Origin of the sequence: Rhizobium sp. BK529 (assembly GCF_014194105.1) — a bacterium.
Lineage (GTDB): Bacteria > Pseudomonadota > Alphaproteobacteria > Rhizobiales > Rhizobiaceae > Rhizobium.
Map to the genome: position 1 here is coordinate 397,558 of NZ_JACIAU010000003.1, position 56,484 is coordinate 454,041.

Annotated in this window: 54 protein-coding genes (2 of these 54 cut by a window edge); 22 read left to right on the forward strand and 32 right to left on the reverse strand. The window is 59.1% G+C overall.

Translation table 11 applies throughout. The features are described 5' to 3' along the window. The 5 genes in view from FHX08_RS21855 to FHX08_RS21875 are tightly spaced (at most 40 nt apart) and all read right to left on the reverse strand, a layout consistent with a single transcriptional unit that may run on beyond the window. Positions 1-509, reverse strand: the 5' portion of a protein-coding gene (locus FHX08_RS21855; RefSeq protein WP_132656672.1) for a carbohydrate ABC transporter permease. 334 nt of this gene lie to the left of the window's left edge; only the first 509 of its 843 coding nucleotides appear in the window; it begins with the start codon at positions 507-509; the stop codon falls past the left edge of the window. After that, positions 499-1,431: a carbohydrate ABC transporter permease gene (locus tag FHX08_RS21860; protein ID WP_132656673.1), complete on the reverse strand. Its 933-nt coding sequence runs from the start codon at positions 1,429-1,431 to the stop codon at positions 499-501. The genes FHX08_RS21855 and FHX08_RS21860 overlap by 11 nt, the downstream gene beginning before the upstream one ends. Before the next feature lie 11 nt (positions 1,432-1,442). Further along, positions 1,443-2,714 carry an ABC transporter substrate-binding protein gene (locus tag FHX08_RS21865; protein WP_132656674.1) on the reverse strand — a complete coding sequence of 424 codons (1,272 nt, stop codon included), beginning with the start codon at positions 2,712-2,714 and terminating at the stop codon, positions 1,443-1,445. Between the two features lie 40 nt (positions 2,715-2,754). Beyond that, positions 2,755-4,356 carry an FAD-dependent oxidoreductase gene (locus tag FHX08_RS21870; protein ID WP_132656848.1) on the reverse strand — a complete coding sequence of 534 codons (1,602 nt, stop codon included), beginning with the start codon at positions 4,354-4,356 and terminating at the stop codon, positions 2,755-2,757. A 28-nt stretch (positions 4,357-4,384) separates the two neighbouring features. Continuing rightward, positions 4,385-5,416: a LacI family DNA-binding transcriptional regulator gene (locus FHX08_RS21875; protein ID WP_132656675.1), complete on the reverse strand. Its 1,032-nt coding sequence runs from the start codon at positions 5,414-5,416 to the stop codon at positions 4,385-4,387. Between the two features lie 329 nt (positions 5,417-5,745). On the opposite strand from FHX08_RS21875, the gene FHX08_RS21880 reads away from it, so the two are divergent. Next, complete coding sequence (locus FHX08_RS21880) at positions 5,746-6,039, forward strand: hypothetical protein (RefSeq protein WP_132656676.1); 294 nt, start codon at positions 5,746-5,748, stop codon at positions 6,037-6,039. Between the two features lie 171 nt (positions 6,040-6,210). On the opposite strand, the gene FHX08_RS21885 is transcribed toward FHX08_RS21880, so the two are convergent. The 6 genes from FHX08_RS21885 to FHX08_RS21910 all read right to left on the reverse strand — a co-directional run bounded on the left by FHX08_RS21885 (position 6,211) and on the right by FHX08_RS21910 (position 12,682). After that, positions 6,211-6,957, reverse strand: coding sequence for a ribonuclease activity regulator RraA (locus FHX08_RS21885; RefSeq protein WP_132656677.1), 747 nt, complete (start codon positions 6,955-6,957; stop codon positions 6,211-6,213). Between the two features lie 21 nt (positions 6,958-6,978). Next, positions 6,979-8,142, reverse strand: coding sequence for a mandelate racemase/muconate lactonizing enzyme family protein (locus tag FHX08_RS21890; protein ID WP_132656678.1), 1,164 nt, complete (start codon positions 8,140-8,142; stop codon positions 6,979-6,981). Between the two features lie 33 nt (positions 8,143-8,175). Next, positions 8,176-9,273, reverse strand: a complete 1,098-nt coding sequence (locus tag FHX08_RS21895; RefSeq protein ID WP_132656679.1) for an ABC transporter ATP-binding protein — start codon at positions 9,271-9,273, stop codon at positions 8,176-8,178. Positions 9,274-9,283: 10 nt separating this feature from the next. Further along, on the reverse strand, positions 9,284-10,174 hold the full coding sequence (locus FHX08_RS21900) for a carbohydrate ABC transporter permease (protein ID WP_132656680.1): 891 nt from the start codon (positions 10,172-10,174) through the stop codon (positions 9,284-9,286). Further along, positions 10,171-11,130 carry a carbohydrate ABC transporter permease gene (locus FHX08_RS21905; RefSeq protein ID WP_132656681.1) on the reverse strand — a complete coding sequence of 320 codons (960 nt, stop codon included), beginning with the start codon at positions 11,128-11,130 and terminating at the stop codon, positions 10,171-10,173. The genes FHX08_RS21900 and FHX08_RS21905 overlap by 4 nt, the downstream gene beginning before the upstream one ends. Before the next feature lie 73 nt (positions 11,131-11,203). Beyond that, positions 11,204-12,682: a sugar ABC transporter substrate-binding protein gene (locus FHX08_RS21910; protein ID WP_132656682.1), complete on the reverse strand. Its 1,479-nt coding sequence runs from the start codon at positions 12,680-12,682 to the stop codon at positions 11,204-11,206. A 209-nt stretch (positions 12,683-12,891) separates the two neighbouring features. Between FHX08_RS21910 and FHX08_RS21915 the strand changes: the two genes are divergently transcribed. From FHX08_RS21915 to FHX08_RS21930, 4 genes are all read left to right on the forward strand, one after another. After that, entirely contained in the window at positions 12,892-13,602 is a 711-nt protein-coding gene (locus FHX08_RS21915) for a GntR family transcriptional regulator (RefSeq protein WP_132656683.1), read from the forward strand. A 50-nt stretch (positions 13,603-13,652) separates the two neighbouring features. Then, positions 13,653-14,819, forward strand: coding sequence for a mandelate racemase/muconate lactonizing enzyme family protein (locus tag FHX08_RS21920; RefSeq protein WP_132656684.1), 1,167 nt, complete (start codon positions 13,653-13,655; stop codon positions 14,817-14,819). 65 nt (positions 14,820-14,884) lie between these two features. Continuing rightward, positions 14,885-16,246, forward strand: coding sequence for a mandelate racemase/muconate lactonizing enzyme family protein (locus tag FHX08_RS21925; protein ID WP_132656685.1), 1,362 nt, complete (start codon positions 14,885-14,887; stop codon positions 16,244-16,246). An 18-nt stretch (positions 16,247-16,264) separates the two neighbouring features. Continuing rightward, positions 16,265-17,464 carry a mandelate racemase/muconate lactonizing enzyme family protein gene (locus tag FHX08_RS21930; protein WP_132656686.1) on the forward strand — a complete coding sequence of 400 codons (1,200 nt, stop codon included), beginning with the start codon at positions 16,265-16,267 and terminating at the stop codon, positions 17,462-17,464. A 149-nt stretch (positions 17,465-17,613) separates the two neighbouring features. Here the strand turns inward: FHX08_RS21930 and FHX08_RS21935 are convergent, their stop codons facing one another. Genes FHX08_RS21935 through FHX08_RS21970 form a run of 8 tightly spaced genes read right to left on the reverse strand, consistent with a single transcriptional unit; the run spans position 17,614 to position 25,709 of the window. Beyond that, complete coding sequence (locus FHX08_RS21935; RefSeq protein WP_132656849.1) at positions 17,614-18,549, reverse strand: dihydrodipicolinate synthase family protein; 936 nt, start codon at positions 18,547-18,549, stop codon at positions 17,614-17,616. Positions 18,550-18,574: 25 nt separating this feature from the next. After that, entirely contained in the window at positions 18,575-19,528 is a 954-nt protein-coding gene (locus FHX08_RS21940; RefSeq protein ID WP_132656687.1) for an ABC transporter ATP-binding protein, read from the reverse strand. Next, the gene (locus tag FHX08_RS21945) at positions 19,529-20,545 is read right to left on the reverse strand and encodes an ABC transporter ATP-binding protein (RefSeq protein WP_132656688.1); all 1,017 of its coding nucleotides are present in this window, start codon (positions 20,543-20,545) and stop codon (positions 19,529-19,531) included. An 8-nt stretch (positions 20,546-20,553) separates the two neighbouring features. After that, positions 20,554-21,471, reverse strand: a complete 918-nt coding sequence (locus tag FHX08_RS21950) for a dihydrodipicolinate synthase family protein (RefSeq protein WP_132656689.1) — start codon at positions 21,469-21,471, stop codon at positions 20,554-20,556. A 19-nt stretch (positions 21,472-21,490) separates the two neighbouring features. Further along, complete coding sequence (locus FHX08_RS21955) at positions 21,491-22,369, reverse strand: ABC transporter permease (RefSeq protein WP_132656690.1); 879 nt, start codon at positions 22,367-22,369, stop codon at positions 21,491-21,493. Between the two features lies 1 nt (position 22,370). Next, complete coding sequence (locus tag FHX08_RS21960) at positions 22,371-23,330, reverse strand: ABC transporter permease (protein WP_132656691.1); 960 nt, start codon at positions 23,328-23,330, stop codon at positions 22,371-22,373. Positions 23,331-23,383: 53 nt separating this feature from the next. Further along, the gene (locus FHX08_RS21965; protein WP_132656692.1) at positions 23,384-24,982 is read right to left on the reverse strand and encodes an ABC transporter substrate-binding protein; all 1,599 of its coding nucleotides are present in this window, start codon (positions 24,980-24,982) and stop codon (positions 23,384-23,386) included. After that, entirely contained in the window at positions 24,966-25,709 is a 744-nt protein-coding gene (locus FHX08_RS21970; RefSeq protein WP_132656693.1) for a FadR/GntR family transcriptional regulator, read from the reverse strand. The genes FHX08_RS21965 and FHX08_RS21970 overlap by 17 nt, the downstream gene beginning before the upstream one ends. A gap of 188 nt (positions 25,710-25,897) precedes the next feature. Here FHX08_RS21970 and FHX08_RS21975 point away from each other — a divergent pair, with 188 nt between their 5' ends. The 8 genes from FHX08_RS21975 to pcaF all read left to right on the forward strand — a co-directional run bounded on the left by FHX08_RS21975 (position 25,898) and on the right by pcaF (position 34,122). Beyond that, positions 25,898-26,647 (forward strand): GntR family transcriptional regulator, encoded by a 750-nt coding sequence (locus tag FHX08_RS21975; RefSeq protein WP_132656694.1) that lies wholly within the window; start codon positions 25,898-25,900, stop codon positions 26,645-26,647. 69 nt (positions 26,648-26,716) lie between these two features. Further along, positions 26,717-28,234 carry a putative N-acetylmannosamine-6-phosphate 2-epimerase gene (locus FHX08_RS21980; RefSeq protein WP_132656850.1) on the forward strand — a complete coding sequence of 506 codons (1,518 nt, stop codon included), beginning with the start codon at positions 26,717-26,719 and terminating at the stop codon, positions 28,232-28,234. Positions 28,235-28,284: 50 nt separating this feature from the next. Further along, positions 28,285-29,616, forward strand: coding sequence for an ABC transporter substrate-binding protein (locus FHX08_RS21985; RefSeq protein ID WP_132656695.1), 1,332 nt, complete (start codon positions 28,285-28,287; stop codon positions 29,614-29,616). 55 nt (positions 29,617-29,671) lie between these two features. Then, positions 29,672-30,544 carry a carbohydrate ABC transporter permease gene (locus FHX08_RS21990; protein ID WP_132656696.1) on the forward strand — a complete coding sequence of 291 codons (873 nt, stop codon included), beginning with the start codon at positions 29,672-29,674 and terminating at the stop codon, positions 30,542-30,544. Further along, positions 30,541-31,362, forward strand: a complete 822-nt coding sequence (locus FHX08_RS21995) for a carbohydrate ABC transporter permease (protein ID WP_132656697.1) — start codon at positions 30,541-30,543, stop codon at positions 31,360-31,362. The genes FHX08_RS21990 and FHX08_RS21995 overlap by 4 nt, the downstream gene beginning before the upstream one ends. Before the next feature lie 153 nt (positions 31,363-31,515). Further along, the gene (locus tag FHX08_RS22000; RefSeq protein WP_132656698.1) at positions 31,516-32,223 is read left to right on the forward strand and encodes a 3-oxoacid CoA-transferase subunit A; all 708 of its coding nucleotides are present in this window, start codon (positions 31,516-31,518) and stop codon (positions 32,221-32,223) included. Next, positions 32,220-32,909, forward strand: a complete 690-nt coding sequence (locus FHX08_RS22005; protein WP_132656699.1) for a CoA transferase subunit B — start codon at positions 32,220-32,222, stop codon at positions 32,907-32,909. The genes FHX08_RS22000 and FHX08_RS22005 overlap by 4 nt, the downstream gene beginning before the upstream one ends. 10 nt (positions 32,910-32,919) lie before the next feature. Then, positions 32,920-34,122: a 3-oxoadipyl-CoA thiolase gene (gene pcaF, locus FHX08_RS22010; protein ID WP_132656700.1), complete on the forward strand. Its 1,203-nt coding sequence runs from the start codon at positions 32,920-32,922 to the stop codon at positions 34,120-34,122. A gap of 6 nt (positions 34,123-34,128) precedes the next feature. On the opposite strand, the gene FHX08_RS22015 is transcribed toward pcaF, so the two are convergent. Further along, on the reverse strand, positions 34,129-35,016 hold the full coding sequence (locus FHX08_RS22015) for an amino acid ABC transporter substrate-binding protein (protein WP_132656701.1): 888 nt from the start codon (positions 35,014-35,016) through the stop codon (positions 34,129-34,131). A 205-nt stretch (positions 35,017-35,221) separates the two neighbouring features. Between FHX08_RS22015 and FHX08_RS22020 the strand changes: the two genes are divergently transcribed. The 3 genes from FHX08_RS22020 to FHX08_RS22030 all read left to right on the forward strand — a co-directional run bounded on the left by FHX08_RS22020 (position 35,222) and on the right by FHX08_RS22030 (position 39,279). Beyond that, the gene (locus tag FHX08_RS22020; protein ID WP_132656702.1) at positions 35,222-36,016 is read left to right on the forward strand and encodes an SDR family NAD(P)-dependent oxidoreductase; all 795 of its coding nucleotides are present in this window, start codon (positions 35,222-35,224) and stop codon (positions 36,014-36,016) included. An 81-nt stretch (positions 36,017-36,097) separates the two neighbouring features. Beyond that, on the forward strand, positions 36,098-38,254 hold the full coding sequence (gene glgX / locus FHX08_RS22025) for a glycogen debranching protein GlgX (RefSeq protein ID WP_132656851.1): 2,157 nt from the start codon (positions 36,098-36,100) through the stop codon (positions 38,252-38,254). A gap of 17 nt (positions 38,255-38,271) precedes the next feature. After that, the gene (locus FHX08_RS22030; RefSeq protein WP_132656703.1) at positions 38,272-39,279 is read left to right on the forward strand and encodes a DNA topoisomerase IB; all 1,008 of its coding nucleotides are present in this window, start codon (positions 38,272-38,274) and stop codon (positions 39,277-39,279) included. 141 nt (positions 39,280-39,420) lie between these two features. On the opposite strand, the gene FHX08_RS22035 is transcribed toward FHX08_RS22030, so the two are convergent. The 7 genes from FHX08_RS22035 to FHX08_RS22065 form a co-directional block, all read right to left on the reverse strand. Beyond that, a complete protein-coding gene (locus tag FHX08_RS22035; RefSeq protein WP_132656704.1) occupies positions 39,421-40,155 on the reverse strand; it encodes a glutathione S-transferase family protein in 735 nt (244 codons plus the stop codon). Positions 40,156-40,171: 16 nt separating this feature from the next. After that, complete coding sequence (locus tag FHX08_RS22040) at positions 40,172-40,462, reverse strand: DUF3175 domain-containing protein (RefSeq protein ID WP_132656705.1); 291 nt, start codon at positions 40,460-40,462, stop codon at positions 40,172-40,174. Between the two features lie 65 nt (positions 40,463-40,527). After that, complete coding sequence (locus FHX08_RS22045; protein WP_132656706.1) at positions 40,528-40,842, reverse strand: plasmid stabilization protein; 315 nt, start codon at positions 40,840-40,842, stop codon at positions 40,528-40,530. Between the two features lie 173 nt (positions 40,843-41,015). Continuing rightward, complete coding sequence (locus FHX08_RS22050) at positions 41,016-43,733, reverse strand: response regulator (protein ID WP_184327641.1); 2,718 nt, start codon at positions 43,731-43,733, stop codon at positions 41,016-41,018. 155 nt (positions 43,734-43,888) lie between these two features. Then, positions 43,889-44,062, reverse strand: coding sequence for a hypothetical protein (locus FHX08_RS22055; protein WP_165911946.1), 174 nt, complete (start codon positions 44,060-44,062; stop codon positions 43,889-43,891). A 313-nt stretch (positions 44,063-44,375) separates the two neighbouring features. After that, positions 44,376-44,693: a DUF2934 domain-containing protein gene (locus tag FHX08_RS22060; RefSeq protein ID WP_132656707.1), complete on the reverse strand. Its 318-nt coding sequence runs from the start codon at positions 44,691-44,693 to the stop codon at positions 44,376-44,378. A 142-nt stretch (positions 44,694-44,835) separates the two neighbouring features. Next, positions 44,836-45,477 carry a UdgX family uracil-DNA binding protein gene (locus FHX08_RS22065; protein ID WP_132656708.1) on the reverse strand — a complete coding sequence of 214 codons (642 nt, stop codon included), beginning with the start codon at positions 45,475-45,477 and terminating at the stop codon, positions 44,836-44,838. A gap of 118 nt (positions 45,478-45,595) precedes the next feature. On the opposite strand from FHX08_RS22065, the gene treZ reads away from it, so the two are divergent. Further along, positions 45,596-47,422 carry a malto-oligosyltrehalose trehalohydrolase gene (gene treZ, locus FHX08_RS22070; RefSeq protein ID WP_132656709.1) on the forward strand — a complete coding sequence of 609 codons (1,827 nt, stop codon included), beginning with the start codon at positions 45,596-45,598 and terminating at the stop codon, positions 47,420-47,422. 48 nt (positions 47,423-47,470) lie between these two features. Here the strand turns inward: treZ and FHX08_RS22075 are convergent, their stop codons facing one another. Then, positions 47,471-48,289: a DUF1206 domain-containing protein gene (locus FHX08_RS22075; protein WP_132656710.1), complete on the reverse strand. Its 819-nt coding sequence runs from the start codon at positions 48,287-48,289 to the stop codon at positions 47,471-47,473. A gap of 320 nt (positions 48,290-48,609) precedes the next feature. Here FHX08_RS22075 and FHX08_RS22080 point away from each other — a divergent pair, with 320 nt between their 5' ends. From FHX08_RS22080 to FHX08_RS22090, 3 genes are all read left to right on the forward strand, one after another. Beyond that, on the forward strand, positions 48,610-48,849 hold the full coding sequence (locus FHX08_RS22080) for a hypothetical protein (RefSeq protein WP_210288353.1): 240 nt from the start codon (positions 48,610-48,612) through the stop codon (positions 48,847-48,849). A 177-nt stretch (positions 48,850-49,026) separates the two neighbouring features. Beyond that, the gene (locus tag FHX08_RS22085) at positions 49,027-50,490 is read left to right on the forward strand and encodes a phospholipase D-like domain-containing protein (protein ID WP_132656712.1); all 1,464 of its coding nucleotides are present in this window, start codon (positions 49,027-49,029) and stop codon (positions 50,488-50,490) included. A gap of 94 nt (positions 50,491-50,584) precedes the next feature. Continuing rightward, entirely contained in the window at positions 50,585-51,427 is an 843-nt protein-coding gene (locus FHX08_RS22090; RefSeq protein ID WP_132656713.1) for an endonuclease/exonuclease/phosphatase family protein, read from the forward strand. Here FHX08_RS22090 and tehA read toward each other — a convergent pair. Both tehA and FHX08_RS22100 read right to left on the reverse strand, forming a co-directional pair. After that, positions 51,424-52,377, reverse strand: a complete 954-nt coding sequence (gene tehA, locus FHX08_RS22095; RefSeq protein ID WP_132656714.1) for a dicarboxylate transporter/tellurite-resistance protein TehA — start codon at positions 52,375-52,377, stop codon at positions 51,424-51,426. The two genes, FHX08_RS22090 and tehA, sit on opposite strands and share 4 nt — an antisense overlap. A gap of 60 nt (positions 52,378-52,437) precedes the next feature. After that, complete coding sequence (locus tag FHX08_RS22100) at positions 52,438-52,776, reverse strand: carboxymuconolactone decarboxylase family protein (protein WP_132656715.1); 339 nt, start codon at positions 52,774-52,776, stop codon at positions 52,438-52,440. Positions 52,777-52,896: 120 nt separating this feature from the next. Here FHX08_RS22100 and FHX08_RS22105 point away from each other — a divergent pair, with 120 nt between their 5' ends. Beyond that, a complete protein-coding gene (locus FHX08_RS22105) occupies positions 52,897-53,829 on the forward strand; it encodes an AraC family transcriptional regulator (protein ID WP_132656716.1) in 933 nt (310 codons plus the stop codon). Between the two features lie 18 nt (positions 53,830-53,847). On the opposite strand, the gene FHX08_RS22110 is transcribed toward FHX08_RS22105, so the two are convergent. Beyond that, complete coding sequence (locus FHX08_RS22110) at positions 53,848-54,753, reverse strand: LysR family transcriptional regulator (RefSeq protein WP_184327642.1); 906 nt, start codon at positions 54,751-54,753, stop codon at positions 53,848-53,850. A 110-nt stretch (positions 54,754-54,863) separates the two neighbouring features. On the opposite strand from FHX08_RS22110, the gene FHX08_RS22115 reads away from it, so the two are divergent. Then, complete coding sequence (locus FHX08_RS22115; RefSeq protein WP_132656718.1) at positions 54,864-55,694, forward strand: SDR family oxidoreductase; 831 nt, start codon at positions 54,864-54,866, stop codon at positions 55,692-55,694. A gap of 6 nt (positions 55,695-55,700) precedes the next feature. Here FHX08_RS22115 and FHX08_RS22120 read toward each other — a convergent pair whose 3' ends face one another. Further along, positions 55,701-56,484: the 3' portion of an aldo/keto reductase gene (locus FHX08_RS22120; RefSeq protein WP_132656719.1), read on the reverse strand. It continues 206 nt past the right edge of the window; the window shows 784 of its 990 coding nt (coding positions 207-990); its start codon lies beyond the right edge, outside the window; the stop codon is at positions 55,701-55,703.

The following is a 56,484-nucleotide window of genomic DNA, read 5'->3' on the forward strand; positions in this document are numbered from 1 at the left end:
TCGGCCGGCAGCGTGACGAAAAACTGCCGCATGACGAATGTGGCAAAGACGCTCGGCGCACCAAAGATCGGCACCAGGATCAGTGGCCAATGCGTGTTGACCATGCCGGCCTTCAGGAACATCTGGAAGAGCGGCACGATCGTCACTTCCGAAGGGATCAATAGCCCGAGCAGCACGATCATGAAGATCGTGTTGGCGAAGGGAAACTTGATACGAGCAAACGCGTAGCCGGCCATCGATGAGACGATCATCGTGCCGATCGTTACGATGGCGGCGATATAGGCAGAATTCCAGTATTGCGTCACGAACGGCTGCAGCTCAAAGACCTTGCTATAGGTCGTCCAGTCATAGCTCTGCGGCACGATCTGCGGCGGGAAGGCGAAAATATCGCTGATCGGCTTCACGGAGGAGGTGACCATCCACCAGGTCGGGAAGACGAAGGGGATGAGCAGCACGCACATCAGCCCGTAAAGAAAAACCTTCATGCGCGGAGAGATCTCAGCTTTCATAAAATACGATCCTCTTGCGCAATTGCCACTGGGCGAAGGTCAGTAGCGCGACGATCAGGAAGAGCAGGATCGACAATGTCGAACCGTAGCCGAAGAAATGGAACTGGAAGGCCTGCTGGTAGAGATAGTAGACGAGCACCGTCGTCGAGAGGCCTGGCCCGCCCTGCGTCAACACTGCGATCTGCGCGAAGACCTGCAGCGATCCGACGATGGTGATGATCGACGTCAGGAGGATGGTCGGGCTGATCAGCGGCAGGGTGATGCGGCGGAACTGTTTGAAGCGCGGAGCACCATCGATGCGGGCCGCCTCGTAGAGTTCGTTCGGTACGCCCTGGAGGGCCGCGAGAAACAGGATCATGTTGAGGCCGACATTCTTGAACACCTGGACGATGATGACCGAGATCATCGCTGTGGTTTCACTGCGCAGCCAGTTCGGTCCCTCGACCCCGAAAAGCTGTAGCATGCCGTTGATGCCGCCATTCTTCTGTAACAGGAATCCCCAGACGATCGTCCAGGCCACAAGCGACACGACCACCGGCGAGAAGAACAGCGTCCGGAAGATGGTAATGCCTGCAAGCTTCTGGTTCAACAGGACCGCGAGCAACAAGGCTAGCGACAGGTTGAGTACCACGAGCCCGGCGGAGAAGATCGCGGTCGAGCCCAGCACCTGCACCAGGTTCGGGTCCTCGATGAGCATCTGGTAGTTCTGCGCGCCCGTATAGGTGAACGTATTGGCGAGCACGTTCCACTCGTGCAGCGAATACCAAAAGACGAGACCGAGCGGGACCAGCACGAAGATGATTATGCCGATCAGCTGCGGAGCGATGAACAGGAAGCCGGCAAGGCTGTCGCGCCGCGCAACCGTCCAGAACGGCGACGAGGACCGGCCCTCCGGTGTTGCGTTGTCTTGTGCGACAGCCATCCTTTGTCTCCTCAGCGCTTGAGCAGCGGGCCGATCTGACCGCAGACCGTCTTGAGCGTGCCGGCAACATCGGCATCCGGGCGCCAGACGGCGTCAAGGCCGGAGCGTACGGTCTGCTGGATCTGGGCAAAGCCTGTATGGCCAGGGATCACCTTGCCGGTCGCAATGCCGGCAATGACGACCTTATCGATCTGCTCCTGGCTGAGCAGCGGATTGGTCTTCTTCAGCACTTCCGCGTTGAGCAGCGATTTGCGGGCAGAGGGGAAGAACTGGCTGAGCTTGGCCGAGTTTTCCGGGTTTGTCATATAGGCGACGAATTCCGCGGCTGTCTTGGCGTTCTTCCCCGATTGCATGACGCCGATACCGGCCTGGCCGATCAGCGCATAATCGCCAGCAGGTCCCTTGGGCAGCGGCACCAGATCCCAGGAGAAGGGCTTCTCCTTCGGCAGGAGCGATGCGCGGCTGATCTGGGTGATGGTCATGGCAGCATTGCCGGCGAAGAAATCGACATTTTCGCCAGGGCCGGGCATCGCCTTCTTGTCGAAGATCGCGTCATGGATGAAGTTGACCGCATCGACCATCGGCTTTTCGGTCATCGTGCAGGTCTTACCGTCGGCGCTCCAGGGTGCAGCACCAAAGCCGTTCCAGATCGATGCGAGGTTCTGCCACATCTGATAGTTGAAGTCGCGGACGATCAGGCCGCCCTTGCCAGTCTTGCCGACGGCGGAAGCTGTTGCAATCGCGTTGTCCCAGGTCCATTCGCCGGTAGCGATCATTTCGGCGGGCGTCTTGGCGCCAGCTGCCTTGATCACGTCATTGTTGACGAAAACGCCGAAGGGCGAGGTGGAGAAGGGGTAGGCATAGAGCGTGCCGTCCTTCTGCCAGCGCTCGGTCGCCGTCGTGCTCACTTCGTCGAGATTGTAACCCGGTGCTGCCTTAAGCGTGTCGGTGAGCGGATAGAGCGCGCCGGAATTGACGAAGTCATAGGCGGCCGTTTCGAAGATCCAGGCCATGTCAGGCGCATTGCCGCCGGCGATCTGGGTGGTGAGCGCCGTCGTATAGGTGTCGAACGGCAGCGACTCGAAGGTCACGGTGACGTTCGGATGATCTTTCTTGAAGTTGGCCGCGATCTCGTTGAAAAGCTTCAGATGCGGTTCTGCTGCGCTCCAGATGGTCATGCGCAGGTTGACGGCGTCTTCAGCACTGACGATACCGCTCCAGGCGAGCGGCACCGTCAGTGCAAGTGCCGCCATTGCCGATTTCAGTCTTCTGTTCCTGTTCATTCCCGTTCCTCCTCCAAAGTTTGGTTATGCTGATGACGCCTCAGTAGGCGGAGATGACCGGCCAGCGGATCTCGATGCCTTCCCGGACGAGTTCCTTCTGAAAATCGTGGAGATGCGCGTTGTTTTCCTGGACCTGATGAGGCTTGAGCCCCTTGTCGAGGCAGTGGGCGGCCAGCATGCCGGCCGCTTCGCCGATGTTCCATTCGACCGGGTGCAGGCGGTAGCAGCCATTGGTGATGTGGGTGGTGCCGATATTCTTGCCGGCCGCAATCAGGTTCGTCATGCGCTGCGGCAGCAGGGCGCCAAGCGGGATCTCGAAGGGGCAGGATGGCACATCGATATAGTTGTCGCCGCCAGTCGAGGGGTGCAGGTCGATGCGGTACATGCCGATGCCGATGCTGTCGCGATAGCTGACCGCGCCCTTGTCGCCGCGCACCGCATAGGAGAGATCCTGTTCGGTGATACGGGTGACCGGCTTGATGCGGCGGCTTTCACGGATATAGGGCGCCATGGCGAGGCCGTGCTCTGTGCCGGTGATATCGCCGCGAAGCCGCAAGCCCTTGTAACCCTGCCCACCATCGATGCGTGGCGCTTCGGTCTGCAGCCAATAGAAGACGGAATAGGAAAGATCGGCCGCCGATTTCAGATGCCGCGCCTTGTCTTCCTCGGACACGTCGATGATGGTTCCGTCCATGTAATCGATCATCGGCCAGTTCACGAAGCAGATGTCGGACTGGTAGAAGCCAGGCTGAAAATTGCCCCGCGCCGCGATGCGGCGGAAGAGCCAGAGATTTTCATCACCGCCGCCCTTGCGTTGGTCGGCATCGACAAGCAGCGGGTTGTCATCGACATTAGGCGTGAAGCTGCGCGTGGTGAATTCCAGCGTGCGAGGGTGCGGCGCAGTGAAACCGAGCAGCGGACCACCCCAGAAATGTGGCTGATACTTGCGCCAGTAGTCATAATTGTCAGGCTTGTCGATCGTCTGGTCGCCGTCAACGCAATCGACGGCAAAGCAGACCGAGACCGCCTGGACATTGTCCGGCTGGGCTTCGGAAGGGGCGCTCGGTTCGCCGGTGTCGGACTGCGCCTCGAAGCCTTTGACATAGTCGGTGCCGGTCATCGGCAGCAGGTCGCCGAGTTCGGTGGCGTCAAGAATGTAGGAGGCCGAAATGACGATCTCGCGGTCGCTATCGCGATGACGCACAGTGATGGAGCGCACGCTGTCACCTTCGACGTCTGCCGAGACTGGACGGTAGGGCTGCAGCACCATTAGTCTGCCGGCGCCGCGATAGGGCATCAGCATCGCCTCCATCACCGCCAAGGTGACGCGCGGCTCGGCGCAGATGCGGCTCACCCAGCCGCCGCCAGGATTGAGATCGCTCCAGGCGCGGGCGCCCTCAGTCAGCGGATAATTGTCGCGATAATATTGCCGCACGCCATTGCGCAGGCGGCGATAGGAGCGCGTGATACCGAATTGCTCGACCCAGGTATGCTCGTCAGAAGGCACGGCCTGGCTCGTCGATTGACCGCCGATCCAGTCGAATTCCTCGGTCATGATGACGCTCTTGCCGGCTCTGCAGGCGCCGAGCGCAGCCGCAACGCCGCCGAGGCCGCCGCCCACCACCAGAATATCTGCACGCATCTCTTTTGCTGCCATGTCTGTCACGTTTTCAGGTCCGTTTCTTTGCTGGTCCGAGGGTTTGGCCCTCGACGGGTTCGCAGGTCAGAAGAATTTGTTCGACGGGCGCGGCACCCTCGATGCGGCGCACCAGCATCGCGGTCGCTTGCCGCCCCATTTCCTCACGCGGAATGTTGAACGAGGTGAACTGCACGTGGCTGCGCTCTGCCCGGACATGGCTGCCGAGCACCACGGCCGAGAAATCGCCAGGAATGGACAGGCCGCGTTCGCGTGCGGCCGCCTCGACACGCACCGCATCGGCCAATTCGACGAAGAACACTGCCGTCGCGCTGCTTGCGACAATCGCATCGAGTGTCTCGACGGCGCTCCGGCCGACCTCGTCCACGTGCAAAACCAGTTCCACTCTTCCCGTTATCGCGTGCGAAAAACCGCGCCAGCGATCGACGATGGACTCGGCTGATCCGCTTGGACCGATGAAGGCAAGCCGCTCATGTCCGAGTGCGAACGCCTTTTCGACCAAGGTCCGCGTGGCGCTAGCGTAATCGCCGCCGACGTAAGGAACAGGCCCGCCAGCGTCCTCACGTCGGCCGATCGCCACGAATGGGTAATCGCCCGTTACAAGCCGCTTGAGTTCGGCCCGATCGAATTCACGACCGAGGACGAGGCAGCCATCGGCGATGCGCAGCCGGTTGCCGTCGGCAAAGATCTTGCGCTCACGGCCGACACCGGCGCCGGTCAGGAGGAGCAGGTCGTAATTCTGCACTTGTGCCTCTTCCTCGATACCAAGCAGGAAAGGCGCAAAGAAGTCCGCCTGCTCGCTCGGAAAGGCCGGCTCGTAGGTGAAAACACCGAGAATGCGATTGAGACCCTTGGCCATCCGACGAGCGATTGGATCGGCGACATATCCCGTCTTGCGAATGACCTCCTGGACGCGCTCGCGCGTCTCCTCGGGAATGCGCGCCAAGGCCGTCGGTGCACCGTTTAGCACAAGCGAAACTGTTGCCTGGCTGACGCCGGCTAGTTTCGCAATATCATGCTGCGTCAAGCGCTTAGTGCCTGCCACGGATACTTCCCCCATCTTCCTTTGATTGCTAATGCGTATTAGCAGCTAATGCGTATAAACAGTATCTACGGTGTGACTGTCAAGGGCGAAATGTGAGACGATTGATGACGTCACCAGAACGTCTGAAAGCACAGAGGATTTCGCATCTGACCTCGCATTCCAGTGTTGGAGGCATCGCCGCTTGCCGATGGCAAGCGCGTCGTGGCCGTATCTGACAACTCACAGTCGGCGCCCGCAGGGCCTACCAAGATGACCAGCGCATCTGAAGGACGAATGACAGCTTACGCCTGCACTTGAAGCCGAGCTGCAAACACTCGTAGAAGAGGCGGATGTCCTATTTCAAGATCACGCCGCACCCAGTACTCGTAGAAGCTGAAGATGCCGAAACCGCTGCATTGAAAGCTCGTCAGCTTATCCTTCACGCTCGAGTCCATAGATACGAGGTCGTTGGACCGGATGGCGCAGCGATCTGGGTGGAGCTTTCGGCGGAAGGTGTTGATGTTGCGTCGCTGAGTGATCGAGCTGCCGATTTGCTGTCTTTGCCCAAGGAGACGGTCCTCGAAGAACCGCAAGTCGTCGTCAAGCGGAGCCTGTTTCGGCGCCTTTTTAATCGGTTCTCTTAAAAATTCCTGGTTTTCGGTCGCGACATCCGTCGACTCCTGGGCAAGATAGCCAACTCTGGATATTCCAACCTGCAAGGCGCGGTATCCTTACGAACGCGGCGGCGGTCATGCCTCGGAACCCCCATGAACGCCGGCCATATCCGGAAAATTCACCCGCCTTGGGCGATCTGGCTAAGTTGTTCCCAAGCGGTTTGCTTTACGCCACTCTTCGTATTCTCCACGGGCATCGTTATGCAGCGGATAGTAGCGCTGCAACGATCCACCCTCCATAAGCTTCGCTCGCGAGAACTCCTCCCACTCGTGATGCTTTTGCGATTCCTCGATTACCTTCGAGGCCATTGCGACTGGAACGACGACCACCCCATCATCGTCGGCGACGATAATGTCTCCAGGGATCACGGTGACACCGCCGCAGGCAATGGGGACGTTGACGGCGTTGGGATAGATGCCGGTCTGCACATGATAGTTGGGCGTCCAGCCGCGCAGCCACAGAGGGAGATCCAGCTTCTCGACATTGGGCCGATCGCGCATGCACCCATCGATCACGATGCCTGCGCCGCCTCTGCCCTTGAAATAGGTCGACATCATATCGCCGAAGACGCCCGAGCTCATGTCGCCGCGCGCGTCGACAACGACAACGTCGCCCTCCTGCGCGTGATAAAGCACATGGCGATGCAACTGCGTCTCCGGATTGGCATATTCCCCCTCGGTGAAGAGGTCCGGTCGCTGCGGCATGAATTGTAGTGTCAGGGCCGGCCCGACGATCGACTTTCCACGATTCTGCGGCACGGGACCGACCATGTGCGGATTGCGGAAGCCCATGTGGCCAAGCGTGCCGGAGACCGTCGCGGCGCCGATTTCCTTCAAAGCGTCGATCAGTTCTTTGGGCGGTCGTGTAATGTCGGGCGTATGCGTCATTTTAGGCTCCGGTGGATGTAACTACCAGTTTGTGACAGAACCGTCGCGGCGTTTCAGGTGAGGCGCTTCCCAGAAACGAAAGCTCTCCGCCTTGACCGCCTCTTCGTTGACCTCGACGCCAAGCCCCGGCAGGTCACTGACCGGATAGTCGGGACCGTCGAGGCGTGGCTGCACGGGGAAGAAGTCGGAATTATCGAAGCCGAGCTTTGCTTCGGGCGCCCTGGTCTCGAGCCAGGCGAAATTCGCTACCGCGGCGGCGAAATGGATTGTCGCGGCCGTGCAGACCGGGCCGAGGGGATTGTGCGGCATCAGGTCCACATAGTGCGCCTCGCTCCAGCCAGCGACTTTCATCGCTTCGGTGAGCCCGCCAACATTGCAAATATCGAGCCGGTTGAATTGATGGATGCCACGCTCGATGTAGGGCAGAAATTGCCACTTGCTGGCAAATTCCTCGCCGATGGCGAACGGGATGTCGGTCATCGTGCGCAGGGATTCGTAGGCCTGGGGCGTCTCGTCTCGTATCGGCTCCTCGAGGAAATCAAGCACGCCACGGCTGAGTTTGTTACAGAAACTCGCCGCCTCTGCCACCGACAGGCGATGATGATAGTCGATGCCGAGAACGACGTCGTCGCCCAGCGCCTCCCGCGCCTTGTTCAGCATGGTTGCGGTCGCGCCGATCGACTCTCGCGGCTCAAACACGTCCTTGCTGTTCTGACCGATAGGGAAGAAGCGGATCGCCTGCCATCCTTGTGCGCGCAGTTCGCGAGCTCGTTCGATGGCGACATCGCCCTCGGCCTCGTCACCCGTCGAGGCGAAGGTGGGAATGCGGTCGCGCTGCTTGCCGCCCAACAGGTCGTAGGCCGGCACTCCTAGCGCCTTGCCCTTGATGTCGTGAAGGGCAATGTCGATGGCGGAAATCGCCGCCTGCAGAACACGCCCGCCTTCGAAATATTGGCTGCGATAAATCTCTTGCCAGATCCGGCCAATCTGCATCGGGTCACGGCCGATGAGAAACTCGCGATAGTGCTCGATCGCGCCGGCCACGGCCTTCTCGCGGCCGCTCAAGCCGCTCTCGCCCCAGCCGAAAATGCCGCTGTCTGTCTCCACCTTGACCAGCATCTGGTTGCGCGTCCCCACCCATACTGGATAGGGCTTGATCGCGGTGATCTTAAGCTTCGACGTCATCCACGCCCTCGTTTTGCACGCATCCGCTGGATCTCAGCTGGCCTTGAGGGCCATTTCAGTTTCGCCGTCGAACAGATGCATCCGCTCCTGATCGAATTCGAGCCAAATCTGTTCGTCCGGCGCGACGGCAATGGTCGGCGGCACGCTGACATTGACGATGGCGCCGGATAGGAACGCCTGTACGAAGGTGACGTCTCCGGTCGGCTCCACCGTATAGGCCTTGGCTGGAACGCTTCCAGGCACCGCGCTCTTGTGCAGCTTGATCGTCGAGTGACGCGCGCCGAGCACGACTTTCCTGGTTGTTGCCCTCGCGACCTTCCGAGCGTTGTGTGGCGAGAGCTCGAGGCGCCAGCCCTCTGCGCTGGTCAGCACATTGCTGCCGTCTGCCGTTGATGCCTCCAGCGGAACAAGGCTCATCGCCGGGCTGCCGACGAAGCTGGCGACGAACATATTCACGGGGTGGGCAAAGACCTGCGCCGGTGAATCGTATTGCTGCAGGTAGCCGCCATTCATCACCGCCATCCTGTCGGCCATGGTTACGGCTTCGAGCTGGTCGTGCGTCACGTAGATGATCGTTGCCTTGAGGTCCTGGTGGAAACGCTTGATCTCCGACCGCATCTGCACGCGCAGCTTTGCGTCGAGGTTGGAGAGCGGTTCATCCATCAGGAAGACTGCAGGATCGCGAACGAGGGCACGGCCGAGAGCCACGCGCTGCTGTTGACCGCCCGAAAGTTCGCGTGGCTTGCGCTCGAGCAGCTGCGTCATGTCGAGCACGCGCGCTGCTTCCTTGACCTTCTTGTCGATCTCGTCCCTAGGCAGTTTGCGCATCTGCAGCGGGAACGCCAGATTTTTGTAGACCGATTTCTGCGGATAGAGCGCATAGTTCTGGAACACCATTGCGATGTCCCGGTCCTTGGGGTCGAGATCGTTGACCACCCGGTCTCCGATGACGATGTCGCCAGATGTGGTGGGGATGAGCCCCGCCACAAGATTGAGTGTGGTTGTCTTGCCGCAGCCTGAAGGGCCGACGAGCGCTACAAATTCGCCGTCGTTGACCGTCAGCGAAACGTCGTTGACAGCTTTGAAGCTGCCATAGGTCTTGACCAGATTTTTGAGGACCACGTGGGCCACGGCAACTCCCCTAGTGCTTGACTGCGCCTTCCGTAAGCGCCCGTACGAAGTATCGTTGCAGGACGAGGAACAGGACCACGACGGGCACGCTCATCATGAAGCTGGCCGCCATCAGACCCGGAAAGTCCGTTGTATTTTCCGAGAAGAAGCGCTGGATGCCGACCGGCAATGTCAATTGCTCGTTCTTGGAGAGGAAGGTGTAGGCGTAGATATATTCGTTCCATGCGCCGATGAAGGAATAGATCGCCGTGGCGATGATACCTGGCGCCGAGAGCGGCATCACGATCAGGACGAAGGCCTGGAACCGCGTCGCCCCGTCGATGCGCGCCGCCTGCTCGAGTTGCACCGGAATGTTGTCGTAGAAACCCTTGAGGAGCCAGATTGCCAGCGGCAGGCCGAATGTAAGGTAGGTGAGGATGAGCGACCCATGCGTGTTCACCAGCCCGATCGCGCGCATCAGGATGAAGAGCGGCACGAGAAAGATCACTGCCGGGAACATGTTCCGAAGCAAGACCGCGAAGAACAGAAAGTTCCGGCCCGGAAAGGTGAAGCGGGAAAACGCGTAGGCCGCAGGAACTGCCACGATCACCGAAAGGATGGTCGTGGCTGTGGAGACGAAAAGGCTATTCCAGAAGAAGCGCAGGAAGTCCTGGCCGACACTGTTTTGCGGATCGAGCAGCTTCTGGTAGCTGGCGAGCGTGGGTTGGTCCGGCCACAATTGCGGCGGGAATTGCATGGCCGCAAAGCCGGACTTGATCGAGGTGCTCAGCATCCAGACCATCGGTAACGCGGTGTAAAGCAGCATGAACACAAGGAAGATGCGTCCGCCCCACCGCCATCCATCGATGCGTATGCGGCGAGGCGCCTGGTCACGATCGGCAGTCCCGGCAATCGTGCTCATTCGCTCCCCTCCTTCTGCTCGTTGCCGGTCAGGGCACGGACGTAGAAGTAGCCGAGCGACATCAGGATCAGGAACAAGAGCACCGAATAGGCGGCTGCCACCCCCCAGCGCTGGCGGCCGAAGGCGAGTTCATAGATGTGGGTGATCCAGATATGCGACGCGTTCGACGGTCCGCCGCCGGTCATGATCCAGGGGATGATGAAAGAATTGAAGTTGGCCACTGCCAAGAGAAGGATCGTCACCGTCGAGACGTTTCTCAGGTGCGGAAAGGTAACGTGCCAGAACCGCTGCCATGCATTGGCTCCGTCGACTTTGGCGGCGCGCAGCAACTGGTCGGGAACCGTTTGCAGGCCAGCCATCATCATGATCATGGCAAACGGAAACTCTCGCCAGATATTGACGACGATCAGCGAGGGCAGCACCGTGCTGACACTGTCGATGAAATTCGGCGGCCGGTCGGCCCATCCGAGGCCGACCAACACCGCGCCAATGATCCCGAAGTCCGAATGGTAGATCCACTTCCAGATATAGGAAGCGGCGACTGCGCTAATGACCCAGGGAATGATCAGGACGGCGCGCAGGATGCCACGGCCGAGAAAGTCGCGATGGAGCGCCAGAGCGCTGGCAAACCCGAGGACAAATGAGATGAACGTGGATCCCAGTGTCCAGATAAGAGTGTTCGAGGTGACCGTCCAGAACACCGGACTTGTGAGGATGGCGACGTAATTGTCGAAGCCGACGAAAATCTTGTCCCGGAGCTGCAGGCCAGGTGGTGTATTAAAGAAAGATAGCTCGATCGTGTAGTAGATAGGGTAGGCAATGACGATGAGCATCACGGCGATCGCAGGAAGCACGTACGCGTAGTCAGCGCGATGCTCCCAAATCTTTCGTAGCGTGCCGAACCCATCGGGTTGCAGTCTTCGGCGAGCCTCGGCCTTCCCAGTCAAGATCGTCACTGTACCCTGCCCTTGTTCTTCGGAAGAAACCGGCTGCTATCGAGGCGCAGCCGGTCAGATCGTCAGGCCTGGACTAGAGTCCGCCGTCCATCAGGCTTTTTACCTTCTTGGCTGCGTCGTCCGCGGCTTGGTCGACGGTCATGGCTCCTGTCAGAGCATTCTGCAGCATGTCCGGGATGATGATGTTCATGATCTCGGGGGACTGTGGCAGCGCCGGGAACGGGATGCCGTATGGCAGCATCGACGTAGTGACATCAAGGAACTTGATACTATCAAGCCGTTCTTTCATCCATTTGGTCTTGAAGCCGTTAAGGTTTCCCGGGTTCGAGCCGGCATAGGCCATCTTCAGCGACCATTCGGGGCTCGTCCACATGCAGACCATAGCCTTTGCAGCCGGCTCGTCTACCTTGCCGCCCTCGACATATTCGGGCTTCAGGATGTGAATGTTGGAGCCGCCAAACACGACGGCACGCTTTCCGTCGGGGCCGGTCGGAATGAGGCCATAGCGCATGTTGTCGATGACGGTCTGTGCTTTCACCTTGTCTGTATCCGTCGCCTTCTTCTGCAGGTCGAGCATGACGTTGTAGTCGGACGGATGCGAGATCATCATGCCGAGCTGGCCGGCGAGGAAGAGGGGCTGGTTGTCGGCCTGCTGGTTGGTGAGCGCCGAAACCGGAACCGACTTGTCGCGAACATACATATCGTAGGAGGCTTGTAATGCCGCCTTGCTCTGCGGACTATTGAGCTCGACTTCCTGATAGGTCGGGTTGGCAGCGGCTTCATCGAAGACGCCGCCGCCATAGGCCCACAGCTGCGGCATGAAGCGGTACGGCGTATTGCCGGCATTCTTGCGAGCCACGAGGCCGTAACCGGCAATGCCGAGCTTGTCGTGGATCTGCTTGGAATATTTGACGACGTCGTCCCATGTTGCCGGAGCCTTGTCCGGATCGAGGCCTGCGCGCTTGAAGATGTCAGCGTTCCAGATGAAGGCCATCGTCTCATTGTTGGTGGGGATGCCGTAGGTCACCCCCTTCCAGGTTACAGCCTTCATTGCGCCAGGCCAGAAATCCTCGGTCGAATACCCTACATCCTCGGGTTTGAGTGGCTGCAGATAGCCCTTTGAGGCGAATTCGGTGCCGCCCAGGATCTGCAGGCGGACCGCCATGGGCGCAGCATTGCCAAGAAGGGCGGTCCGGAACTTGTCCAGCAGGTCGTTATAGGTGAGGGCCTGTTCCTCAAGCTGGATGTTTGGATAGGTTTTGCGGAAGGTCGCGAAGAAGTCCTTGTAATACTGGCGCAGGAGGTCGGGATCGCCCTCGAACACACCCTGATACCAGAATGTCAGTCGCCCCTTGTAGTCGAGCGGCGTGACTTTGGCGCAATCGGCCGCCGTGTCAAAATCCTGCGTGCCGGCAATTGAGCGCACATATTGCGGCGACCATTTGCTCAGGTCGAGCGACGCTCCCAGCGCCGATGCGGACATCAACGATACCATCAAAGCGGTGGATACAGTCCCACGCAATACGGCATTGCCGAGTGAAATCCTCGTCATAGGTAACCTCCCAGGTTTTCTCCCATGCCGCTCTGCGTCAGAGCGAGCGGTCTTTGCTCCCCGGTCGCGGGATTTCCCCTCTAATGTATCCCTTCGACCTTATCATACGTTTCCAGATCACAGATTGCCTGTCAATAAAAGAAATCGTACATTGTTTACGCCAGCCTTGCATGATATCCGAGCAATGTGTGTATTGATTGGGGACAATCTTGGCCGAGACAGATGATTTTAGAGCGCAGCCACCCGACGGGATCGATGCTATCGGGGCCTCCAGCGAGGGCGCCTCGGTTTATCAATTGATCAGGGAGGACATCATCGAAGGGCGGCTCGCTGCCAACGAACGGCTCATTATCACCGATCTCGCCCGGCGCCACGGCACCTCCACCAACCCTGTGCGCGAGGCTCTGCAGCTGCTGCGCGGGGAGGGCTTTGTCACCTTCGTTCCCAACCGCGGAGCGCGCGTCCGGCCCATAGATCAGGATTTTGTCCGCGACATTTACGAGATAGGCGTCTTGATCGAGCCGGCACTGACGCGATGGTTCGTCAATATGGCCACCGCCGAGGACATTGCTGAACTCGAACGCATCCAAGACTTGATTGAAGAGAACGACTTCGCCGATACGATCAGGCACAGCGAGCTGGATACGGCCTTCCACACCGTCATGTATCAGAAGCACTACAACCGCCACGCCGCCGAGCTTTGGTGGAAGCATCGCGAAGTACTTCGAGCCGTGAGCCGACGTTTCAACTTCACCCTCGCCCGGCGTGCTGCGATCCTTAGCGAACATCGCGAGCTCATCGCACATGTAAAGGCGGGAAATGCGCACGAGGCTGGCGAACTCATTGCACGCCATGTCGAGGGCTCAGGCAGGCACATCCTCGAACACATGCGTGCGCGTAATGCCGCTCGGGCAGGATAGATTGCACCTCGAATATCGTTATCCCGACCACTTCAGATAGGACAGTTGAGATGAAAATCACCAGCGTTCGGCCGTGGCTCATCAAATCCGATGCTTCTTATTGGGGAGAGTTTCTGTTCGTCGAAGTGACGACCGACGAGGGGGTGAGCGGCTGGGGAGAAATCACTACCACGACAAGGCTTGCCAATCGCGCCCTTTGCACGATCCTACGGCAAATCGGTGCCGCTGTGACAGGCGAGGACCCGGGGCGTATCGAATATCTGTGGCACAAAATATTCCGCAGCTTCACCTACATGGGCAGTCGCGGCGCCGCAGTCGAATGCGTAAGCGCCATTGACATAGCCCTCTGGGACATCCGCGGCAAAGTCCTGGGTAAGCCGATTTATGAGCTGTTGGGCGGACCGGTACGCGATGAAATCGCGCTCTACACCCATCCCAATCAGCGCAAGTTTACCAGCAAAGAGGCTGTGGTCCGTGAAATCAGAGACATCGTCGAGTCCGGCCACACTGCGCTCAAGTTCGATCCCTTCCCCCAGCAGGGCCGCACCGCCGATGGACTGCCTCGCGAACAGCGGGACGGCTATCTCGATGGCACTATGACCCGTAAGGATGAGCGTGAAGCCGCCGAACTCACGGCTCTGATCCGCGAAACGGCAGGCCCGGATGTCGATATCCTCATCGATGCTCATGGCCGGTTCGATGTTCCCACCGCCATTCGCCTTTGTCGCAGCCTCGAGGAAGCCGGTCAGATCGACTGGTTCGAGGAGCCGTGTCCACCGGAAAGCCTCAACGCTCTCAAACAGGTCCGTGAGAAGGTCAGCGCCGCCATCTCGTGGGGCGAGCGCGGCCACACGAAGTGGGATTTCGTGCCGGTGCTCGAAAACAAGCTCGCCGACTACATCATGCCTGATGTCACCTGGACCGGCGGCATTACCGAACTCAAGAAGATTTCTGCCCTCTGCGAAGCCTATTACATCCCGGTCTCGCCGCATGACGCCGCAGGGCCGATCAACGTGGTTGCGGGAGCACAGGTCATGATGACCGTTCCGAATTTCTACAAACTCGAAACGTCGGAGTGGAATTTGGGCAAATACGATCACCTGATCGACAGACCGCTCGATATATCGAACGGCAGCCTCAAGCTTACGTCCAAGCCTGGCCTCGGCGTTGAAATGAACCGCGACTACCTTCAAAACCACGAGATAGAACTCGACTAGCCAACAACGCTCCATGCCGCCCGAGCGTGCGCGGCGACGAGCACCCACCAGAACAAGGACAAGCCATGCCAGAGGCATATGGAGCCGACGAGGCGCTCAATCGGGTGAACACGCATTCCAAGCCGTCCGATCTTCGCATTACCGACATGCGGGTAGCCGAGATTGTCGGCGCGCCGTTCACCTCCGTCCTGCTCAAGATTTACACGAACCAGGGCATCGTCGGGCTTGGCGAGGTGCGCGACGGTGCCAGCGCCACTTACGCGCTGATGCTGAAGAGCCGCTTGCTTGGCGAAAACCCGTGCGACATCGACCGCCTGTTTCGCCGGATCAAGCAGTTCGGCGGCCACGGCCGGCAAGGCGGCGGCGTTTCGGCAGTTGAAATCGCGTTGTGGGATCTTGCCGGCAAGGCCTATGGCGTGCCCATCTACCAGATGCTCGGCGGCCGGTTTCGGGAGAAAGTGCGCGTCTATTGCGATACCGATGCCACCGTGCCGAGTGGTACCGAGACCGGTAAGCGCCTTAAGCAGCGCATGGAGCTCGGCTTCACTTTCCTCAAGATGGATCTGGGGCTGATGCAGATCGCGGATGTGCCCGGTGCGGTCGTGTTTCCTGCCGGCTCACTGGAAGGATACCGCGACAGTCCCCGTCGCGGGCCCCTCAAAACCAATGAAGAGCGGCGTCTCCGCAACGCTGCCTACGATCTGCACAACATCCCGCACCCGTTTACCGGCCTGCACTTTTCCGACAAGGGCCTCGACCTGCTCGAGCAATATATCGCCGAGGTTCGAGAGGTCATCGGCATGGATGTGCCGCTCGCGATAGACCATATCGGTCATATATCGATGCAGAATGGCATTCGCCTCGCCAGGCGAATCGAAAAATACGTGCCAGCCTGGCTCGAGGATGTGATCCCATGGCAGTATACCGAGCAATACCGGCAACTGCAGGACGCCACCACCGTGCCGATCTGCACTGGCGAGGATATATACCTCAAGGAGGGCTTCGAGCCGCTGCTCAAGAGCGGCGGCGTCTCCGTCATCCATCCTGACCTGCTCACCAGCGGTGGCATCCTGGAGACCAAGAAGATCGGCGACATGGCGCAGGACCATGGTGTCGCCATGGCGATTCACATGGCAGAAAGTCCAATCGCCGCCATGGCCGCCGCACATGTCGCGACCGCGACCGAGAATTTCATGGCGCTCGAATACCACTCGGCGGATGTTGACTGGTGGGACGATATCGTCACCGGCCTTCCGAAGCCGCTGGTGAAGGACGGCTTCATCACCGTTCCGGACAAGCCGGGCCTGGGAATTGACGATGTCGTTGACGAGGTGATCTCGCAGCATTTGCAACCGGGTGTCACCGGCATTTGGCGGCCTACGGATCATTGGGACGACGAGTATTCCTGGGATCGCACCTGGAGCTGAAGCAAAAAAGGAACGAAGATGAAGATCACTGATCTGCGCTGTGCCGTTATCGGCAGACACCCGATCGTCCGCATCGTCACGGACGAGGGCCTCTATGGCTTGGGCGAAGTCGAATTCACCAAGTCCTACCTCAAGCCCTTCGTGCTGCATTTCCGCGAGGCGCTGCTCGGCGAGGACCCGACCGACGTCGAGAGAGTCATGCTGAAGATCCGCCAACGCGGCTCTTTCAAGCCGTATGGAGCGGCGGTGAGCGCCATCGAGCATGCGCTGTGGGATATTGCCGGCAAGGCCGCGGGCGTGCCTGTCTATAAGCTGCTCGGCGGCAAGGTGCGGGACAAGGTGCGCGTCTACAACGGCTCGATCCGCCAGAAACGTACGGGCGACCGGCCGGAGGATTACGCCGCTGACGTCAAATGGATGATGGAGCAGCCGCAGAACTTCTTCATGGTCAAGCAAGGAATCTCGTTCCACTCCAACATGAAGGACACTATCGAAGGCTTCCATTACGGCGTGACGCAGAAGAAGGCCGGCTATCACGGCGCCATGGATCAGGGCATGATCAGCGAGCGCGGTTTCAATCACATGCTCGATTGTGTGATCGCGATGAAGGAGGTCCTGGGCGACAAAGTCAGCCTGGCGCTCGACTGCGGCCCGGGCTGGATGCTGCCCGATGCGATCAAGTTCGCTCGCGCGGTCGAGAAGTACAATTTGATGTGGCTCGAGGATATGCTGACTGGCGACTACGTGCCGTGGGTCAATCCGCAGGCCTATCGGGAACTGACAACCTCCACCTCGACGCCGATCCACACTGGTGAGCAGATCTATCTGCGGCACAATTTCAAGGAACTGATCGAGACGCAGGCGGTACGCGTCATCGGTCCCGATCCAGCCGATATTGGCGGGATTGCCGAGCTCAAATGGGTCGCCGAGCACGCCTATATGCACTCAATCCTGATGGCGCCGCATGGCACCGCTAACGGTTTGCTGGGCCTCGGCGCACTGATCAATGTCTGCGCCACATTGCCGGCAAATTACGTCGCGTTCGAATATCCCAGCGCCTCTGACCCCTGGTGGGAGGATCTGGTCATCGGCTTGCCGCGGCAGATCGTGAAAGACAGCATGGTGGATCTATTGGAAGCGCCTGGGCTGGGCCTCGATATCGACGCTGAAGGAGCCAGGAAATATCTTAGCGAAGAGGATGCGGACTTTTTCGACTGAAGCTTTCTCCACCTGCCGTGTCTATCTTGTCGAGCGCCGGGTATTAGGGCTTGTCGAAACGGTTAGCGCCGGGACTGGCAAGTGGCGCGACGTATGCTCGTTCATGGCTCGCCCAGTCCGGACGACCTCCAACACTCCTCAAATTGTGCTCAGTGAAATAAATCGGGAAGCTCAGACATTGCGAGGCTTCGCAACCTCACGGCTTCCGAAGCATCGATCGATCGGTAAGGGAACCGCAGACGAGTCCCTACCGGTCCCCAATTGCCGATTGCGCTCAGCAATTTGTCGAGCGCAGCGTTCGAAAAACCCATGTTTTGGCGGAAGGGGACAATATGATTGTCCATGAATGCGCAGATCCGGCGCTCGAGATCGAGTGCGGCATCGAGATTACTCCGCATCGATGCCGTCCACTTTTGCGCGCCGCGGGGGCTAAGGCACGCTACATTGGAAAATGAGCCTGCCGCCACACTCTCTTTCATGCCGGTTGCGAGATGATGGCCGGGAACGAAAAGAGACCTGCCTGAAAGATAACGACGAGCCTCTGTATACCAGGAGCTGTCGCCGTCGGCGAGCTTGATGCCGATTACACCAGGCACCGACGCGCAGACCGCGCCCAGCTCTTTGGGCGTCAGAACGCGTTTTGCATGCGGCGGATTGTAAAGAATGAGCGGGATGCCGTCGGCCGTTTCCGCAGCACGATTCAGGAAATCGATCGCTTCGGCATCGGTTAGCGGCCACCAATCGGGCAATATCACCTGAATGGCTGCGGGATCGAATGCGCTGGCTCGGCGGACTCGGTTGAGCATGATCAGCGGGTCCGGCTGGCAGGCGCCAATCACAAACGGCATCGAGGATGCGCTGCAGCGCTCGGCCAGCAACGTTTGTATCCTGTCGAACTCCTCCTCGGTCTGATTGTGGAATTCACCGGCGGTCCCGTTCGAATAAATGCCATCGACTTTGGCGTCGATAAGGATGTCGATTTCCTCGCCGAGCTTGCCGAATTCGATGCTATCGTCGGCCGCAATCGGCAGCAGCAGGCTCGCCCAGTTGCCGCCGATGAGTGGATGCCGCTTCGTCGGGTTCATCTGTCTTTTTCCATGAGGTTTCAGTTTAATCGAGATCGTCGCGGATACAGGCCTTGAACCGGCCGGGCGCGACCTCCCGCAATTGAGGAACCGCACCAGCGCAGGCATCGAGCGCACTCGGACAGCGTGTGCGAAAGACACAGCCGCTGGGTGGATTGGCTGGACTCGGAATATCGCCTTTCAGGATCTGCCGGTCGCGCCGGGCATCCGGATCGGGTGACGGAATGGCGGAGAGCAGGGCGCGCGTATAGGGATGCTGCGGCCTCGCATAAAGGTCTGCGCTCGGTGCGATCTCCATGATGCGGCCGAGATAGAGCACGATGACCCGGTCGCAGATATATTCGACGACGGCGAGGTCATGCGAGATAAACAGCATGGTAAGGCCGAGCCGTTGCTGCAATTCGCGCAAAAGGTTGATTACCTGCGCCTGGATCGAAACGTCGAGGGCGGAAACGGGCTCATCGGCGACGATGAATTCGGGCGAGAGGGTCAGGGCGCGGGCGATACCAATGCGCTGGCGCTGTCCGCCCGAAAATTCATGGGCGTAGCGATTGATCGCATCGGCTGGCAACTCGACCTGGGTCAGGGCGGCTTGGGCTCGTTCAAGCCTGTCGCGTGCCGATCCGATCCCCTGAATCTTCAAACCCTCCGTGAGGATTTCGCCGATCGTCATACGCGGTGACAGGCTCGCGAAGGGATCTTGAAAAATATACTGCATGCGCGGCCGTTGCCGCCTGAGCGCCGAGGCGGAAAGGGCGGTCAGTTCCCTCCCGTCGAAGCGGACGCTGCCCGATGAAGGTTCGACCAGCCGAAGGACGGTGCGTCCGATCGTGGTCTTTCCGCTACCGGATTCGCCGACAAGCCCGACGACTTCACCCTTGCCGATATCGAAGGAGATGCCTTGCAGGATATTCAGCCGCGCACCGCGGGCCGTATAGTGTTTCGAAAGGTCGCGGACGGAGAGCAGCGGTTCGCTCATCTAGATCTCCTGCCATCTGATGCAGCGGCTGCGATGCTGCGAATTGATCTCTTCAAGCGCGGGAACGGCGGCGCGACAGGCATCGATCGCAAATTTGCAGCGCGGGGAAAAAGCACAGCCGCTTGGCATATTCATCAGGCTCGGAACCATGCCGGGAATGGCCGCGAGCTTTTCTCCTGCCTGTTTCATCCGTGACGCGTCTCCAAGGCGCGGCATGGAAGCGAGCAGGCCCATCGTATAAGGATGCTTCGGATTGCGAAAAACCTCGCCGACCGGTCCTTCTTCGACGATCCTTCCCGCATACATGACCGCGACGCGATGGGCGATTTCGGCAACCACGCCGAGATTGTGGGTGACGAAGAGCATAGCCATGCCGCGCTCGCGCTGCAGCTTGAGAAGCAGATCGAGGATCTGCGCCTGGATCGTTACGTCGAGCGCCGTCGTTGGCTCGTCGGCAATCAACAGCGCGGGATCGCAGGCCAGCGCCATGGCGATCGTCGCGCGTTGTCGCATGCCGCCAGAGAGCTCGTGCGGATATTGACCGGCGCGGCGTCTGGCGTCCGGTATGCCGACGCTTTCAAGCAGCGTGACGGCGGCATCCATTGCGGCCTTGCGATTGGCACCGCGGTGAATGCGGATCGGTTCGGCAATCTGGTCGCCGATCGTGAAAACGGGATTGAGGCTCGACATCGGCTCCTGGAATACCATGCCGATATCGTCGCCCCTGATCCTGCGCATGCTCTCCTCGTCAAGGGAAACAAGATCCTGGACCGTGCCGGACCGCGTCGTCAGACGGATGCTGCCGGCGGCGATTACACCGATATTGTGGCTCAGCAATCGCATAACCGACAGGCTCGTAACCGATTTTCCGGAGCCGGATTCGCCGACGAGCGCAAGCGTCTCGCCGGCGGCGACCGTCAGGTCGATATCGTTGACCGCCGTGATCTCGCTGCCGCGGACGCGGAAGACCGTTCGCAGTCCCTTGATGTCGAGTACGGGTTCGGCGGTCTGTTCCATCAGCCCTCTCAGTTCAGCAGGCCGGTTGCGCGCAGGATCTCGTCGATCCGTGCGGTTTCGGCATCGTTCAGAGCGGCGCGTGGTCGCGGCATGAGGGCAGAATCGATGATGCCAAGGCTGCGCATGGCCGCTTTGAACGCGCCAATACCGGATGCGCCACCACTCACACGGCCCTGCGCGACCCAAACGATTTCGAAGAGGCGGCAAAGCCGTTCCTGCTCTTTCTTCGCAGCGGCCCAGTCACCACGCTGGGCGGCATCCCAAAGGCGGACATATCCGTGCGGATCGACGTTGGCGATACCGGGCACCACGCCATGCGCACCCATCAGAAGGGCATTATCGACGACGATCTCGGAACCGGTCATCAAGAAGACGTCCTTGTGTTCGGCAAGGTCGAGGAGTGCGTAGCGGAAGTTGCCGTCATCACCGCTGGAATCCTTGAGGCCGATGATTGTGCCTTCCTTGGCGAGCGTGACCACTGTCTGCCGCTGTAGCTTGACGTGCACGCAGACGGGAATGTCGTAGGCGACCAGGGGAACATCCACGGCGTCGCGAATATAGCGGAAATGATCGAGGATCTCGGACTGGCTGGTTACCGTATAGAAGGGTGCGGTGACGACCACCGCATCGGCACCGGCGGCCTTTGCAACCTTCGAATGGGCGATGACACGATCTGTGGTCGGATCGATGACGCCGACGATCAACGGCACGCGCCCGTTCACCACCTTGGCGGAATGCTCGATGATTTCCCGCCGCGTCTTTTCGTCATGGAAGATGACTTCGCTTGTCGAACCCAGCACGAAAACGCCATGGCAGCCGGCATCGATCAGGTGTTCCAGCACCCGTGTATAAGAGGGATAGTCGACGGTGAGATCCGGATTGAGTGGCGTGACGACGGGGGGAACAACACCCTTGAATTTGGTCATTTTCTCTTTCTTTCGATTATCAGTTCAGTTCGGCACGGGGGTCGAAGGCATCTCGGAGGCCATCGCCAATGAAGTTGATTGCGAGTACGGCAAGGATCAGCGCAGCGCCGGGGAAGAGCCATTGCCACGGATATTGCTCGAGCACCGCCGTCGAGCGGGCTGCATTCAGCATGTTGCCCCAGCTTGCCGCCGGCGGTGCAATGCCGAGACCGAGGAAGGACAGGCCCGCTTCGAGCAGAATGGCATTGGCGATCTGCAGCGTGGCATAGACGACGAGGATATCGATGGAGTTCGGCAGGCCATGGCGGAAGAGCAGATGGCCGATGCCGGCGCCCATGCCGCGTGCGGCCATGACGAAATCGCGCTCGCGCAATTCCAGCAGTCGGGAGCGGACCATGCGTGCGAGCAGCGGCCACGAGAGCAGCGAGATGACCAGCACTGTCGGCCAGATGCCGGTCCCTGCAATCGAAGCAAGCACAAGCAGAAAGATGACGGGCGGCAGGGTCATGACCAGATCGACGAAGCGCATGGAAGCCGCATCGGCCCAGCGTCCTGCCAGCGCGGAGATAGCCCCGAAGAGAAAGCCGATCACAGCAGAGAGTGCTGTTGATGCAACGGCAACCAGCAGTGAAATCCGGCCGCCTTCCAGCACCCGCGCAAACACATCACGGCCGACACCGTCGGTTCCAAACCAGTGCGTCACCGTCGGGCCGCTGTTCATCGCCAGAAGATCGATGTCGTTCGGCTGGAAAGTCCACCACAGCGGATAGGAGAGGATCAGCAGCAGCAAGGGGACAGCGATGCAGACGCCGGCGACGGCGGCGTGATTGTGCAGAAAGCGTTCGAAGGCGCGGGCCAGTGGCCCCGGGCTGCGATGTTGAGGAGAGCGTGCCAACATGTCAGCCCACCTTGATGCGCGGATCGACGACCGCATAAGTGATGTCGGTCAGTAGATTGACGACGATGACGCAAGCGCCGATGACGAGCGTTGCCCCCATGATGACCGGGTAGTCGCGGGTCTGCACGGCATCGACCAATAGAAGGCCCATTCCCGGCCAGTTGAAGACGCTTTCGATGAAGATGGCGCCGCCGATCGCAAGGCCGATGGTCGAGCCGACCAGCGTCACGATCGGGAGGAGCGCATTGCGCAATGCATGTTTGGTGATCACCCAGAACCTGGGGACACCCTTGGCACGAGCCGTGCGAACGTAATCCTGGTTCAGGACTTCGAGCAGCGAAGCGCGCATATAACGCATGATCAACGCGCCTTGCGCAACGGACAGAAGTGCGGCGGGCAGGATCAGGTGGTGAAGGAGATCGCCCACTGAAAATTCCTCGCCCGGAGTCAGCATGCCTCCCGAAGGCATCCAGTGCAGGCGAACCGAGAAAACATAGAGGCCGATCAGAGCGCTAAGAAATGCCGGGCTCGAAATGCCGGCAAGCGCGACGACCGACAGGGACAGATCGGCGATAGAATTACGGCGGACCGCGCTGATCACTCCAAAGGCGATGCCGGCAACGATAGCGAAGGCCAATGACGTGCCCATCAATAGCACAGTGGGACCAATGCGCGACAGAACCAGACCCAGAACAGGCTGGTCGACACGTTTGATCGAATAACCGAGGTTGCCCATCAACGCCTGCTGCAGCCAGCCAAGATACTGGATGGGCAGTGGCTGATCGAGGCCGAGGCGTCTGCGCAGATCGGCGAGGTCGGCCGGCGACATTGGTATGTTCGGATCGATATAGGCATCGATCGGATCGCCTGGCGCCAGGCGCAGCATCAGGAAGATCAGCATGCTCAACGCAACGAGCATACCTATTCCTATCATCAGACGTCTGAGACTGTATCGGAGCATAGTAAATCCGTCTGTCGGGGTGGCCGAAGCCACCCCTTAGCTTCGCGGAATGCCTATTCGGCGATCGACCATTTCTGCGGGTCGGCCTGGTAGGGGCCGCCGCCCGGCGCCGGCGTCCAGACGAAATCCTTCACCTTGGTGGAGACGACGCCATAGCGATTTGCGACCCAGAGCGTGGCCCAGGGGAGGTTGCTGTTCATCACCTTGCAGACGTCCTGATAGGCGGCATTCCGCTTGGCGCTGTCCGGCTCTGCAATCGCAGTATCGAGCGCTTTGGTGAGTTCAGGCATGCGAACTCTCGCCACGTTCGGTCCAGCCGGCGGAATTTGCTTCTCATTAAGACCGACATTGATGCTTCCAGCATCCGGCCCGTTCTGCAGCCCGGCATAGACCATCTGGAACTGGGCGATATCCGGCTTGGGGTTCAGCACGATGCTGTTATAGGTCGGGGTATCGACAGCCCGAGGGACAATATTGATGCCGACCTGGGCAAGCATGGCCTGGACTGCGGCAAGCACATTGGTCGCCAGCGGCGTGGTGTAATAGGTCAGAAGCGTGATCGGTTTGGCGCCGTTGATCTGATCCCAGCCCGCTTCGGTCAGCAATTGCTTGGCCTTCTCAGGATCGTAAGCATAGGTGTCGATACCCTGCGGTATCAGCTGTTCGGCAACGTAAGCGCAGTTGGCCGGCTTGGCTGCGCCGCCGTAGAGGCTCTTGATGATGGCATCGCGATTGATTGCGTACATCACCGCTTTGCGGACGCGCACATCCTTCCAGATCGGAGAATCGTGATTAAAGCCAAGATAGTTGACTACAAAGGAGTCACCTTCGATGACCCTGAAGTCCTTGTTGTCCTTGAAGGTCGGCACGTCGTTGGAATCGACATATGTAAACTGAATCTCGCCGGACCTCAGCGCTGCAATCGCGGCAGCAGGATTGGCGAAATAGCGATTGATGACGCGTTCCAGTGCGGGCTTGCCTCCGCGGTAGTCGGTATTGGCGGCAAGTTCGACATACTGATCCGAGACATATTTGGTGAACTTGAACGGACCGGTACCGATCGGAGTGGTGGACCACCACGTGCTCTTCGCCAGTTGGTCGGCAGGTATCGAGGAGAGCGCATGCTCCGGCAGCATCATCACTTTCGTCATCGCATCGAGCAGACTGCCGCTCGGTTCGCTGAGCTTGATGACGAGAGTGCGGTCATCAGGCGCTTCGACAGACGATATGGCTTTCAGGCGTGCGGCGAGCACCGAGCCGGTTTTGGCATCCATCGCGAGGCCCATAGTGAACTTTGCGTCCTTGGCGGTGAACGGCTTGCCGTCGTGCCATTTGGCGTCCGCAAGCTTGAACGTGTAGGTCTTCTGGTCCGGGCTGACCTCATAGGAGCTTGCCAGTGCGCCAACGACGTTCTGCAGCTTCTCGTCATAGGTAATCAGCGGTTCGTAATAAATGCTGAGCCAGGTGAAGCCGGAGGTCGCGGCAAGCGGATTGAAATTGCCCTGGAAACCACCGGGACCGACGTCGAAACCGCCGGATAGGGTGGCGGCTTGCGCCTGGGTTGCGATACCGGATGCCACGACTGCCGGAACGGCAACGGTCGAGAGCATGACGCCGAGCGCGGCTACGGATAATCTAGACAGTCTTTTCATGTGTTCCTCCCACGTTTGAACTTGTCTTGTTATTGGCGATGACTCGGGCAATGCCCTCATAGTGACGATCCATGCGCCTGCGCGCTTCCTCCAGATCCTTCGCCTCGATTGCATCGACAATCGCCGCGTGATCCCGCCAAGTCGCCATTGGATCGACGTTTTCGAGGTTCACGAAATCCGACGCCTTGTAGAAAGCGAGCCAGAAGACATCGATCAGTCGGACAAGCGTTTCATTATGCTGGCAGCGAAACAACAGCCGATGAAACAGCTGATCGTCTTCGGCGAAAGTTTCACCGCGCTCCGCATGGGCGCGCATACGATTGACGGTCGCGCGCAGCTCGGCGATGTCTTCCTCGCCGATCATCTCGATCGTCTTGCCGATCAATCCCACTTCAAGCGTGCGGCGGATTTCGATCACTTCTTCGATCTGCCGCAACGCCCCGCCAAGTCCGTAGGCCAGATTGTCGAGGAGTGGCTCGAAGGAGAAAGCCTTCACGAAAATGCCGACACCGCGCCGTGTCTCCAGTACACCGAGGGATTCCAGCGCCTTGATGCCTTCGCGCAGCGAATTGCGGCTGACGCCGAGCTGCGTGGCAAGCTCTCCTTCGGCCGGCAGCAGCGTCCCCGGCGCCAGACCGTTATCATGGATGTAAGCGCGCAGACTTTCTTGCACGGATACATGCAGCAGCGGTGCGCGTGTCAGCGGCTTCATCGATTTCAAAACCATGTCCGATCTTCTCTTCGCCTCGCCGATAAGATGAAGAGCTACATATCCACTTGTAGGATATCTGTCAAATGGGCAGGTTTCGGCTCTTGTTGATAAGCGCTCGCCGGTCAGGCGATTGCCCTATCACTTTAATACCAGTATAGATCCAGATGGATTTCACAGAAAAAATTTAAAGGCATTGGAAACCCATGGCTACGGACGAACTGATCGAGGTGATCAGAAAGGAATTGGAGGCACCGGTATCCCAGCTGCCGCTCTACAAGCGCCTGAAGTCGGCGATTGAAACTGCGATCCGCTCAAACACCCTCAAGGCAGGTGCCGTATTGCCGGGAGAGCGGGTGCTTGCCGAGACGCTGTCGCTTTCGAGGGTAACGATACGCAAGGCACTGGCACTGCTTGAGGAAGAGGGTCTTCTCAATCGCCGCCACGGTTTTAAAACGGAAGTCGGATCCAGGGTCGAAAAGTCGCTTTCGACGCTCACCAGTTTCTCGGAGGATATCCTCGCGCGTGGCCTAACGCCAGGATGTATATGGCTTTCCAAGCAGATAAGCCGACCTTCCCCCACGGAGATGATGGCGCTCGGGGTCGCCGGGAACAGCAATATCCTGCGCATGAAGCGCATCCGTACGGCCGATGGCGTGCCGATCGCGGTCGAGACATCAACCGTCCCGGTTCGCTTTATCCCTTCGGCAAATCTGGTGGGCGACTCTCTTTATCAGGCGCTGGAAGCCCGCGGTTTTCTCCCGCAGCGCGCCGTTCAGCGCATGCGCTCGCGAGCAGCCTCCGCCGAGGATGCGCAGTATCTCCATTGCGAAGCCGGGGCGCCGCTGCTGATGACAGAGCGCCGCTGTTTTCTTGGCGATGGGCAGATCGTCGAATATTGCGAAAGCCGCTACAAGGGCGACGTTTACGACTTCGTATTCGAGCTGACGCGATGATACCAGTTATAAACTGGTTGTAATCTGGTACTTTCCAATTATCGTGATGCCGGAAATGGAGTGTCACGATTGCAGCGCGACGACATCAAAAAAAGTCTTATCGTTTCCTGCCAGCCGGTACCCGGCGGGCCGACGGACACGGCCGAATTCGTCATTGGGTTTGCAAGGGCCGCCGTCGATGCTGGTGCGAAGGCGCTACGGATCGAATCCGTCAACTACGTAAAAGCCGTACGTCCCGCCGTGACCGTGCCGATCATCGGCATCGTCAAGCGGGACCTCGAGGACAGTCCTGTGCGGATCACGCCATTCGTTGCCGATGCCGAAGCGCTCGCTGATGCCGGTGCCGACATTGTCGCCTTCGACGCTACGGATCGCGTACGGCCGGCGGCAGTCGAAGCCTTGGTGACGGCGGTGAAGGCACGAGGCAAGTTGACGATGGCAGACTGCTCGAGCCTCGAAGACGCGCGTAACGCTTTGGCGGCCGGGGTCGATTTCGTCGGCACGACCCTTTCCGGTTATGTCGGCGGGCCGGAGCCCGTCGATCCGGATATCGATCTGGTCGCCGCAATGCGCGCACTCACACCCTATGTCATTGCAGAGGGTCGCATCCGCACGCCCGAGCAGGCAGCAAGTGCCGCCGAAGCCGGAGCTTTCGCCGTGGTGGTGGGCTCGGCGATTACCCGCACCGAACATGTGACGGCCTGGTTCCGCGATGCCGTCGCGGCAGCTTACGACGCCAACAGCCTGCAGACGGTCCTTGCGATTGATATCGGCGGCACGAAAACGATGGCAGCGCTGATCAGAGGCAGCGAAGTGCTGGACGAAATGACCGTGCCGACAGCACGGGAATCAGGTCCGAATGCATGGCTTGCCGGCATTGCAGATTCTACTCAGCCGTGGGCGGATCGCTACTCCCATGTCGGCATCGCCGTTACCGGCTTCATTCAGGATGGATGCTGGTCGGCGCTCAATCCGGCAACGCTTGGCATTCCCGACCGGTACCCGTTGGTCGACAAGGCAAGGGAGGTTTTCGGCAAGCCGGCCTTTGCAATCAACGATGCACAGGCGGCCGCTTGGGGAGAGTATCGGTTTGGAGCCGGCAATGGTGGCGATCTGGTATTCCTCACCATTTCGACCGGCATCGGCGGCGGCATTATCGTCAATGGTCGGGCTCTTACTGGGCTCGCCGGCCATTTCGGGCTGATCCGCGGCCCGTCGGCAGGCCAATCGCCGCTCGAAGATCAGACGTCCGGCCGCTGGATCGCCGCCGAGGCCTCAAAAGCAGGATATCCGGGAACCGCAGCCGAGGTTTTCGACCATGCCACCAGAGGCGAGGCCTGGGCTGCCGAGATCGTCTCGCAATCGGCGTTTCGTGCGGCTACGCTCTGCCGCGACATCCAGATGATGCTCGATCCGAAGCAAATCGTCATTGGCGGCGGTATCGGCCTTGCAGCAGGCTATCTCGACCGCATGCGTCATTTCTTTGCGGGTGTCGATCCCAGGCTCACACCCAATCTCGTGCCCGCCAGGCTCGGTAGCCGTGCCGGTATCATTGGCGTGGCGAGCCTTGCAGTTCAGCGTGACTGATGAATTCCAGAAAACATCGATCCGAAGCTAACAAAAAAGAGGGAACTACGATGACATTGAACAGAACAAGCCTATCGGCGCTTGCCGTGCTTCTCGCAAGCGTTGCTCTGCCGGGAACCTCGAATGCGACGGTCACCGTTCTCGGCTGGCCGGGCGGCTCGGAAGAAACGGCGCTCCGCGCAACCGTGGAAGAATATAATAAGACACCCGGCATCAGCGACGCCGACAAGGTCGAGCTTTTGTTCTTCAACCGAGAGGGCTTCTTCGACAAGCTGCAGGCCGACATGGCAGCGGGCTCGACCGCGTTTGACATCAATCTCGTCGCCACCTACTCGATCGGTCGCTACGCACCCTACATGGAACCTGTCGATCTCGGCGAGGGCGCAGCGAAGACGTTTGGCGAATCCGTGCTGAAGACCATGCAGTTCGACGGCAAGCAGTACGGAGTGCCGACGGACCTGTCGCTGCACTTCATGTATTACCGCAAGGATCTGATCGATGCGCTGATGAAGGATGATGCGGCTAAGAAAAAATACGCGGAGATCGCCAAGCAATATCTGAACAAGGAACTGCAGCCGAAGGATCCGGACAGCTGGACTTGGGATGACTGGGCGGCGACTGCTCTTTATTTCTCCAAGCAGGTGAATTCCGAGAGCCCTGTGCGTTACGGCACCGTCCTGCAGATGAAGAACCTGCTCTTCAACATGATGGTGTTTCAGTCCTTGCCGCGCTCCTACGGTGGAAACTGGACCGATGAGGAGGGCAATATCACAGTCGATTCCAACGCCTACAAGACCGGCCTCGAACTCTACAAAAAACTCTACGACGCCGGTGCTTCGCCCAAAGATTCGCTGAGCTACGAATATGCAGAGACAAATGCTGCTTTCGGTTCCGGGCAGGCGGCGACAGCACTTCAATGGAACGCCGCTGCCGCAGATCTCACCAGCGCCGAGAAAAATCCCGCCGTTGCTGATGTCACCGGTATCGTAGCGCCGCCGGCCGGGCCGGAAGGTCGCGCTGACCATATCCATGGCCTTGGCCTCGGTCTGAACAAGAACGCCAAGAATAAGGATGGCGCCGTCAAATTCCTGAAATGGCTGGCGACCGAGGATGCCGCTTTGCTCTATGCCCGAAAGGGAGGTTCGCCAGCCCTCACGCCTGACGTTGTGGCAAAAGTCGCCAAGGAACGTCCGGATCTGGTCAAGCTCGGGGAATTTGCCAGCAAATACGGTTATGTGATGAACGGTGCGACCTCGGCGAATGCACTCTCCGTCTATGAGTTGCAGGCGAAAGAATTCACCGGCTACTGGTCAGGTCAGCAAAACCTTGAAGATGCATTGGCTCATACCAAAGCCGGAATGCAGGACCTCCTGAAGAAGTGAGACCCACCGGACGCCTCGCCTACCGCGCGGCGTCCGGCCCATCCGGCGGATTGAAATGGCGATCATAAAACGTGTCGAGGGAAGAGCCTATCTCACGCCGCTCGTGGGATTCCTGCTGCTGTTTCTCGGTTTTCCCGCAGTTATCAACCTCATCTATTCAGTCTCGACCGTCGACTTCCAGACCTTGCGAAGTCCGACACTGAGCGGCTTCGGCAATTACCTTGCCGTGCTTGCCGATCGTGATTTCTGGCGCGCAACGTTCTTTTCTTTGCGTTTCGGCATCCTGACGGCACTTATCGAATGCCTGCTCGGATTGTTTCTGGCGATCTTCCTGGCGCCGCTCTTAACGAAGCGATCGGCATTGATGGCGCCGCTTATGCTGCCGTTGATGGTCGCGCCGGCGATGATCGGCCTCATGTATCGTCTGGTGCTTCACGAATTTGCCGGGCCCGTGCCCTATTATCTCTTCGCCTGGTTCGGCGACAGCCCGGCCTTTCTCGATGTTTCACATGCATTCTGGACGCTGATCGTTGTGGAAACGCTGCAATGGACGCCATTTGCTTTTTTGCTCTTCTACATGGCCTATGTCGCAGTGCCGATCGACGTGCGGGAAGCCGCCGCACTCGACGGAGCGTCGGCTATGAAGATTCTCTGGTTTATCGAGCTTCCATTGATGCTGCCGACACTGGTGATCGCCTTCTTCATCCGTTTTATCGACGGTTTTCGCGTCTTCGACAATGTCTATGCGCTGACCGGCAGTGGTGCGGGCGGCTCCACGACATCCTTGTCGATCTATATCTATCAGGCGTTCTTCAAGGAGGGCGCGATCGGCAAGGCAGTGGCGGCCTCCGTCGTCCTCTTTCTCACGTCGCTGGTCGTCCTTTATGGTCTCAACTGGCTCGCCGGCCGCAGGAGGCATGAGCCATGATGAACACGCTGCGCTGGCTCATCTTTGCCGTTGCCGCTCTGGCAATGAATTTTCCGGTTGTCGTCACGCTCATGACCTCGTTCAAAAGCGCGCGCGAGCTTTCGACCAATCCCGGTCTGTGGATCAACCAGCCGACTTTTGAAAATTACCTTCGCGTGTTGACGCAGACTGATCGCTTCAACATCTATTCCTATCTCTGGAACAGTACCGTCGCCTCGCTGATCGGCACTGGGCTTGCGATCTTGCTTGCCTTTCCAGCAGCCTATGCGATCGCAAGGAGCGAGGTCGGCAAACACACGCTGCTGCCTGTCGTCATCAATCTACGGGCCGTTCCACTCATCATTTTTGCGATCCCGCTCTACATGATGTACCAGTTTCTCGGCCTGCTCGACACTCGACTTGGTCTCGGCCTGATCCTGACCATCGTCAACACGCCGTTGGCGCTCGTCATCCTTGTCAACGCGATATCCGACGTTCCGCTGGAACTCGACGAGGCGGCGAGGGTAGACGGGGCGAGTTCGTTGCAGATAATGATCAGCGTTATCCGGCCGGTCGTGCGGCCAGCGCTGGTGACGACCTTCATCTTCGGCTTCATCACCGCCTGGAACGAGTTCCTCTTCGGGTTGATGCTGACGACGAACAAGGCAGTTCCGATGACGGTCGGTGCATCGTTCTTCTTTGCGGCAAGCGGCGGCGGCGTTCAATGGGGCACAGCGTCTGCGGTCATGATCCTTGGCGCTCTGCCGCCCATCTTCCTCGGTTTGCTGATGTATCGACAAATTTCGGGCTCGATGACGGCGGGGGCGATCAAAGGTTAGGCAGGACGACAAAAAGGCGGACGCCTGGAATTTGTGCGATATATGAACAAATATCATATATCGCACAAAGTGCTTGCCGTTTGGAGGGCTCTCGATCTATGCCTTGCAGATGGGAGGCATGACGAGGCCTCATCCGGCAAGGAGAGATCCAGCATGGACAAGACAATCAGGAGCGCGGCAGACGCGGTCTCCGAAATCGGTGATGGAGCTACGGTGATGATTGGTGGCTTCGGCGGTTCGGGCGCGCCGATCGAGCTCATTCACGCCTTGATCGACAAGGGGCCGAAGAACCTCACGGTCATCAACAACAATGCCGGCAACGGCCGCATCGGCATCGCCGCGATGATCGATGCCGGCATGGTTAGGAAGATGATCTGCTCCTTTCCGCGCTCATCCGATCCGCGTGCCTTTACCGACAAATATCTGGCTGGCGAGATCGAGCTGGAACTCGTGCCGCAGGGCACGCTTGCAGAACGCATCCGCGCCGGCGGTGCTGGTATTCCGGCGTTTTATACACCGACCGGTTACGGTACCGAGCTTGCAGAAGGCAAGGTCATCACCGAGTTCGACGGCCGGCATTACGTGCAGGAACGGTGGCTGAAGGCGGATTTTGCGATCGTCAAGGCGAATGTCGGTGATGTCCACGGCAACCTCACTTATAACAAGGCCGGCCGCAATTTTAACCCGCTGATGTGCATGGCAGCGGCCAGGACCATCGCCCAGGTCTCTACCATTGTTCCGGCCGGCGGCATCGATCCAGAGCAGGTCGTGACACCGGGTATCTTCGTCGATCGTGTGGTCGAGATCGCCAATCCGCAACAGGAAGAAGAGCTCATTCGAGCCGGGGTGGCCTACGTATGACCGTCGACGCCAGAGAAGACATCAAGCTCTCCAATGCCCAGATCGCCTGGCGCGCGGCACAGGATATTGCCGATGGCGCCTATGTGAACCTCGGTATCGGTTTTCCGGAAATGGTCGCCCGATATCAGCCGCCGGGCCGGCAGGCGATCTTCCACACAGAAAACGGTATCCTCAATTTCGGCGAGGCGCCTCCATCCGGCGAGGAGGACTGGGATCTCATCAATGCCGGCAAGAGAGCGGTGACGCTGAAGCCGGGTGCGGCCTTCTTCCATCATGCGGACAGCTTCGCCATGGTACGCGGGGGTCATCTCGATGTCGCGATCCTCGGCGCCTATCAGGTCGCCCAGAACGGCGATCTCGCCAACTGGCGTGTCGGCGCCAAGGGCGTACCTGCCGTTGGCGGCGCCATGGATCTCGTGCACGGTGCCAAGCAGGTCTGCGTCATCACCGAGCATGTGACCAAGAACGGCGAACCCAAGCTAGTGGAAAAATGCACTTTCCCGCTGACAGGGGTAGGCTGCATCACCCGCATCTACACGAGCCATGCCGTCATCGACATCAGGGAAGGACGCTTCGTTTTGCGCGAAAAGCTTGCCGCCATGTCGGTCGAGGAACTGCAGGCCATGACCGGCGCGCCGCTGCATATCGAGGGGGCGGTTGCTGACCTCGTCGTTCCCGAACTCTGAGGACAAGTCCATGACCGAAGCCTTCATTTGTGATTATATCCGCACGCCAATCGGCCGCTACGGCGGCTCGCTATCCTCGGTCCGCGCCGATGATCTTGGCGCCATCCCGCTGAAGGCACTGATGACGAAGAATGCGTCCGTCGATTGGGAAGCCGTCGACGACGTCATCTTCGGCTGCGCCAACCAGGCAGGCGAGGATAATAGAAACGTCGCGCGTATGTCGCTGTTGCTCGCCGGTCTGCCAGTCTCCGTTCCAGGCACGACGATCAACCGGCTCTGCGGCTCGGGTATGGATGCCGTCATGACCGCGGCGCGTGCCATTCGGTCAGGCGAAGCCGAACTGATGGTTGCGGGCGGCGTGGAAAGCATGTCGCGTGCACCCTTCGTTTTGCCGAAGGCCGATACGGCCTTTTCGCGCGCGGCTGAAATTCACGACACGACCATCGGCTGGCGCTTCGTCAATCCGCTGATGAAGAAACAGTATGGTGTCGATTCCATGCCGGAAACTGGCGAGAATGTTGCCGAGGATTACAATGTCAGCCGTGAGGATCAGGACGCGTTTGCCGTGCGCTCGCAGGCCAAGGCGGCTGCCTCTCAGGCAAGCGGCAGGCTCGCGAAGGAAATCATCTCGGTGACCATTCCGCAGCGCAAGGGCGATCCTGTTGTGGTCGAGAAGGACGAGCATCCACGCGCAACCAGCATGGAAGCGCTTGGTAAGCTGCCGACGCCTTTCCGCCAGGGCGGCACGGTGACGGCCGGTAATGCCTCCGGCGTCAATGACGGAGCGGCTGCCCTCATCATCGCTTCGGAAGCGGCGGCGAAGAAATATGGCCTGACACCGATCGCTCGTATTCTTGGCGGTGCCGCTGGCGCGGTTCCGCCGCGCGTCATGGGCATTGGCCCAGTACCGGCGTCGCGCAAGCTCATGGCGCGGCTTGGCTTGAAGCAGGAACAGTTCGATGTGATCGAGCTCAACGAGGCCTTCGCCAGCCAGGGGCTCGCAGTGCTGCGAGAACTCGGCATTGCCGATGATGATCAGCGCGTAAACCGCAATGGCGGCGCCATCGCGCTCGGCCATCCGCTCGGCATGTCGGGCGCCCGGATCACCGGGACGGCCGCTCTGGAGCTCAGTGAAATCGGCGGCCGCTATTCGCTCTCGACCATGTGCATTGGCGTCGGCCAAGGCATTGCCGTGGCGCTCGAAAGGGTCTGAGGCGGGCTATTCCGGGATCGACTGCATCATGATCTCGCTGCGAAGGGCTGGTGCCTCGGCACCGAAATAGGTTTTGAGCAGTTTCGGGAAATCGTTCGATGTGTAGAAATCGGTCAGGGTGCGGTCGACAAGCAGCCGGAAGGTGGAATCGTCGCGCCGCACCGCAATGCCATAGGGTTCGTGGGTGAAAAGCCGGCTGCCAAGCTCCAGCGCCGACCGATTGTTTGCCCGATCGGCAAGGCCGATGAGAAGGGCGCGGTCGGCGAAGTAGGCATCGATCCTGCGGTCTTCCAGCGCCTTCAACCCGTCCTCGTGGGTGGCGAAATCGACGATGCGCGTCTGCGGCACATCTGGTCCGATCGCATCGCGCAGCGTCGCACCCGTCGTCGTGCCGGCGCGCACCCCAATCGAACTCTGGGCAGGCGATTTCAGGTCGACGGCGCTGACTGGTTGCTTGTCGAGAAAGAGAACCTGCAGATAATCCGGCGAGTCCCTGCGAAGCAGTGCGCTTGCACCGGTCAGGAAAACCGGCTGGGAGAAATCGACGCTTTCGCGCCGCTCGAGATTGATCGTGGTCGCACCGCAAAGCAGGTCGACCTTTCCATTCTCCACCGCGCCAAAACCGTCTGCCAGCGTCGTTTCGACATATTCTTTCTTGAGGCCGGAAACATTGTGGCCAACCTCGTCGGCGATACGACGGCAGAGATCGATCGTATAGCCCGCGGGGCTGCCATCGGCCTTCTTGAAGGAGAAGGGCTTCTCATCGGTAATATAGCCGATGCGGATTGTCTTGCTCTGTTTTATGGTGTCTAGCGTCTGCGCCATCGCGGGCGCAAAGGCGGGAAAGGCAAGAGCAAGGCCCAGAAAAAGCAGCCGTCGCGCACGGTTCAGCATCTTTTCCCCTCAAACAGCGATTGCCTCGTAATGATCCGAACCGGAGACTATGGCCTGCCGGTCATTTGTCAACGGCGGCTCCTGTTGCCGCAGGTGCCCGCATCTTACTCTTTCGTGCATTGCCCTTTCGTGGTTTCCCCTGTTAAGACTGGTGCATATCATTTTATCACCTATGTCCTTGGTTTTTCGGGAGGCTATCGTCGCCATGGCAAATCTTGCTCAATTGCTTGCATCCATTAAAATTCCGGACCTCGCTGGCAAAGCGGTGCTGATTACCGGCGCTTCCACCGGTATCGGCGCTGCCGTTGCACGCGCCTTCGCCGCACAGGGCGCCAAGGTTGGCGTTCACTACAATTCAAGCCGCGAACCGGCCGAACAACTGGCTGATGAGATCAAGGCAGCCGGCGGCACGGTGCATCTGGTGCAGGGCGACGTGTCGCGGGAAGGCGAAACGGAACGCGTCGTTGAAGAGACGGCGAAGACCTTCGGTCATCTCGATGGCCTCATCAACAATGCCGGCGGCATGCTCGGCCGCAAGCCGACCTCGGAATATACCGATGAGCATTATGAGAAGGTCATGAACCTGAATGCCCGCTCGGTGCTGGCAGCCACGCGTGCTGCTCATCCCTGGCTGAAGAAACAGGGCGGCTTCATTATCAACACGACGTCGATCGCTGCGCGCAATGGCGGCGGCAATGGCGCCATTCTCTATGCGGCGTCAAAGGGCTTCGTCTCGACGATTACCCATGGGCATGCCAAGGAATTCGTCGCCGATAAAATCCGCGTCAATGCGGTCGCGCCCGGTGTCATCGCCACCCCTTTCCATGAGCGTTATACCAATGACGAGCAGATGGAGATGCAGCGCAAATCGATCCCGATGGGCTTCGTCGGCACTTCGGAAGATTGCGTCGGCGCCTATCTCTTCCTCGCCTCTCCGACGCTGTCAGGCTACATCACCGGCCAGATCATCGAGGTCAATGGCGGCCAGCTGATGCCCTGATCAGGGCCGAAAGATCGGAATTTACGGAACTTTCGTATTGGAATGACGTTTCCCGCTTGGACATTCATCAAGCGGGGCGTCATGAGCTTTTCCTTTTCCGAACTCGACTTCTTAAAACCGGAGCTGGGGGCGGAATATACCGGTTCGGGCACGCATTTCGCGGTTTTCTCCGCTCATGCAGAACAGGTGGAACTCTGCCTGTTTTCCCCAGATGGCAAGAAGGAGATCGCTCGGCTGCCGCTGCCGAAGCGTGAGGGCGACATCTGGTCGGGCTACATAGCCGGCCTCGGTCCGGGCACGGTCTATGGCTACCGCGCCCTCGGCCCTTACGACCCGAAGAACGGCCATCGTTTCAATCCCAACAAGCTGCTGCTTGATCCATATGCCAAGCAAGTGATCGGTGATCTCAAATGGGACAATGCGCTGTATGGATATGAGATCGGCAAGGACGATCTTTCCTTCGACGAGCGCGACAGCGCGCCTTACATGGTCAAGGCCGTCGTTCAGGATCCGGATTTCGACTGGGCGGGTCAAGAAGCAATACGGCGGCCATGGCCGGAGACGATTATCTATGAGGCGCACGTCCGCGGACTGACAATGCTGCACCCCAAAGTGCCCGACAGGCTGCGTGGCACCTTTCTCGGCATGTGCAGCGATCCGATCATCGACCATCTCGTGAAGCTCGGCATATCGGCGATCGAGCTGTTGCCGATCCAGTTTTTCCCCAATGACCGGTATCTGGAAGAGAAGAAGCTGACGAATTATTGGGGTTACCAGACACTCGGATTTTTTGCGCCGCAGGCCCGTTATCTTTCGGGCGACAGGATCACCGAGATCAAGACCATGGTGAAAAAGTTCCATGCCGCTGGCATCGAAGTCATTATGGACGTCGTCTACAACCATACGGCTGAAGGCAGCGAGAAGGGACCGACGCTGTCCTTTCGCGGGCTCGACAACGCAAGCTATTACATCCTCTCGCCCGATGATCCGCGCCATACGTTCGATACGACAGGCACCGGCAATACGCTCAATGTCGCCAATCCCATGGTCATGCGCATGGTGCTGGACAGCCTGCGTTACTGGGTTGGCGTGATGCATATTGACGGCTTCCGTTTCGACCTCGCCAGCACACTCGGTCGCCAGGATCTGGAATTCGACCGGCAGGGTCTATTCTTCGGCGCCATCCGCCAGGACCCGATCCTTGCCGGCGTCAAACTGATCGCAGAACCCTGGGATGTCGGCGCGGGTGGTTATCAGGTTGGCGGGTTCCCGCCTCCCTTCCGCGAATGGAACGATAAGTTCCGCGACGATGTGCGCCGCTTCTGGAAGGGCGATGGCGGCATGGTGTCGGAAATTGCGCAGCGTATCACTGGCTCGGCGGTCCAGTTCAACCATTCGGATCGTGGTGCGACATCATCGGTCAATCTGCTATCGGCTCATGACGGCTTCACGCTGATGGACACAGTTTCCTTCAACGACAAGCACAATGAGGCAAATGGCGAGGATAACAGGGACGGCCATTCGGACAATCACTCCGACAATATGGGTGCCGAAGGCGCGACCGATAACGAGGACATCAACAGGCTGCGGGCGCGGCGGCGCCGCAACATGATGGCGACCCTGATGTTATCGCAGGGCGTCCCGATGATCCTTGCGGGCGATGAGGTCGGTAATGGCCAGGGTGGCAACAACAATGCTTACTGCCAGGACAACGAGATCGGCTGGACGAAATGGGATGGTCTCGATGATCCATTCCTCGATTTCTGCCGCAAGGTCGTCGCGTTCCGCAAGGCGCATCCGGTGCTCAGGCAGGAGCGTTTTCTGACAGGCGACAGCACTGAGGATGGACGTATCGAAATCGCCTGGTACAAGCCGGACGGCAATTTCATGGACGAGGGTGCGTGGAACGACGACGAGCTTCGAGTGCTTGGCGTCTATCTGTCGAAGAGCGCGTATTCTCCCGATAGCGAAGAAATGGATGATCTCTATCTGGTCTTCAATGCGGGTGGAGATTGCGAGGTGCACTTGCCTGAGGTCAATGGACTGAAGCAATGGGCGCGTGTCCTGGATACCGGCGCGGAGGAGGACGCCTTCAAGCTCCATGAGCAAGAAAGTCCCGTGATGGTTTATACTCAAAGCATCGCCGCGTTTGCGCCGAAGGGGCAGACCAAGCCGCCAAAAGGTGCAAGCAAGGCCGAACGCCGCAGGTGGTTCCATTTCGGGCGGCGAGGCAAGTGATAGGTCGATAGTCCGCAATGAATGCCGACGTCACCGAGCTTGGTCTGATCTATGTCAGCGATACCGAACCGGGTATCCGCAGACGACGAAAGGGCAAGGGCTTCAGCTATACATTGCCAGACGGGAAAACACTGGCCGACGAAATGCAACGGGCACGCATCCGTGCGCTCGGCCTGCCGCCGGCCTACGAAAATGTGTGGATCTGCATCTACGAAAACGGTCATCTTCAGGCGACCGGCTTTGATGCCCGCGGCCGCAAACAATACCGCTATCACAAGGACTGGCAGGCCTTTCGCAGCGCCGGAAAGTTTTACCAGCTTATCGAATTCGGCAACGCCTTGCCGAAGATCCGCCGCACGGTCCTGCGCCATCTCGATACTGGTGCTGAGGATATCAACGGTGTACTTGCGGCGCTGACGATACTTCTCGACGAGGCGCATTTGCGCGTCGGCAATCAGGCCTATGTGAAGGAAAACGACACCTATGGTGCAACGACGCTGCTGAAGCGCCATCTGAAGATCGTCGACGGCCGCATCGAGCTGAAATTTCGCGCCAAAGGCGGCAAGCGCGTACAGCGCAGCCTCAAGCATCCGCGTCTGCAAAAGATACTGGAAGAAATCGCCGACCTGCCGGGCAGGCAGCTCTTCGTCTGGAAGGACGAGACCGGAACATTGAAGCCGATCGATTCTGGTCGATTGAATGCCTATCTTGCAGAAATCTCCGGCATTGCCATTTCAGCCAAGACCTTCCGCACGTGGGCGGGTTCGCTTGCCGCTTTCGGCGCAGCACGCGGTGCCATCTCAGAGGGGCGACGGCCGACTGTCAAAGAGATGTCAGAAGCTGCGGCCGAGGTCCTGCACAATACGCCGGCGATCGCGCGCTCCAGTTATATCCACCCGGCAATCATTGCACTTTCGGCCAAAGATGAGACGCTGCAGGAGGCCGGTATCGAACCCCTGCGCGGGCTTCGGGCGGATGAGAACCGCATGCTGGATTTCCTGATGCACCACATCATTCCCGAGTAAAAAGAACCCGCGACCGGGGACTGCGAGTTTCGGGTTCAAGAAGACAGGCGGCAGGGCTTCCCGATCTCTTCGATATTTCCGATTTGAGATCGCGGCAAACCGGATGGAGCCGCCCATCGCTCCCGAAAATGGAGATGCCGCTCACGACATATCGATGTCGAGTTCCGGATAGTGGCGGAAAATCCCGTCGGTATTGAAGGGTAGGCGGCGGTCCGACCTTAGATAGCTGGCTATATTGGGGCGCTGCGCGACGCTGTCATGCAGGGCGGCAAGCAGCGGATACTTGTTGCGGTAATTGCTCATCGCCTTCGGAAATGCATAAAGCAGTCCTTCGACGATCTGGAAAAGCGACAGATCCACGTAAGTCAGCGTATCGCCGGTTATATGTTTGGAACCATCCGGATTCTGCCGTAGCACGCGCTCAAAATAGCCGAGGAATTTCGGGATACGCTCCTTGATGAAATCGGCCGAGCGCGCTTTGGCCTCTTCCTTCTGGTCCTCGTAGTAGAGCGAGGTGGCGATGGGGTGATGCGTGTCATGGACCTCGGCCACGAAATCGGTGATCGTCAGCTGCAACCCATTGATGACATAGCGCAGCCTTTCGTCGCCGGGCGCCAGTCCCAGTTTCGGACCGAGGTAGAGAAGAATGTTGGCGACATGCGGGATAATAAGATCGCCATCCCTAAGGAAAGGCGGGGCAAAAGGGATATGTGCTTCGCTGTCGCTTTGCAGGATCGCGAACATCGCGCCGGTGCCACGCCCGTGGCCCGACTGGCGGGTGATGTCAATATAATCAGCGCCCGCTTCCTCAAGCGCCAGCCGCACGAATTCGCCACGGCCCTGAATGCCGTCCCAGTAGTAAAGTTCGTAAGTCATTTGCCCTCGTAATTGCTTAGTGTCTGGCTTCGCGGCCGAAATCCTTGCGGAGTTCTTCCTTCGCCTTTTCAAGTGTGTTCTTCTGCTTCTTCGTCAACTGCTTACCGGCGCGGTTGATGTAGAAATTCAGCATCGACATGGCCGAGCGGAACGGGCTGGATTTACGCCGAGGGCTGCTTTCGGCTGAATGCTTGAGTGAATCTGCAATCTTCTTCGGATCGTCGGATGTGAAGACCCCCTTCTCAAGATCTAAGGCGTCGCTGTTATCGGTCACATCCTGTGACCATTTCGTCTTTCCTTTCGCCATGGTGACTGTCCTTAACAGCAGCGGCGCTAGGCCGCTTGCTGGATTATTGGTGTTTGACGACGCCGTCAGTGATGGGCGTGGTGTTCGTTGCGCTTGCGGGTCGCGGCTGCCTTTTTTGCGGACGCGGAACGTTCTTCCTTCGACCGGGATGCCGAAGCATGACCGCCAATGCGGCCGCCTTTTTTGGAGGATTCGTGCGTATCCTTCTTGCCGCGACCAGAGCCTGATTTGTTGCCGCCGCCACTTTCCTTGTTGACGGTTGCCCATGCCCGGCGTTCGGCCTCCTCTTGGGATACGCCGCGGTCCTCATAGCCTTCCTCGATATGCTCGGCCTTCCTCTTCTGCTTGTCAGTATAAGCGGATTTGTCACCTCTCGGCATGGCTGCCTCCTCTGGTTCGAATGAGGTCCAACCGCTGGCCATCCAAAAAGTTCCGGGGCCGTCCTGACTGCCGCGGCCTGCCAACCGAACTGGTTGTCCGCGACGACAACGGTACGAATGGCGACGATCTATTTGGAAATATCGAGAACTCGAGGCGCCTGAGGCTATCAGGACTAAACGATGGGGCGCTGGCGTGCGGCGGTCTTTACTGCGTGGTCGAGTGCGGCCGTGGAAAACGGCTTCGGCAGCAGCACGGAGCCGGAAAAACGGTTCGCGTCTGGCAGGTTGCTGTTGCCGGTCGCAAAGACGAGACCGACCGAAGGGACGGCTTCGCGCGCCAGAGCCGCAAAGGCCGGGCCGGACATGCCCGGCAGCCCGACATCGGCAACGATGATGTCTATATCGGTCGTGCGCAAGAATTCGACGCCCTGTTCACCGCTGTCGGCAGCGATCACGTCATATCCGAGATCCTGCAGGATTTCGGCAGTATCCATGCGGATGAGAACATCATCCTCGACCAGTAGAAGCTTCAGGTTGGCCTTAGCGACATCGCGCAGCCGTCCGCTGCCTGGCAGAGCCACCGGATTGGTCTGGTGTCGTTCAGCCCGATTGATGAGGACGTGGCGGACCTTTCGCGCCAGGGCCTCCCGTGTATAGGGCTTGGAGAGGAGCTCCAGGCCGGGGTCAAGCCGGCCGTCATGGACGATCGAATTTTCGGTATAGCCTGACGTATAAAGCACGGCAATATTGGGCAGGCGCTCGCGGGCCATGCGCGCGAGTTCCGGGCTCTTCAGTGGACCGGGCATGACGACGTCCGTAAAGAGCAGATCGATATGCGCGCCGCTCTCGATAACGGTCAATGCGCTCTGCGCATCCTTGGCCTTTAGTACGTAATAGCCGAGATCAGTCAGCATCTCGACCACGGTTGCGCGCACACCTTCATCATCTTCGGCGACCAGAATCGTCTCGGCGCCGCCGGTTGCGGGAACGTTGTCGCCGTTGGCGATTCGGTCCTCGCTCTGGAAGCAACGGGGAAGATAAAGCTTGACAGTCGTGCCTTCGCCGACCTCGCTGTAGATCTTCACATGGCCGCCAGACTGTTTGACGAAACCGTAGACCATGGACAGGCCGAGGCCTGTACCCTTGCCCTCCGGCTTGGTGGAGAAGAACGGCTCGAAAGCCTGCTCGATGACTTCAGGTGTCATGCCGGAGCCTGTATCGGTGACGGCAAGGACGACATATTGGCCGGCAGCGACTTCCGGATGAATGCGGCTATAGGAATCGTCGAGAAAGGCATTGCCCACTTCGATCGTCAGTTTGCCTGCGCCATCCATTGCATCGCGTGAATTGATTGCAAGGTTCAACAATGCGTTCTCAATTTGGATCGGGTCGGCAAAACTGTTCCAGAGGCCGCCGGAAACCACGGTCTCCACCTCGATTTCTTCGCCGAGCGAGCGGCGCAGCATGTCGTCCATGGCCGAGACAAGGCGGCCGATATTGATCACCTTCGGCTCCAGCGGCTGGCGGCGGCCGAAGGCGAGGAGCTGGCTGGCGAGCCGCGATCCGCGCTCGACGGCGGACAGCGCGTTGGAAATGCGCTCCTTGGCCCGGCCACTATTCGCCACGTCCTTGCCAAGGAGCTGCAGATTGCCGGATATGACCTGCAGCAGATTGTTGAAGTCATGCGCCACGCCGCCGGTCAATTTGCCGATCGATTCCATCTTTTGCGCCTGCTGCAAGGCTGCTTCTGCCTGCTGGCGTTCGAGGATTTCGGCCGCGACGCGAACCTCGAGCGTTTCGTTCAGCTTGCGGAGCTGGTCTTCGGCCTCGCGACGCTGGGCGATTTCCACCTCGGCGGCGCGGATGAGCCGGGCATTATCGATCGCAACGGCAGACTGGCCCGCCAGGCTGACGAGGCTCGCCTCCACCGCATCCGAAAAACGGGCTGGCTGGCTATGACCGAAGAACAGTCCGCCAATGACGCTGCCGTCGCGTGACTTGACCGGCACGGCGAGATAGCTGCGGACAGGAAGGTGGCCTTTCGGCATGCCGGAATGCGGCGCATTCTGTCCATAGCGCGGATCGAGCAGAATATCGTCCGAGCGTATCACCCCTTCGCCGTTGAAGGTCGGCGCGAAGACCTTGGTGTTGCGCGGCATGGGGAACCGGTCGAAATGTCTGCGATCGACGCCCGACAGCGCATAGAGCATGTAGCTGCCACCTTCGCCATCATCGACATTGTAGAAGAAGGCGCCGAATTCGGCGCCTGCCAACGCAACGCCGGCATCGACGGCGATCTGCGTCAGGCGGTCGACATTGAGTTCCGCGGTGATCGCCGCTCCTGCGCGGTTGACGACGGCAAGTGTGGCTGATTTTTCCCGTGACTCATCCAGCGCGGCTCGCTCGCGCCGCTTGGCAAGCACCTGATCCGTCACCTCCATGGTGGCGCAAAGAATGCCGGCGACTTTGCCGTGATCGTCCCGCAGCGGCGTGTAGGAGAAGGTGAACCAAGCGTCTTCCGTCCGGCCTTCGCGCTGCATCGGAACGAGAAGTTCCTTGTAGAGTTGTGATTGGCCGTCGAGCGTCGCCTGCACGATCGGCTGGAACTGAGGCCAGATATCGGACCAGACCTGCTGAAAGGGTTTTCCGAGAGCAGCAGGGTGCCGGTCCGGGAAGATTGCCACATAGGCGTCGTTGTAGATGAAGGCAAGCTCAGGACCCCAGGCGACGAATTTCGGCTGGCGGGAATTGACGACCATTTCGGCGATATGCCGCAGTGAACTTGGCCATGCTTCGACTGGCCCGATGCCGGCTGCATTCAGGCCGTTTCGGCGCAGCAAATTTCCGATTTCGCTATTGCCTTCCGGCCAGCGGCCCCCAACCCGTGCCATCAAAAATCGCTTTCATTCCTGTAGGCATCATCATCGCCGGATCTGCCGGTCCATGGCGACAAAATAGAGGCGTGCGGCACGAGGGAAAGGGTGAACTTCAAATATCCTTAACCGGGCAAGATGTCCGATTACTCGCAAAAAGGTTATTTATATTGTCATTCCTGGTCCAGCTTCTGCGAGGCGATAAAAGTGCGGCTCAAAGCAAAGGAACGAAGCTGGATCGGTTTATGCGGATCACGAAAAAATACGCCGACCATATTATCGACGAAAAGGATAAGCCCCAGCGCAAAGACGATGTAGAGCAAAGCGGCGATCAGAAGCAGCGACATCTCCATGCCTCACACCAGTACTGCCAAAGCCCGGCCGGCAGCCGCAGGAGCTGGGGTGTTCATGGCGCAGGCAAAATGGCTGTTCATGGTAACTTCCCCTGTTTGCCCACAAACAGTCAGAAGATGTCCTTGTTCCCCGTTTCGAGGGGTGGACGCAACTTTTTTATAAAGCTGTCCAGACAGACGGTTCATTCGGTTTGTGGTCCCCCCGCTTCAGAGAATTTATAGCGCGCAACTAATTCAAACTTATGACACAAAGGGTTAAGGGGTGCCGCTTAAGCACCCTTTTTCATTAAATTTTGAATGCTTCTCGTCAGGAAGCCGACTTGCGAGCGACCGTGCGTTTCGGCGCCGGTTTGACAATGCCGCCGGCCTTGGTGCTCGTCGCTGTCCGCTTGGCCTTCGCCTTGGCTTCGCCACCGTTGGTGGACTCTGCTGTCTTGGCGGCGGCCGCCCGTTTCGCCCGAGGCTTCACTTCCTTCCCGTTTGCAGACTTCGAGGCCCCCTTGAGCGCATCATGCTCGGCCCTTGCCTGTTCCCAATGGATGGAGTCTCGCCCTGTCGGGTGCCCTTCTTCTTCCCAAAGGGCATATGCACGTTTTTTTATCCACTCTTCCCGAGCTTCTGCCATCGCTGATCTCCAGTCACAACATGCCGTCGTTCGAACGCGATACTGGGGAAAAAGTTCCAGACTCCGGAGCCGCTTTCAAGCCTATTCGTCACCCGCGTCGGGAATATTTTTGCGCTGCAATATTTATAGGCAACAGCCAGTGCTAGTTGCCTTGATATTGCGCAGCCTTATGCAAGTCCTCGACGAAAATCGCGCGCTGCCTATCGGCGTCGTCAGATTCGCGAATCCGCAGCAGGAAGGAAGGGTGAATGGTGACGAGAACCGGGGGATGATTTGCCGGCGTCAGGATATGCCCACGCTCGGGCGTCAGTTTCACTTTCGCACCGAGAAGAGAATAAAGTGCTGTCGCTCCTAGCGCGATGACCAGCTTGGGCTGCACGATCTCGATCTCCGCTCCAAGCCACCAGGAGCACCGCTGGATTTCCCCGGCATTGGGTTTCGAATGCAGGCGGCGCTTGCCGCGCGGCTCGAACTTGAAGTGCTTGACGGCATTGGTGACGTAGCAGCGTGAACGATCAAGCCCTGCTTCCTCCAGACAGAGATCGAGCAAACGACCTGCCGGTCCGACGAAGGGGCGTCCCGCGATGTCCTCCTTGTCGCCCGGTTGTTCACCGACAAGCATGATCTCGGCCTTTTGCGATCCCTCGCCAAAGACCAGCTGCGTGGCGTTCTTGTAGAGTTCGCAGCGCGTGCAGCCCTCCGCTTGGTGTCTAAGCTGATCGAGGTTGGTGGCGTCAGCGCTTTCAAGCGTGAAGGCAGGTCCAAATTTCGATGCGACGTTCATGGCGGCAATTCCTTGGCTTTCACCCTCAACCGATTGCGCCGGGCATTGTTCCTGTCTGTTCGGAACAACCAACAGCTTCAGGAATTTGATGCTGATTGGAAGTTACGCGGGGTGAGGGATGAACCAGATTTCAAAGACCGACATCATCATGGAAAGCGCCGGAACCTGGGGCGTAATGCTACTCGCAGACGGGAGCGCGCGTTTTCGTCTTTGGGCGCCTGGCGAAGATGCAATTGCGCTGCGGCATCGCGGCCGCGATGTTCCCATGGAGAATATCGGTGGCGGCTGGTTCGAGCTAATCGCGGCGGAAGCGTCCGCGGGCGATCAGTACATGTTCGTTCTGCCGGATGGAAAGGCCGTACCTGATCCGGCTGCGCGAGCGCAGGCCGGTAACGTGCATGGCCCCTCGCTGATCGTTGATCCCACCTATCATTGGCAGAATTTCCAGTGGCATGGTCGCCCCTGGGAAGAGGCGGTCATCAGCGAAATCCATATCGGTACTTTTACGCCCGAGGGTACGTTCCGGGCTGCGGCGGACAAGCTGAAGCATCTTGCAGAAATCGGCATCACGGCTATCGAAGTCATGCCTGTCGCGCAGTTTGCTGGCGATCGAGGCTGGGGTTATGATGGTGTACTGCACTACGCGCCGCATCCCGCTTATGGCGCGCCGGCCGATTTCAAGGCCTTTATCGATACCGCGCACGGTCTCGGTATCATGGTACTACTCGACGTGGTCTACAATCATTTCGGACCCGAGGGTAATTATCTCCACAGCTATGCGCCTAGCTTCTTCCGCAAAGACCGCGAAACGCCCTGGGGCGCAGCAATCGACTTCGAGCGGGAGCCGGTGCGGCGCTTTTTCATCGAGAATGCAATCTACTGGATCGGCGAGTTCCGGCTGGACGGGCTCAGGCTCGATGCCGTGGAGCAGATCCATGACACCTCTGAAAAGCATGTGCTTTTAGCCGTTGCCGACGAAGTAAACGCCGCCTTCGCCGATAGGAGAGTGCATCTCATCGTCGAAGATCAGCGCAATCTCGTGGAGTTGCTGGCCCGTGACGAGAACGGCGCTCCCAAAAACTACGAGGCGGAATGGAACGATGATTTCCACCATGTCGCGCACATCATCGCGACCGGGGAAACCATTGGCCATTACGAGCCTTTCTCCGATCAGCTTTGGCATAAGCTTCGGCTGGCGCTTCAGCACGGTTTCATCTATCCAGATCGCACCGATCCGCCGGAACTGCCTGTCGGCGAGCGTCGCTATCTGCCGCCCACTGCCTTTGTCGATTTCCTCCAGAACCACGACCAGATCGGCAACCGGGCCTTCGGCGAGCGGCTGGTGAGCCTTTCCGATCCCGATATGCTGGACGCGCTGACGGCGATACTCCTGCTCTCGCCGCACGTCCCCTTTCTCTTCATGGGGGAGGAGTATGGGGAGCGGCGTCCCTTCCATTTCTTCACCGATTATGGGGGTGAGCTCGCAAAAATCGTGCGCGAGGGGCGCATGGCGGAAGCTGAAGGATTCGGCGGATTGAAGGCCGGCAGAGCCGTGGCCGATCTGCCCGATCCGAATGCCCTTTCGACCTTCGAGAATTCGAAACTCGATTGGCAATGGCGGGAGAGCGAAGAGGGTCGGAAAAGCCTGGCTTTTGTCGCCGAGCTCCTGAAGCTGCGCAGAACCTATATCGTGCCGCTGCTGCGGCAGAGCTGGGTCATTGCGAGCGGAGCGTTAGAAGCACCTGAAGGAGGTGTTGCCGTATGGTGGAAATTTTCGAACCTGACGTTGGGGTTGCGCGCCAATCTGGCAGAACAGCCGCTGGACCTGCCGTCGGTTCCCGGGACGGTAATCTACGAGCACTACAGCAGAGGAGCAAGGCCTTCAGAGAATCGAGAGCTGCCCCCGCATTCCGTCATTTTCGCCATCGATATCGAAGCCGAATGAGGCGTACTGTCCAAGGCCGTAAGGGACTGAATTCCCAAACAGCTGCCGTTAGATAGTACGCGTCGGCAGCACGCGTTTGACATCATCCAGAGACGGTTTCCGTACCACGCGATAACGCGCTTCGACAAGGTTATAGAAGCCGAATGCGGCAAGACCGACGGCGACTGCGATATAGAGGATCGAGCCGAAGGGCAGTTGCCTCAGCCACTGCAGCGCGTCGGCGATGCTGCCGGCCTGATCCGGATCCACGCGAAAGCCCGCATAGGCAAAGAGAATGCCAGTAACCGCAAAGACAAGCCCACGCGCAACAAGGCCATAGATGCAGATCGAAGCGAGAAGGCCCCCGTCAGGAATGCGCAAATATCGTTCAAATTTCTTCGTCAATCCTTTGGCAGCAGTAATCCCGCCACCAATGATAAAACCGACGCCGACCGCGATCGCCAGGTAAGATCCTGATGGCTTCGACATGATCCATGCCGCAAGCCCTTTTTCGCCCGGCTCGTCACTGCCGCCGGCAAAAAGCAAGGCGTGCCCAAGCGCGTAAGCCGCGAGCCCAAGGTAGATCACTGCACTTCCGAATAGAGCGATCCTGATCATGATAGCCTTTCCGCCGGAGCCATGTCCGTCGCTGTCTGCGAGCGATTGAGCAAGCCTCCAGGCGACGAACCCCAGAAGCCCGAGGCCGATGAGGCCAACCCAAATGCGGCCGAATGGTTGCTCCAGCAAGGTTGAAAGTGCCGATTTTGTCTCCGGTCGGCCGCCTGCTACGCCTGAGAAGAGAGCAAGCCCGGCGACGAGGAGGAAGACGATGCCGCGGGCCACATAGCCACTCTTGGCAAGCAAATCGAAACGAAACTCTCGTGGCATCCTGTCCCCGCGCGTGCTTCTGACCGATAAGTAACGCGTCGAAACACGAAAAGTTTGTGCCGGCTATCGAATTTGAAAGGACTTCCGTTGGCTCGACGCCCTGCATGAGGCTCTATGCTGCTTTGACGAATTAGCAGAACTCGGTGGTTGTGCTCGTTGCTCGAGAACTCATATAAGGATTCGAACATATTCCCTCATATTCTGTCCTAATGCCGCGCCGAACAGCGTAGCGCTGTTCTATTGTGCGCGTGAAAGAGAGGTATTACGTGCAGGCTTTATCTAGAGCACTCGCAGACATGACGCTGCAGGAACGTGCGAGCATGGCGGATGTCGTCGTAGAAGCCCTTGAAGCTTTCGGGCAAGAAGCAGAAGAAGATGGTGACACGCGTTTTGCCCGAGACTCGAAAGCGATAGCCTGTACGATCCGCGGCTGTGGACGCGATCTTTCCAAATGCGAGCTTCAGACGGCGGAGCTTCTGCTGGAGCTCGGAATCCAGTTCATGTATTCCTATACCTGTCGGGAAAAGCGTTCCGACAGCGAACGCCTCGTCGTCCAATAGCACCATCGGTACGAGCGCAGACGAAGTGATGTATAAAAAGCTGCTGTTTCCCAAAGGCTATGGAAAGTCGCGGTTCGCGGATATTTTTTGAGTCACGCCGCTCGACTGGTGCGTTGATACCGCTAATTAGGGTTTTCGTGCAACTGATACCGGCCACACTCACAATTTCTGGACACGATGTTCCAACTCTTGTCGACCTACTGGCCGCATATCCTCTTCGTCATCTCGATTGCCATGGGGGCAGCGGCGGCGATCCACGCTGCCATGACCAAGGAAGAGGTGCGGGCGGCGATCGGCTGGGTCGGTGTCATCATTCTCTCGCCCATCGTCGGCGCGCTGCTTTACATGATTGCCGGCATCAACCGCATCCGCCGCAAGTCGCTGAGCCTTCGCCGTGACGCATTGCTGCCGGCTGCCGATCTGCACGAACTCGAAAAATTCGATGCGGAGTCGGATGCCGTCATCAGCCAGTTCGGCCGACGCTTTGCTGCTTTGCAGACGCTTGGTGATCGCATCACGCGCTACCCGCTGACGACCGGCAACACCGTCGACATGTTGGAAAATGGTGACGAGGCCTATGCAGCGATGAAGACGGCCATCGAGACCGCCGAACGCAGCATCCTGCTCGAAACCTATATATTCGACCGCGACAGGGTAGGGCTTCGCATCGCCGATGTACTGATTGCAGCCGTCAAACGCGGCGTTGAGGTGCGCGTGTTGATCGATGCGGTCGGCGCGCGCTATTCGGTGCCGAGTATTCTCGGTCATTTACAAGAGGGCGGGGTGACGGTTGATGTCTTCAATGGCAACGTCATCATGGGCTTGAGGCTGCCTTATGCAAACCTGCGCACACACCGCAAGATCCTGATCGTGGATGGAAAGATCGCATTGACGGGCGGTATGAATATCCGCGAGGGCTTCAGCGAGGAAACGGTCGGCGAGAGTTTTGCCCATGACACGCACTTTAGCGTCAGCGGTCCGGCAGTAGCCGATCTCTTTGACGTTGCTGCTGAAGACTGGCGTTTTACGACAGGCGAAGTCCTGAACGGCGAGGCTTGGCGCATCGACCGACCGGAGCGCAAGCGCGGCGATCCGGTCTTCATGCGCGTCGTTGCTTCCGGACCGGACCGGAGCGTTGAGACGAACCATAAGATGTTGATGGGCGCCTTCTCTGTAGCGCGCCAGTCGATCCGGATCATGTCGCCTTACTTTCTGCCGGATCGGGAGCTGATTAGCGCGCTGACGACGGCGGCCCGGCGTGGCGTGGCAGTTGATATCGTCGTGCCCGCCGCCAACAACCTCGTACTGGTTGACCGGGCGATGACGGCGCAATTCGATCAGATCGTCAAGAACTACTGCCGCATCTGGCGCTCGACTGGTAGCTTCAGCCATTCCAAGCTGCTCTCCATCGACGGAACCTGGGCTTATATCGGCTCCTCGAATCTCGATCCGCGATCGCTGCGGCTGAATTTCGAGGTCGATCTCGAAGTGCTGAATGCCGGCTTTGCTGCCGAAATCGATGAGCGCATCGACGCTGCTATCAAGTCCGCGACGCCGGTTACGCTCGAGGGGCTGCGGTCGCGGCCCTTCCTGGTACGGCTTCTCGAAAAGGTGTTGTGGCTGGGCTCGCCCTATCTTTGACCGAGTTTTGCAGACTGCAGCATGGCAAGTTTTGTCGTGCTGCCTATAATCGTGAAGAAGAGCTTTTCGAGCAATGGAGCCATCATTCCTCCCGATGCAAGCGAAAAAGAAAGACAGCCTTCCCGCGAGTATCATCGCCTCTATCAGAAACAGGAAGAAACGCGTCGAGATTTGGAGGGCGGGACCAAAGCCCCGCGGCGAAGGCACGCTGATCGCCTCCTACAATGTCCATAAATGCGTCGGCACCGACCGACGCTTCGATCCGGAACGCACAAGCCGTGTCATCCATGAAATCGATGCGGATGTCATTGCACTGCAGGAGGCCGATACCCGCTTCGGCGAGCGTACCGGCATTCTCGATCTCGCCCGGCTGGAGCGCGAGACCGGCCTTGTGCCCGTTCCGATCTCAGGGTCGGTGAAAGCGCATGGTTGGCACGGCAATGTTGTACTCGTTCGCAAGGGTCTGGTGCATGATGTGCATCAGGTGACGTTGCCGGGGCTGGAGCCGCGCGGCGCGCTGGTTGCGGAGATAGAGCTTGAGACCGGCGGCAAGCTACGCATCATTGCGGCCCATCTTGGGCTCCTGCGCCATTCGCGGGCACAACAGGCAAGGACGCTGGTCGATCTCATCAGCGATCGCCACGAGATGGCGACCATCCTTCTTGGCGATTTCAATGAATGGCGGCTCGGCGACCGCTCCTCTCTCAATACCTTCCAGATGGCCTTCGGTCCGTTACCGCCCGCCGTTCCGAGCTTTCCTGCCGGCTTGCCGGTTTTGGCGCTCGACCGCATCATTGCCAATAGGAATGGCATCATCTCCGCCGTGGAGGTGCACGACACCCCGCTCGCCCGCATGGCGTCCGACCACCTGCCGATCAAGGCGGTGGTCGACCTGCGGCAGGAATTGGCGAAAGCTGCCGGACGTCCGGGCGTTTAAGCCCGGACGGGTGCGGGAAGGAACTTGCCCCTTATCAGCAACCACAGCGTACCGATCGCAATCAGCGCAAGTGCGATATTGACCAGCACGAAGATTACGGGAGCCAGATGGCCGATCGCTCCGGTATCGCCGCGTGCAGTCATCCGCAAGGCGGCAGTCGCAAGCGCCGTCAGTCCGAAGGTGAAGGCCCAGTAAGAGCCTGCGAAGGGTTGCTGCATGATCCAGGGCAACTGACGGCTGATAATCAGCACCTGTAGGATGGCATAGCCGAACATTGCATGCGCGAGCATATCGGGCGCGCCGGTAGTGACGCTGAGGTACGCGACGCTGCCGACAGCAGGCGGAGCGATCTGGATACCGAGCGTGGGGCGCAGCGGTGCGGCAAGCTCCGGCGCCAACAGCAGCCGGTGCAGAAGCACGGATTCGACCGCGAGCCAGGAAAAGAAGCCCGCCCCGAAGGCAAGCTGGCCCCAGTCGGCGTATCCAAGGGTACCGGCTGCTATTGCCGTCACGAAAGAACCGGCGACGGTCGGCAGATAGAGAACCGGCGTGTTGCTGACCGGATCACGTCCACCACGCCACAGCAGCCCGGTTCGCCACAGCAGGAAAAACAACGCGGCTGCAAACCCCGCCAAAGCAAGTGCTTCGGCTCCGATACGTGAATAGGGGAGGATGGAAAGTCCGGCCAGCATGGTTGCAACACCAATAAGACCGACAAAGCAGCATTGGATTGGATGCTCCAGTTCCGCGATCGACTCGTTGGGCGCGACGAGCCATTTTGCGGCGTAGAGGACGATGAGGACGAGCCAGATGGCGAAGCCAAGCAGATTGATCGTCTCGCCCACGTCAGGTGCGACAGGCCAGACGGCGGCGGCGCGCCAGCTGTTGCCGAGCCCGGCAACACCGAGAACAATGCCAAAGAATGCAGCAGGTATGCGGGGCAGCGACATTTGGTTTCTCCGGGTTTGTCCGGCAGGATTACGGCTCTGCCGGCGAGACAGGCGGTACGATTACTTTGCGATGGCGTCTGCAGCGTCCATGACGCGGGCTGAATAAACAAGGGCCGCACCAGCATTCACAGAGATCGCGACGCCAAGGGCCTCCGCAATTTCCTCCTTGGTGGCGCCCGCCTTCTGAGCCTCGGTCGTATGCACCACGATACAACCGTCGCAACGGACGGTAACGGCTACGGCAAGGGCGATCAGCTCGCGCTGCTTGGCGTCCAGATGATTGGTCTTCTGGCCAGCCGTTGAAAGGGTCTGGTAGCCCTTAATCGTCTCGGGCACGACCTTGGCGAGTTCGCCGATCCGGCCAAAGAGCTCGTCCCGATATTCTTTCCAGTCCAACATGGAAGTCACTCCATCTGTAATCAGCGACGGCATCATTGCCTCAGCTGTTGGAAGCGACTATGACCTTGAGCAGCGATACTTTGAATGCTTAGAAAGCTCATGTTCTAGCGCGATCGTCTCATGGATGTCTTAAGCCGCCTTATCGAACTTGCCCGCCTGCGGCCGACGCTCGATATCCGCTGCCGCTTGCAGGGCGCATTTCAAATCGACCACGAGCCCGTTCCAGCGGGCACATTGCCGTTTCATCTGATCCTCGGCGGCGACTGCCTCATTCGCCTCGGTTCCGGTCGTGAGGTCACCTTGCGGTCCGGCGATTTCCTGTTGTTGCCGCGGGGGGATGCGCATGTGATCGTCGGCTTACGACCACGGGGCGAGGCGCAGCCTCTGCGTATTACCGTGAGCGGTATGTTACTCTTGCGTGAAAACGGCGAAGGCGAGCCTGATGTCGACCTCCTTTGCGGCCATTTCGATTGCGCCCCGGGGGCGGCCGCCCTGTTACTCGACAGCCTTCCCGACGTCTTTCACGTATCGCTCGTCGCGGAATCGGAGGAACTGCTGAAGACCATGGTCGCCATGGTTTATAGGGAAACGGCTGAGGAGAAGCCAGGAGCATTGGCGATCATCGCTGCAACCTGCCTCTCGCTCTTCATCATGGCAGTGAGGGCCGGCAAGACTTCGCCTGTCGCATCCTCGGGTCTGCTGCAGTTGCTTGCTGATGCGAGGCTCGGCAAATCCGCGGCGGCAATGATGTCCACGCCGGCTTTTGCCTGGACGATCGATAAGCTTGCCCGCCATTCGGCCATGTCGCGGGCCACCTACGCCCGCCAATTCCGAGAGCGGTCGGGAATGACAGTCGGCGCATTCCTGACCGATATAAGGATGATGCTGGCGAGCGACTTGCTCGTTCGGACGCGGCGAACGGTTGCAGATATTGCTGCAGAGGTCGGTTATGAATCCGAAGCAGCCTTTGGCAAGGCTTTCAAGGCACGACGGGGCATAACACCGGCCCGTTACCGCGCTGCGGAACAGGCAAGGCAGGCAGGGCAGCAATGATGGCCAGAGAAGCGTCCGCTAGCCGCCGTGCCGTTCCACTTCCGTCAGGATGGAGATAAACGCGCGCAGACTTTGTGGCACGTGCCTGTGACCGGAATAGTAGAGGCAGAGGCCAGGAATCGGCGGACACCAGTCGTCAAGAATGGAGACCAGTTCGCCGCTGGCAAGATAGGGCCGGGCAACCCTTTCCGCCACATAGGCAATGCCAAGACCCTTTGCAGCCGCTTCCGCCATCAGTCCCACATGATCGAGCGTCAGTGCGCCGGACACTTCCATGGTCACTTCCTGCCCGTGTTTTTCAAACTCCCAGCGATAGAGCTTGCCGCTCGGCATGCGCAGGCGAATGCAGCGGTGATGCCTCAGATCCTCCGGTGTTATCGGTAATTTGTGATTTCTCAGATAGGTGGGCGCGGCAACCGCGAGGAAGCGTGCCTCCCCTCCGAATTCTACCGCGACCATGTCAAGCGGAACGGATTCTCGCAGGCGAATGCCAGCATCGAAGCCTTCGTTGACAATATCAACCAGCCGGTTTTCGGTCACCACGTCGAGCGCTATCGCGGGATAACGTTCGAGAAAAAGAGGGATGGCTGTATTCATCAGCACGCGGGCGGCAATCTCGCTGGCATTGATACGCAGAGTACCGCTCGGCTGGCCGCTGAATTCGCCGACCGCGTCGAGCGCCAGATCAAGATCCCGCAACACGGGCTTCAGCCTGTCGAGAAGCATTTCGCCGGCTTCGGTGGCTGCGACGCTGCGTGTCGTGCGGTGCAGCAGGCGCACGCCCATGCGCGCCTCCATGTTGCGCATCATGTGGCTCAGCGTCGAAGGCGATAAGCCAAGTTCGCCGGCCGCCCTGCGGAAGTTGCGGTATGTGACGATTGCCGCAAAGGCGTTGAGATCATCAAGTGTGGGCCGGTAACTCATGGGTATTTTTCAACAACTCATGCAGGTTTGAGCGGATTATCACATTAATAATCACCTCTATCTTTGCTGTCATCAAGCCGGGATTCAGCGGCATCAGAAAGGTAGAGACGATGACGAAGACATGGTTCATCACAGGCACATCCTCGGGTTTCGGCCGGATCATGACCGAGAAGCTGCTGGCGCGCGGCGATCGCGTGGCCGCCACGCTGCGCAAGCGGGAGGCGCTGGCTGACCTTGAGACGCAGTATGGCGGACGGCTCTGGGTCGCGAGCCTGGACGTCACCGACGACCGAGCCGTTCGTGCAGTCGTCGACGCCGCCTTTCAACAGATGGGGCGCATCGATGTCGTCGTCAGCAATGCCGGCTACGGCCTGTTTGGCGCTGCAGAAGAGGTGAGCGATGCGCAGATCCGTCATCAGATCGATACCAACCTGATTGGCTCCATCCAGGTGATCCGTGCAGCCTTGCCGCATCTGCGTCAGCAGGGCGGCGGTCGCATCCTTCAGGTCGCTTCAGAAGGCGGACAGATCGCTTATCCGAATTTCAGCCTCTATCACGCCACCAAATGGGGGATCGAAGGTTTCATCGAGGCCGTGGCGCAGGAAGTCGCTTCCTTTGGCATCGACATCACCATTGCCGAACCAGGACCGGCGGGAACGGATTTTGGCGCCGGTCTCGTCAGGCCGCCGCAGATGGATGTTTACGAGGACACGCCGGCCGGCCAAGTGCGCAGAGCAATTGCCGACGGCTCGTTCAAGATCCTGGGCGACCCGATGAAGATGGCCGACGCGATGGTCGCGGCGGCCGAAAAACAACCGGCACTCAAAAGGCTTGCGCTCGGCAGCACGACCTATCAGTCGATCCGCAAGGCTCTGGCCGAGCGGCTCGCCGAGCTGGAAGCACAGAAGGAGATCACGCTGTCGACCGATATCGACGCCTGACTGCGCTCAGCGGTCTATCGTCGTCATGATCGTGTCGTTGTAGCGCTTGCCCGAAACCTTTCCGGGAGCAAGCGCTTCATCGAGCGCCTTCATATGTTCGGCGCTGAGCGCGATGGAGGCGGCGGCGACATTGTCTTCCAGATAGGTGCGACGCTTGGTGCCGGGGATCGGGACAAAATCGCTGCCCTTGTGCAGGATCCAGGCGAGCGCCACCTGACCAGGCTTGACGCCGAGCGAGGATGCAGCCAAACGGACGGCTTCGGCAGCGCGGACATTCGCATCGAAGTTCTCGCCCTGGTAGCGCGGATCACCGCGGCGGAAATCGCCTTCTGGATAATCCTCGGCGCGCTTGACCTCGCCGGTCAGGAAGCCGCGGCCGAGCGGGCTGAAAGGCACGAGGCCGATGCGGAGCTCTTTCAGGGCCGGGATCACGTCGGCTTCAAGATTGCGTTCCCACAGGGAATATTCGCTCTGCACAGCCGAAACCGGGAAGACAGCGTGGGCACGACGGATGTTGGCAACACCGGCTTCTGAAAGACCGAAGTAGCGAACCTTGCCCTCCTTGGCAAGCTCGGCCACGGTGCCGGCAACGTCTTCCATCGGGACGGCCGGATCGATGCGGTGCTGGTAAATGAGGTCGATATGGTCGGTGGCAAGACGTTTGAGCGAGCCCTCGACGGCGTTGCGAATGGTTTCCGGCCGGCTGTCGCGCTCGGTGCCCACCTGTTTACCGTCCTTCAGGCGGAAGCCGAACTTGGTGGCGAGCGTCACGTCACTACGGCGGCCCTTC

What these genes read in the sequence shown, in the direction of transcription:
- FHX08_RS21860 (WP_132656673.1), bottom strand. Translation starts at nt 1,431, where the DNA reads ATGGCTGTCGCACAAGACAACGCAACACCGGAGGGCCGGTCCTCGTCG.
- FHX08_RS21865 (WP_132656674.1), bottom strand. Translation starts at nt 2,714, where the DNA reads ATGAACAGGAACAGAAGACTGAAATCGGCAATGGCGGCACTTGCACTG.
- FHX08_RS21870 (WP_132656848.1), bottom strand. Translation starts at nt 4,356, where the DNA reads ATGCGTGCAGATATTCTGGTGGTGGGCGGCGGCCTCGGCGGCGTTGCG.
- FHX08_RS21880 (WP_132656676.1), top strand. Translation starts at nt 5,746, where the DNA reads ATGTCCTATTTCAAGATCACGCCGCACCCAGTACTCGTAGAAGCTGAA.
- FHX08_RS21885 (WP_132656677.1), bottom strand. Translation starts at nt 6,957, where the DNA reads ATGACGCATACGCCCGACATTACACGACCGCCCAAAGAACTGATCGAC.
- FHX08_RS21890 (WP_132656678.1), bottom strand. Translation starts at nt 8,142, where the DNA reads ATGACGTCGAAGCTTAAGATCACCGCGATCAAGCCCTATCCAGTATGG.
- FHX08_RS21900 (WP_132656680.1), bottom strand. Translation starts at nt 10,174, where the DNA reads ATGAGCACGATTGCCGGGACTGCCGATCGTGACCAGGCGCCTCGCCGC.
- FHX08_RS21910 (WP_132656682.1), bottom strand. Translation starts at nt 12,682, where the DNA reads ATGACGAGGATTTCACTCGGCAATGCCGTATTGCGTGGGACTGTATCC.
- FHX08_RS21920 (WP_132656684.1), top strand. Translation starts at nt 13,653, where the DNA reads ATGAAAATCACCAGCGTTCGGCCGTGGCTCATCAAATCCGATGCTTCT.
- FHX08_RS21925 (WP_132656685.1), top strand. Translation starts at nt 14,885, where the DNA reads ATGCCAGAGGCATATGGAGCCGACGAGGCGCTCAATCGGGTGAACACG.
- FHX08_RS21930 (WP_132656686.1), top strand. Translation starts at nt 16,265, where the DNA reads ATGAAGATCACTGATCTGCGCTGTGCCGTTATCGGCAGACACCCGATC.
- FHX08_RS21935 (WP_132656849.1), bottom strand. Translation starts at nt 18,549, where the DNA reads ATGAACCCGACGAAGCGGCATCCACTCATCGGCGGCAACTGGGCGAGC.
- FHX08_RS21940 (WP_132656687.1), bottom strand. Translation starts at nt 19,528, where the DNA reads ATGAGCGAACCGCTGCTCTCCGTCCGCGACCTTTCGAAACACTATACG.
- FHX08_RS21945 (WP_132656688.1), bottom strand. Translation starts at nt 20,545, where the DNA reads ATGGAACAGACCGCCGAACCCGTACTCGACATCAAGGGACTGCGAACG.
- FHX08_RS21950 (WP_132656689.1), bottom strand. Translation starts at nt 21,471, where the DNA reads ATGACCAAATTCAAGGGTGTTGTTCCCCCCGTCGTCACGCCACTCAAT.
- FHX08_RS21955 (WP_132656690.1), bottom strand. Translation starts at nt 22,369, where the DNA reads ATGTTGGCACGCTCTCCTCAACATCGCAGCCCGGGGCCACTGGCCCGC.
- FHX08_RS21960 (WP_132656691.1), bottom strand. Translation starts at nt 23,330, where the DNA reads ATGCTCCGATACAGTCTCAGACGTCTGATGATAGGAATAGGTATGCTC.
- FHX08_RS21965 (WP_132656692.1), bottom strand. Translation starts at nt 24,982, where the DNA reads ATGAAAAGACTGTCTAGATTATCCGTAGCCGCGCTCGGCGTCATGCTC.
- FHX08_RS21970 (WP_132656693.1), bottom strand. Translation starts at nt 25,709, where the DNA reads ATGGTTTTGAAATCGATGAAGCCGCTGACACGCGCACCGCTGCTGCAT.
- FHX08_RS21975 (WP_132656694.1), top strand. Translation starts at nt 25,898, where the DNA reads ATGGCTACGGACGAACTGATCGAGGTGATCAGAAAGGAATTGGAGGCA.
- FHX08_RS21985 (WP_132656695.1), top strand. Translation starts at nt 28,285, where the DNA reads ATGACATTGAACAGAACAAGCCTATCGGCGCTTGCCGTGCTTCTCGCA.
- FHX08_RS21990 (WP_132656696.1), top strand. Translation starts at nt 29,672, where the DNA reads ATGGCGATCATAAAACGTGTCGAGGGAAGAGCCTATCTCACGCCGCTC.
- FHX08_RS21995 (WP_132656697.1), top strand. Translation starts at nt 30,541, where the DNA reads ATGATGAACACGCTGCGCTGGCTCATCTTTGCCGTTGCCGCTCTGGCA.
- FHX08_RS22000 (WP_132656698.1), top strand. Translation starts at nt 31,516, where the DNA reads ATGGACAAGACAATCAGGAGCGCGGCAGACGCGGTCTCCGAAATCGGT.
- FHX08_RS22005 (WP_132656699.1), top strand. Translation starts at nt 32,220, where the DNA reads ATGACCGTCGACGCCAGAGAAGACATCAAGCTCTCCAATGCCCAGATC.
- pcaF (WP_132656700.1), top strand. Translation starts at nt 32,920, where the DNA reads ATGACCGAAGCCTTCATTTGTGATTATATCCGCACGCCAATCGGCCGC.
- FHX08_RS22015 (WP_132656701.1), bottom strand. Translation starts at nt 35,016, where the DNA reads ATGCTGAACCGTGCGCGACGGCTGCTTTTTCTGGGCCTTGCTCTTGCC.
- FHX08_RS22020 (WP_132656702.1), top strand. Translation starts at nt 35,222, where the DNA reads ATGGCAAATCTTGCTCAATTGCTTGCATCCATTAAAATTCCGGACCTC.
- glgX (WP_132656851.1), top strand. Translation starts at nt 36,098, where the DNA reads ATGAGCTTTTCCTTTTCCGAACTCGACTTCTTAAAACCGGAGCTGGGG.
- FHX08_RS22030 (WP_132656703.1), top strand. Translation starts at nt 38,272, where the DNA reads ATGAATGCCGACGTCACCGAGCTTGGTCTGATCTATGTCAGCGATACC.
- FHX08_RS22035 (WP_132656704.1), bottom strand. Translation starts at nt 40,155, where the DNA reads ATGACTTACGAACTTTACTACTGGGACGGCATTCAGGGCCGTGGCGAA.
- FHX08_RS22040 (WP_132656705.1), bottom strand. Translation starts at nt 40,462, where the DNA reads ATGGCGAAAGGAAAGACGAAATGGTCACAGGATGTGACCGATAACAGC.
- FHX08_RS22045 (WP_132656706.1), bottom strand. Translation starts at nt 40,842, where the DNA reads ATGCCGAGAGGTGACAAATCCGCTTATACTGACAAGCAGAAGAGGAAG.
- FHX08_RS22050 (WP_184327641.1), bottom strand. Translation starts at nt 43,733, where the DNA reads ATGGCACGGGTTGGGGGCCGCTGGCCGGAAGGCAATAGCGAAATCGGA.
- FHX08_RS22055 (WP_165911946.1), bottom strand. Translation starts at nt 44,062, where the DNA reads ATGTCGCTGCTTCTGATCGCCGCTTTGCTCTACATCGTCTTTGCGCTG.
- FHX08_RS22060 (WP_132656707.1), bottom strand. Translation starts at nt 44,693, where the DNA reads ATGGCAGAAGCTCGGGAAGAGTGGATAAAAAAACGTGCATATGCCCTT.
- FHX08_RS22065 (WP_132656708.1), bottom strand. Translation starts at nt 45,477, where the DNA reads ATGAACGTCGCATCGAAATTTGGACCTGCCTTCACGCTTGAAAGCGCT.
- treZ (WP_132656709.1), top strand. Translation starts at nt 45,596, where the DNA reads ATGAACCAGATTTCAAAGACCGACATCATCATGGAAAGCGCCGGAACC.
- FHX08_RS22075 (WP_132656710.1), bottom strand. Translation starts at nt 48,289, where the DNA reads ATGCCACGAGAGTTTCGTTTCGATTTGCTTGCCAAGAGTGGCTATGTG.
- FHX08_RS22080 (WP_210288353.1), top strand. Translation starts at nt 48,610, where the DNA reads ATGGCGGATGTCGTCGTAGAAGCCCTTGAAGCTTTCGGGCAAGAAGCA.
- FHX08_RS22085 (WP_132656712.1), top strand. Translation starts at nt 49,027, where the DNA reads ATGTTCCAACTCTTGTCGACCTACTGGCCGCATATCCTCTTCGTCATC.
- FHX08_RS22090 (WP_132656713.1), top strand. Translation starts at nt 50,585, where the DNA reads ATGCAAGCGAAAAAGAAAGACAGCCTTCCCGCGAGTATCATCGCCTCT.
- tehA (WP_132656714.1), bottom strand. Translation starts at nt 52,377, where the DNA reads ATGTCGCTGCCCCGCATACCTGCTGCATTCTTTGGCATTGTTCTCGGT.
- FHX08_RS22100 (WP_132656715.1), bottom strand. Translation starts at nt 52,776, where the DNA reads ATGTTGGACTGGAAAGAATATCGGGACGAGCTCTTTGGCCGGATCGGC.
- FHX08_RS22105 (WP_132656716.1), top strand. Translation starts at nt 52,897, where the DNA reads ATGGATGTCTTAAGCCGCCTTATCGAACTTGCCCGCCTGCGGCCGACG.
- FHX08_RS22110 (WP_184327642.1), bottom strand. Translation starts at nt 54,753, where the DNA reads ATGAGTTACCGGCCCACACTTGATGATCTCAACGCCTTTGCGGCAATC.
- FHX08_RS22115 (WP_132656718.1), top strand. Translation starts at nt 54,864, where the DNA reads ATGACGAAGACATGGTTCATCACAGGCACATCCTCGGGTTTCGGCCGG.